The sequence below is a fragment of the Vibrio sp. Vb1574 genome (genome assembly GCF_033338675.1).
The window spans coordinates 115,344-158,574 of sequence record NZ_JAWOTC010000008.1; the positions used below are offsets into that span (position 1 = coordinate 115,344).

Sequence of the window (43,231 nt, forward strand, 5' to 3'; positions counted from 1 at the left end):
TGAAAACGTCGCGATAACAGCTTGGTCATTGATGTCTTCTGTTTTCCAACTCTGCTTCGCAATCAACAGCTCACGGATTCGGTCTGCAATGATGATCGAGTCATTCAATGAGTAACCTAAAATCGCCAGCACAGCAGCAAAAACGGTTAAGTTGAACTCCATTTGAGTAATTGCAAAGAAGCCAAGCACTAAGATCACATCATGGGCCAAAGCAAACAGTGAACCACTCGCTAAACGCCACTCAAAACGGAAACACAAGTAACCGAGAATACTCAACACACAAATCAACAATGCTAAGCCACCTTGTTCAAACAAGTCTTGGCCAACTTGAGCGCCAACTATACTGTTGCTGACAACATCAACTTGGTGAGAGATTGGCTTCAACACCTCTTCTACACTTGGCAACGTTTGTCCATCTTCCGGCGCAGAGTAACGAATCACCCAACGGCCATCTTCACCAGAGCGTGTCACTGACGCAGATTCACCAAGCTTTGGTTGCAGAACGTCAAGCAGATCATGGTTAGTTAGCTGCTTATCTACCTTTACTTCTGTCACCATACCGCCAGTGAAGTCCAAACCTAGGTTCAACCCTTTAAAGCCTAGAGCGACGATCGCGATCACCGTTAAAATGATGGAAACTAGCGTAGTAAAGTAGCGAATTTTACGAATATTTTGTTTTAGCATTTCGACCATGATTAAACCCTCACATCACGACGGGCATCGCGGCCCCAAATTAAATTGATCATTGCTCGAGAGGCAAATACGCCTGTAAACATACTGGTTAACAAACCTAATCCGAGTGTTAAGGCAAAGCCTTGGATTGGGCCATTACCGATGGCGTACAAAATCACGGCGGTGATCATGGTAGTAATGTTGGCATCAAGGATGGTCGAGAATGCGCTGTCAAAGCCAAGATCAATCGCTTGAGCGAAGCTGCGGCCTTCACGCATTTTGTCCTTAATACGTTCAAAGATAATAACGTTGGTGTCTACTGCCATACCGACGGTTAACACTAAACCGGCAATACCCGGAAGCGTTAGAACCGCACCTGGTAACAAGGCGATTAAGCCAAGCAAACAAAGCATGTTGGCACAAAGCGCCACGTTTGCTACCCAACCTAAGCGGCGGTACCAAAGTGCCATAAAGGTCAGTGTTAGTCCCATTCCTAAAGCCAGTGCTGCAAAACCGTTTTCAATGTTTTCTGCCCCCAGAGAAGCACCGATAGTACGCTCTTCCACAATAGTAACCGGCGCTGTCAGTGACCCCGCGCGAAGTAATAGCGCTAATTGCTGCGCATCGTCCATGCTACCTGCCCCAGTAATACGGAACTGGCTACCAAGTTGAGATTGAATAGTCGCGACGCTGATAACGCGCTCACTACGCTCAGTTACACCGCGATCGTTTGTTTTGTACTCTCGGTAAACGGTCGCCATTGGCTTGCCGATGTGAGTTGCTGAGAAGTCACTCATTTTCTTACCACCAGCGTGGTCAAGAGAAATATTTACCTCTGACATGCCCATTTTGTCGACACCAGCACGAGCGTTCACGATGTGCTCGCCCGTTAGAACTGGTCGTTTTGCCAAAATCACAGTACGACCATCATTATCTTGAAGAACAAGATCTTGGCTGCTGTGTGCTTGGCTCGCATCTTTCACTTCATAAAACGCCAAGCTTGCTGTTGCACCAATAACGTTTTTCGCTTGAGCAGGATCTTGTACACCAGGGAGCTCAATTCGAATGCTCTCTTTACCTTGGCGTTGCACTAGTGCTTCTGTGATACCAAGTTCTTCAATACGACCACGCATGATCTTCAGGTTTTGTTGAAGAGTCGACGATTGAAATTCTTGGATATTTTGTTCACTCGGTTCAAGCACAAAGCCACGAGATGAACTTTTTGAAATCCAGCCCGGGTAGTTTTGACGCAAGAACTTGTTTACTTCCGACAATGCTTGCTCGCTGTCACTGTTTACCGTAATTCGGTTGCCGCTTTCTGCTCGAACTTGCACACCACGAACACGTTGATCACGCAGATTCGCTTTGATTTCATCAATCAACGCATCACGTTGTTCTTCAAACGCTTTATTCACATCAACATTCAACAAGAACTGAACGCCACCACGAAGGTCAAGACCGAGCTTAATTGGGCTAAAGCCCATCTCATTTAACCATTCTGGCGCAACCGATACGTATGAGAAAGTGATGCTGTCGTCTTTATTTAGCTCTTTGTTTAACAACGCACGAGCTTTACTTTGCGCATCTTCACCATCGAATACAATGGTTGTTTTGCCGTCTTTTTCGATGATTTTGTCGGCTGAAATATGGTTGGTTTTTAGCAGTTGATTCAGATGAACAACCGACATTTCGCTGTTGTTTTGATCCGCAAACGTCAACTGGATAGAAGGCTGTTCACCAAACCAAGTTGGTATAGCACTTAGGGTTAAAATAATGACTGTCGTGATTAATACGACATATTTCCAAGCTGAGTAGTGATTCATCAGCTTTCTGTTCTTTTGCTGCTTTGGTGTTTTTTTCATGTAAACATCATCCCTTCACAATGAAGTGAAGCTTTTAATAACAAGGCTTAACACACGACAGATGCTCCCAGAATAAATTCAGGGTATGAAATGCTCAGAACGCTCACGTCCTGTCGAATACAATCGTCGTGCTAAGAGTGCACAATGGTGCAAATAGATGGTGTTTAGGCAGAAAACTGACTATTGAGTGCGACGTACATGGCATTGGTCTCTTTCCAACCAGAAATGCGATGATCGCTTGTGAAATGATAAAATGTGGACTGGTTGTGACGCCAGTTAATGTCCATCAAGCTGTATGCGTAACCCGCATCAGCGTAAAACGGAGTAGTGAGATCGCCGACAAAATCTACGTGCTCGTCATCAAGCCCTTCCCGTAAGTAAGACGTCCAGCGCTGAGAGTTAAACAAAGCAACGGAATCGAGACTTGCATGGCCTTCAGATACTGGAGATTGAGAGCTTTCTTCTGAAACTTCAGAAAAATCGACGGAAGAGTTTGGCGATACACTTACGGCTACAAAAGGTTGTAGCTTAGAAAAGTGCGGTACGTGAGCCTTGTGGTCGATTTGCGCAGCAGATACATGCACTGGTAGCAATACCATTGCAAATAGCAGCAAAATCAACTTTCTAAGGTAAATCCAAGGCATAGGAACTCACTAAAAACACAAAGAGCCAAGTTAGGTCACTTGACTCGTTGATAGTATTCCTATTGATTATGGTTCACAACTAAAAAGTTATAAATCTCTGATTTCAGGTTTGCATCGTTATTGCATTTATCAAAACGTCTTTAGAGAACGAGTGTAATTGGTGGTGAGTTATCGATAAAAAATATCGCCCTTATCAACATCTAAGTAGATCTTATTCTCTTGCTCCAAACCGCCACAATAGATGAAGTAAACGTTGCGCTTTTTGAACGTCACAGAACGCACCCAACCCCCGAGCTCCTCAAAATCACTCGGATCACAGGTTTCATCGTCTAACAATTGCTGTGTTTTCTTACGGAAAATATCCAAGTGAACTTTTAAATCATCCGACTTCTGTAGGTATTCATCCAATATCTCTAAGCGCTCTTGCTCTTTAATAACTGGCTCTGCATCCGATAACCCTTCAGCATTCAACCATTCGGCTTTTTCTTCTCCACCCTCTTCATAGACAAGATAGCCGGAGATTCGGTACCACCCATCTACTTTTTCTAACACCGATACTTTTTCTCCCTTATAGAGCGTATCGACAACTAAAGCATTAAGGTTAGGCTTGTTGTAAACATTGACACGACGCTCAATAACGTAGTACTCGGTAACTTCCGGGGGAGCGGCTTCTAAATCCAGAATCGGTTTGGATGTTTCTTTTTGCAGTGACGATTGCTCGACTTGTGTAGCCTTTGGTGCTTCAGGTTCATCTTTCTGCATAAAGAAGAAATAGTATCCAGCCCCCGCTCCGCCGAGCAACAGCATGACAATCAATGCGACGAGAATTTTCTTCATGCCCTTTTCCTTTTCATTCTTTATTCTTATCCCACCAGCAGCACGCATGTCGTAGAAATTTGGGTATATACTCAAAAGAGCAGGTCAACTAACGCGAGCAATAATGATCAACAGACTCAATTGGATACTACTATTTCTTCTGTTCCCGATAACGGGGCACGCCAATATTCAATGTAACCCATCGTCGTGGAATGACAATCTTACCCAATTCAATCGTTTAGAGTCCAATTACAATCAGCATGTTGAGGTATTCAATACACTTTTAACCGAACATAAACAGCGTCAGTTATTGTCCGAAACCTTTTCAATGCATGAGCTCGTGCTACTTTGGCGTGCCAAGTCGAACCAAAATGTGTTCAAAGCGCAATTAAAAGCATCGATTCAATACAAAGAAGAGCTCACAACTAAAGCGAATCAGCTGCTTAAATTGAGCACACAATCCCAATGGTCAGCAAATGGGTGGGAGATACTGGCCCAAAAGTGCCGCGAGTCAAACAAAATAGCCAATCAAATAACCGCGGAATGGTATAACACCAACGCTCTGGAACTTGCTGAAGATTACAAGCGCCTCTCTTCACAATATCAAACTCTGTCACAAGTCTATGATAAAGAAGCTCGAGCGCTTCAATACGCTCAAGATGTTTCGAAGTAAAAACAGAGCCAGTTTTGAATAGACGATGTTGGTTTTTCACTCCAATATTGGACGTTATTCGTGCTTTTTATCTTTCCTTAGTCGTGAATGATATCAAATGTAAATAATGGGATTGTTCCCTTTGACAAACTTGACTAAACCATGACCAAGACAATCAATTTATAGAGACATACGTCACATTAATGCTTTACTTATGGACATTTTTTGGTTAGTTTAGCCATTAATAAAATTTAATAAAAAGTCACATTTGGCTGGAGATGATGCTACAAACATGGTTATCAATCGATTAAGTAACAGGGAATGTCCTAATGCTACCAAAGCCAAGTTTTTGTCAGTAGTTAGGCACGTAAAAGAGTTCGGTTCAATCAGTGATTTGGATCTGTGTAAAATCTTCGGAGAAACAATATGGAGTGATGGGAGGGAATACCATTCAGCCGCGTTCTCATTCAAGGTTGATAGATACACAGGTAACTGTGAAATCTCACAATACAAAAACCAATAAGGCTTAAGAATTTATAAAGCGGAGTCAGGAAACGGACTCCGCTTTTTTGATCATGGCAATCGTAAAGTCGTGCTCGGAGTACCCCTCAATCAATCGTGTATTCGGACACAGCAACCGACAATAGCGAAAGACACCTTCTTTATTGTGCGACGCTAACATTTTCATGCTGGGTAGTTTGGATTCATCCAACAAGTTAAACACACAACCTTTCTCTGTCGCTCGGTACATTTTATCAATCATTTCAATGGTATGATTTGGGTTGGTGGATTGATAGTTCAATGATCCGGAAGCAAAAACAAAGTCGCAACGAGGCAATACCAACGTTGAAAAGTCGCCACATATAAACTTACTTTGCGTACGAAAATCTCGTTTTCTGGCTTCAGAGATAAACTGTTTTTGCTGATCAATGCCAATATAGCTTTGAGGAAGCCCCCCCGTAAGTTCGATAAACGCTAACAAGTCTCCGTAGCCGCACCCAATATCTAAAATACTTGAACCGTCTAACGTTAACCCTCGGCACAACGCCTCAAAACGGCTGATCTGACTATACTTATCTGCCCATCCCAGAGTTCGGGCTCTGTCTTTACCAAACTGTCTATATCGCTTTCGATGATAGTGGGCAATCTTAAGTCTATCGAAAAATTTCATCTTTCTTATGCATAAATCGGCAAACTGCCATTTCCTTTCACTTGTCTAATCGCCAGGTGGGTATGAATATCTTTCACATTTTCTAATCGCTGTAACTTTCTAGTAAATGTTTCATAACCAGCGAGATCTTTACTGACCACCTCTAACAGGTAATCATAGGCCCCTGATACGACATGGCATGAGATCACTTCATCCATCTCAACAACGGCATGTTCAAACTCATCAATCGAAGAAGCTTGGTGGTTATTTAAACTCACTTCAACAAATACAGTCATCGCGATGCCTACAGTGTCTCTGGACACAATAGCTCGATAACCACTAATTACACCTTCCTGCTCCAAACGCTTAATGCGCCTTGCACAAGGTGATGCCGATAGCCCTACTTGATCAGCAAGTTCTGCAGTTGTCAGAGTGGCATCCTTCTGCATTAGATTGATAAGTTGCCTGTCAATTTTATCCATTTATTCTTCCGTGCCTTTAATCACTAACAATTAACACTTATACGCAATTTATCACCAACATCAAGCCTAATTACGTCAAACTTTGCCTCCCTTTGGCAAGAGTTTTATTCAACAATTAACACATCATTTACAAATGGACATGTCGATAATGATCTTGGGATACGCAGCTATATTAACGACCTTACTGCTTTGGTCTGGTTTCTTTATTTCTTTAAAAGGGGGCGCAATTTCTGCCTTGCAGCCAGCCGATATCGCGTTAGTTCGCTTTCTCATCCCAAGTATAATTTTATTACCATTTGTGATTAAGCATAAACAGTCGCTGCGCGTAGTGCCTAAACGCTACCTGGTTGGTGTTGTGTTTGGAAGCGGCCTTCCCTATCTTCTGGTCGTCGGAACGGCTATGCATTTAGCTCCCGTGGCGCACGGCAGTGCATTAGTACCTGGCACTTTGCCATTGTTTGTTTCTGCTATCGCGGTACTTTGTTATCAACAGTCGCTGAGTGCTCACCGCTTAATCGGGCTTTCTACGGTGTTGTTAGGGATTTTCGTATTCCTTCTTTCTAATAGCGGCGCAGAGTACAACTGGTCTCAATTACAAGGGCATATCCTGTTTCTAACTGGCAGCATCATGTGGGCTGCTTTCACCATCAGCGCTCGTGTCGCCAATCTTAATGCACACGTCTGTGCAGGATTCGTTGCAATCGCGTCTTTGGCTCTGCTCATCATCGCCGTTGGTTTCGGGTGGGTAGACAGTTATTTGGTGGTAACACCGTTCAGCCAGTGGCCATGGGAGGAGTTATTTGGCCACGCGATGCTACAAGGTGTTGGCGCAGGTTTAATCGCTTCTTTCACTTTCATTTATGCAATTAGGATCATCGGTGCCGAAGCCAGCGCTGCTTTTGGTTCATTAACTCCAGTCGTCGCGACACTTCTTGCCGTTCCAATTTTTGGTGAACAACCAGATTCTCTCACTTGGTTAGCGCTGATGTTGGTCACATGCGGCAGTATTGTGGCAAGCCAAATCTTTATGAAAGATGGAATGAACCAAACTTATCGCCCACCACTTCACAGATAGCGATGATTTTACAAAAACTTATGCCTTACTATCTTGAATAACAAAATGGCGTTTTGATAGCCTCAGCTTAACTAAAAAATTAAAACGCCAATGTGATGCCAGCCACTCATACTAAAGATGAACTGCATAGGTTTCTCAAACCGGGAATGAAGCTTTCTACTAATTTCGAATTTGGGCCTAAGGATCAATATACGTATTCCACCACCTATCTGGGGATGAAAGAAAATGCTTATTTGATTCTTGATATACCAATGCGTTTGCTTGAAGAGCAAGTGATGAGAAAACTCCCCAACGCCGATGTCATCGTGCGTGGTGTATCAGATACGGAGTTAGGCCATGTCATTGCGTTTAAGTCCAGCGTGCTGACGACGACCGTTCGACCATCCCCCCTTTTGTTTATCCGCATTCCAGGAACATTTGCAACCAAACCAGTTCGGGAACATGAGCGTTACAAGTTGCAAATGGACTGTAACGTTATTCATGCAGGGAATGTCTACGACGGTAGCCTTATCGATTTCTCTCTAGCAGGTGTTGGTATATCAACCTTGATTGAGCCCGAATTCAACGTGGGTGAGAGTGTTACCATCGAATGCCCGTTAAGCCACTATATCGGAGAAGAAAATCGATGTGTCATTGCCAACATTAAGAAATTGGTGAAGGGATGGGTAGTTGGAATTAAGTTTGCTAGTTCCATTGAGATGACTCACGAACTAAAAACAGAGTTACTGGAGCAATCCTTTCTAACCAGTAACGTATGAACTTACTGCTCGCTAAAGCGCGTCGCCTCAAAGCTGTTGAGTATTCTGTGAACCGTATAGGTCACAAGCAGCGTCGCAACAATAGCAAACAAAATACTGCTAACGCGATACAGCGCACTGAACATTAAGTCACCATCCGGAGTAAGATATTGGCCGAACAAAATGCCTAATGTGGTTAAGCCGCCAAATCCGGCTCCCGAACCGCTAGATTCTTTCACGTGCATATAGCTGAACATCATAGCCCCAATCCAAAGCAATGGGACGATAAACAATAAAGTATCCGACCAATCGTATAATACAAGTTGTCCGACGATACCAAAGGTCACCCCCATCAAGGTTCCCATTGCTCTTTTTCGCGCATATCCTAAAGCACCGTTCCAATGCATAGGAAACAATAAAAGTAAGGTTGTCGCCTGAGCAGACATAGAGTCACTGAGGTCAAATAGCTGGAATACAAGGAAAGACATTGTAGCGATACTCGCCCCCATAAGGGCTTCATGACGCATTCGATGACTCTGTTTAGGCTGCGACGGTTTCGCTGGTGGCTGACGAGGTTCCGCATCGGGAATCAAAAATGTCACCACATAAGCAACGATCACTGAAATAACATTCGCTTGCAGGTTGCTAAAGATTAGATCATTTAAGTCAGTGGTTGGATAACTCGCAAAGTGCAGCATGATGCTTAAGCTCAGTACGCTGTTCGCTCCAAATAAGAACAAGCTCCCTTTTGACATACAGGCGAATTTATATAGGAACAACCCGAATGCAATGATTGTCATCATGCCTGGGTGCCCACTAAATAACCCACCAAGAATGCCAACTTCTAATCCACACACAACCGCTGAAAAAATCAGTTGTCGTGCGGCATGTAGACTCATGACTGGCACCATTCCAAGTAACAGCATCGGGGTTACAGTAAAGAATACGCCATAGTTCCAACCAAATATTTTACATAAAGTGAAACCAATGGTCGCACCAGTTGCAATGCGCAAACACTGCCGGAAGTCGTTTTCCGACATGGGGTGGTCCCATAACTTCATATCGCCTCCTCGTTAATAAATATAATGAAGAAGACTCAAGAATTGGATCTGGCATCTCGCTAACCAGCCAGATAATGCGTTTTCTGGCAACAACTGCACGGTTGCTCGTGCCCCTGCTGGAAATGCGCGCTGCTGAGGTTCATCGATAGCTAAATGTAAACGTAAGCGCTGCGCGTCTCTCACCCAACGGTTTGAGTCAGTTGGTGTTGCTAAGCGACCATCCGCATCGAATTGACCCGAGCTGACCCCGGCATCCACACTCGTAATACGAGCTTCAAATACATCACCAGGTAAGCTATCAAAAGCCACTAACGCACGGCTGTTCTGATTAAAGTGTCGTAAACTCTTTTCACGAAAGTCGGCAATGATATCCACGTCATCGGAGACTAAAGCGACAAGAGGTGTACCAGCTGCCGCATAGGCCCCCGTCTCCAGCTGCAAGTTAGCGACAACGCCATCATGTTCCGCCGAGACTTGAGTGTAAGACAGATTAAGTTCCGCTTGTTTTAGCTGGTTTTGCGCCACGCGGATATTCACATTCGTCGCGCCTAAATCACCGCGGTTTACTTCCAACTCTTTTAAACGAGCACGTGCGGCCAGTAAGTTCGCTTTAGCTGCCGTTGCACTGCTCTGTGCGTCATCGCGCTGTTGTTGCGAAGTACCATTACGGTGAAACAGGGTATTAAGACGTTTCGCTTCGCGAACTTTTTGTTCCGCCACGATTTTGCTCGCTTCAACGTCTGCTTTTGCCGCCGCAATAGAAGCATCAAGTTGTTCGTTGTTTTGAATCACACGCTCAAGGTTAAGTTGAGCCTTTTCTACGGCGAGCTGATAAGGCTGGGGATCAATCTGAAATAGTAGATCGCCTTGGCTTATTTCTTGGTTGTTGGCAACATAAAGATGTGTAATCTGCCCACTCACACGGGGGGCCACTTTAGTTACCACACGCGTTGCCATTGCCTGAGGCGTCAACGGCATGGCGAGATCTGCAACTAGAAAATAGGCAAAGACAAGGACAAACGCGACGCAAGAATATTTGATCCAACGTGCGAATTTTTGATCTGGAGTCATAGGCGTTTACTTCTCTTTTTATTCGGTTTTCTGACTTATTCGCTAAGTGAATCAAGCGCATTGTGAGCAATCTGATCAAGAATCAATGAAAGCTGCTGAAGTTCCTGGTCGTTGATGTCCGTTAGGAGCTTGCTTCGAACTTGAAGAATTCGAGCCTCCATTTGCTTTAGTAGGGTTTTCCCCTCTTCTGTGAGGCTAACAATGCGTGCTCGCTTATCATGTTCACAGCAATGGCGAGTGATCAGAGATTGCTCTTCTAATAATTTTAATGTTCGCATCAACGACGCTAACTCGATCTCAAGCGCTTCAGCCAAATGCTTCTGACTGATGTTGTCACCCATTCGATAAAGCTTCCATAACGCCGTCCAACGCGGATACGTTAGGTTTAAAGGCTCTAACTCTCGATCTGCAACCATTTTCCACAAACGAGCAACACGAGATAATTTCTCAGCCAGAGAAAGGTCTCGCAAACTGTTGATGTCTTGAATCATAAGATCTACTCAATTACTTAGCGTGCTAAGTAATATAAAATAGTTAGCACGCTAAGTAAATATCTTTTTGTGATTGAAATCACGTTGGGTGTGTCAGTGAAGGGGGGAGAAATCTAAGTAATACAACACTATGTTTGAATTTGAAATGCTGCGATGTACACAACAAACGTCGAGACCAATAAAGTCTGAAAAGTCTGATTTGTATAAGAGTAAAAGGGGCAGATACAAAAAAGCACAACCCACAGTCATGGTGTTGTGCTTTTCAGATAATGAATAATTGGGTTATCCCGTAGTGAGCCAATTCCTTATGTTCGCTCAACTAAGAACCGCTGCTTAAAATCCACAAATGCTTCATGGAGCGCATTTTCTTTAATCGGCTTGAGAAGCACGTAATTCGCACCCGATTCCATAAAGGCGTCACTGGTTTCTTTCGCGGTGTCAGCAGTACACGCATAAATTGGCGTGCCTAGTTTTAGCTTTTGTCGGATCTCTTTGGTCGTTTCAATTCCACCAAGATGCGGAAGTTGGTTGTCCATCAGTATCAAATCGTAAGTATGATCTTTTAAGAATTCCATTGCTTCTAACCCATCTTTCGCCCAATCAACCTGCATTTTGTACTTGTTACAAAACGCTTTTAGAATGAATGCGTTAGTATGGTTATCCTCTACCAACAACACTTTGAGACTCTCTGCAAATAGTTCACCTGGCTTAACTCGCAAACTCGAATCAAGAGGGGTGAGTACTCGCTCACGATCTTTCACTGGCATTGTAATGACAAAAGTCGTTCCTAAGCCTTTCTGACTGCGGACTTGAACATCACCTTCCAGCATGTCGACGAGGCTCTTCACAATGGTCAGCCCTAAGCCACTGCCGCCGTATTCTCGAGTCGTTGTTGCTTCTTCTTGAACAAAAGGTTCGAACATTTGGTCGAGTTTGTCAGACTCGATGCCGATACCTGTATCCGAAATTTCCACGACCAGCACGCTATTGTCAGCGCCATAGAACTGCTCAAGTTCAGCATGCAAGCGCACGCTACCCGAGGGCGTAAACTTCACAGAATTACTGACTAGGTTGAATAAAATTTGGTTCAGACGAACTTGGTCAGTAAAGATTTCAACATTGGGATCTATTTTGTTTTCAATGACAAGGTTGACGCCTTTACTTTCACAAATAGGACGATAAATGTTTTCTAACGTTCGAATTGTATCAGTGAAAGAAAACGGGTGCTTTTGGATATTAAACTTACCCTGCTCAATCTTCGAAAAGTCCAAAATATCATTCAAAACAGCAAGTAAGTGCTCACCACTATGTCGAAGTACGTCAATTTGGTTATTCTGCTCTTCTGTTTCCACAGAGTCTTTTAGCAATTGAGCAACCCCTAAAATTCCATTGATTGGCGTTCGGATCTCATGGCTCATTTTAGCCAGAAAGTCGGCACGGGCTTGAGCAGATTTCTCTGCTTCTTTGCGCGCCAAGTTACTCTGTTTTTCCGCCTCAATTAGCGTGGTTATATCCTGACCTTGAACAATAATACCGCTAATATCTCCATCAACTCGAATCGGCGATAAGTTCCAGCGATATACTTTGTCTCCAATTGGCACATTAACGCCTGTCAACGTAGCTCCCTGAGCCGCCATGCGAAGGTGTGGCATCAACTTTTCTTTGAAACCTTTGAACACTGGGTGCATGGTTTCAATATCGTTTTCCATGACTAACTCTTTGCGTGCTGCCGGATTGATTTGGATAAGTACACCCGATTCAGACCACACCATAATAGGTGATAACGCAAAGTTAAACAGGTCTCGGAAAGACCGCTTTTGTGCTTCAAGCTCTTCAAAAGTGTTTTCTAGTGTCGAACCAATATGATCGAATTCCTCAATATCTGACCCCTCAAAACGCTCAAATCCTTTTTCTTCACGAGCCGAGCGGGTATATGCCATCAGGGATCCTAACTCTTCAACTACTCGATTCTCGATCCATTCTTTAGTCATTAGCGCAATCATAACCATACCGATAACTGAGGCTAGCATTGCTAGCAGGTGTTGGATTTGCAATGTCACCACGCTCTGATTGTCTTGCACAGTAAGCAAGCACAAGTCAGTCTCGGCGGCATTTACCTCAATAGGGGTTTTGATGATCAATAATTGGTCAAGCTTGTGCTGGGACTCTCGTCGTTTGAGTACGTCAAATATTTGATAAGCCTCATCTCCTACTAATGAGCTTGCCAATGGTGTGTTGTTAGCGACCAACACAACATTGTCGACGTTGCCTTCATTTTTTAACCTTTCCATCAACCCAAAGTTATTATCTAAAACAACAACATTGTAAGAGTACCCCATCACTTCACCGGTTTTAGGTTGTAAAACGGGTACACGACGAAGTAAAAGATGGCGAGTTCCCATCGGGGTCTGTGAGGGTAGATAATACCAGTTGTTGCTAAAGGTCACTTGACTGGCAAGTCGGCTAAGTATCAGGTTGTTGATGCCATAGAAATGCGCGTTGCCATCGTCCCAAATAATACCTTGATGATCGGTTAGGAAACGAAACTCCGGTGTATGGGAAGGATCACTCTGGTCAATACTCATGAAAAAGTAATTGAGTGCCTCTTCATCACGTTCTGTATAAAAATCCAATACAACATCACTTTTCGAATTGCTGTTGTGATGAATCTGAATCGCTGCAAAATGGCTATCAAAAATGTTCAGGATCAGGGCAGAGGTCTGCTGCTTGGTTCGGTCGACTTCCTGCCAAATAATCTGCTTCGAGAAGTAATAACTCTGAACAAAGATGCCTAGAATGATCGGAGCAAGTACGAGAATAATTATTTTGGTAATAAGCGTCGACAGTGAGCGACGCTTTCTTGTTTTTGATGTAGTTGTCATCAATTATCTGAGTATCTAAATGCACGTTTTCTTAATGCTTCAATTCTTTCTGGAGAGTCCGATTTGGTAACGACTTCAAAATCACCAGAGTAAACGGTGGGAACTGGCTTTCCTTCTAAATCCCACTTAATGGCCTCAGCCATTGCAATACCTGTATCATCGTTCATACGCATAACGGTAACGTCTAACTCCCCTTTAGAAAGCGCCTCTAACTCTGCTGAACCGCCGCCCCAACCATTGATCATGACATCATCACGACCTAACTCTTTAAGAGCGTCAACAGCACCTAATGCTACATCGGTAGAACACGCGTAAATGAAGTCAACGTCCGGATACTTCTCCAAACTGGCTTTTGCAGCTTCATACCCAGATTGCTTTGTTGCTTTGGTGTAGTAAGCAGATTGTAGTTCAAATTGATTATCGCGGTTCACTTGGTTGATAAAAGTGTTGCCTCTGATGTCACTAATGTAGCCCTCCGAGAAATAGAGAACACTATAGTGGCTATGTTTAGGGAAACGCTTGCCAAACTCAACGGCCAATTCACGACTTCCTTCTGCGTGGTCGAAACCAACATAAAGAAACGGCTGATGATGTTCCCAATCCCTAACAGGTGTGGTGATATTTTGTAAAATTAACTTGGTTTTCTTTGAATCTAAGACATGCTCAACAAACTTACGATGTCTTGTGGTATCTAGAGTAAAGATCAAGTAATCGGAGTTGCTTTTCAGCGCCTCCATTAAAGACAAACTTTGCTGCTTTATATCTGCATTAGGACGAGTAAACACTTGATTTAGTTGATAGTCGATATCAAGCTTATCTAGGCGTTTTTCAAACGCATCGATGTTTCGAATCCAATAATCAGAGATCTGCTGCCCTGGATAAACAACAGAAATTTTCAGTGGACGCTTTTTGTCTTTTGCTACGGGTACAGGGGTTTCTCTTACCACTTCAGCCAACGCACTAGTTAACTGCTTCTGTTGTGGAAACTGGTCTAAAAACTCTTGATATGCCCAATACCCATTAAGAACTTGGGTGGCCTGCACATTCGGCGCAAAAGCGGCCATTGAAATCAGGGAGAATACTAACGCTTTTTTCATCTACTGCTCTTTTAGCTTTTTTATGAGCCTAATTCAGCTCTATTCATTACCTAGCCGAGTCATCCTATACTCTTGTAATCTACCTTCCTCTTAGTGCCTGTTTCAATAGTAAATTGGTTCTTGGTCTGAGTGGATACAAATAAAGTACATTGAGTCGCTTCCTTTGTCTCGATAACGTAGAGACATTTCGCGCTTTTCATATTCAGGACCTTTAAACAGAACACCAGCCCATTATGCGTCAGTTTATTCCTACATGGTACTCCAAAAACAAAAAGAAACCGCCAATGTGACATAGGCGGTTTCCGTGTATCGTTGCGTAGCAAGGGCTTATCAGAGTGCCACTATCTCTAACATCATTTGTTGATGTTCGTCGACGACAATATTTGCTTTTGACATAACGAGCAGCTCTTTTTTCGCTTTAGTTAGTTGCTTAATATAGTACTCTGCTCGCATGGCAAGCGTCTTTGAGTCAAAATCCGATGACCATTCCAATACCAAAGGGCCTTTTCCCTTCAAAGCTTTCGCTCCTTTTCCGGTTTGGTGCTGATTGAATCTTCGTTCAACATCATTGGTAACACCACAATACAACGCGTTGCGGTTATTTCGTATCAGGTAGACACTCCAACGCTGCGTTGTATTTTCCATCATGAAAGCAGTGACTCAACCTTAGCTTTTAATTCATCCAGCTCTTCTTTCAGCTGAGCGACTTCGAGCTCTAGCTGACTTACTCGATCGGAGCTCGAGCTTGCAGCAGACACAGGCGCTGCAAGTTCGGACGCATCAACATCACCACAGAACAAATGCATATAACGCGACTCCCGCTTACCAGCCTCACGTGGTAATTTGACCACTAATGGTCCTTTCTCTTCACTTGCTAAATGCTCAAGGACCATTTCCACTTCTTTTACATCATGAAATGTCGCGAGACGATTAGTACGAGTACGAATTTCCCCAGGTGTTTGAGCACCGCGCAAAAGCATACAGCATACAATGCCCTTCTCCTGCTCTGTCAGCTTTAAATCACCAAATTCCGTATTACAGAAACGGTGTTGATACTTGCTGACGCGGCTGTTGAACGCACTTTCATCACTGACGAGCCTGCGCTCAATAAGAGCATCAACGGCATCGAGTACGTCTGACTCTGAGAGTGACATCACGGGATCACGGTTGCTTTTTTGATTACACGCGTTGGTTAATGCGTTTAGGCTGAGGGGGTAAAGATCTGGGGTAGTGACTTCTTTTTCGATCAAGCAACCAATAACTCGTGCTTCAATTGCCGTTAGCTCAACTTTCATAATGCATTTCCTTATTATTTTTGCATTTGACTTTGTACCTAAATCGCTTCGAAATCATACGCCATAAATTCACACAGCAGTGCAAGAAGCGTTAGCGGTTCAGGTGTTGGTGTCAGGCTAAAGCATAGCGTAAGACCTGACACCCCTTACGAATAGGGTCAGGTATCAATGCTCCGAGAGAATCGGCACTCTCGTCAAATTGCCATCTTGGTCGACCATCATTATTTTTGAACGATTAAGCTCAACTTCGATGATTTCGAGTTGCTCGCGTGCGTTGATATACGCCGTTTTTAACTTTTCAGCCACAGAGCGAGTGACTTGCTCATTATCTTGACTATTTACTTGCTCCGCAGTGTTACCAGAGTCCATATCAAGTTCATCATTTTGCATTCAATGGTGTTGATAATATAGTGAAGGCCACGTTATGACAATGAATCGATGGATTCTACGATGTTGGCCAAAACTCGAAGAAAGCAGCACGATTATATGGACACAGCGCAATTGGTTGAGAAATGTTCAACTCTGCATTGCTATTGATCTAAAGACTGTTATGCCACTGGATGTTGTGCTTTAATCGAGGAAGATATTCATAAAATTAGGAAAGAGAACTATGAGTAGCGTATTTGAAATCGTTAACCAAGCTCGTCGTAAAAACAAACTAAAACGTGAGCTTCTTGATAACGAGAAGAAAGTTCGTGATAACCGTAAACGTGTTGATCTTCTAGAAAACCTTCTAGACTACATCAAACCAGAAATGACTCACGATGAAATCGTCGCAATCATCAAAAATATGAAAGCAGACTATGAAGATCGTGTTGATGACCACATCATTAAAAGCGCTGAGATCTCTAAAGCACGTCGTGACATCAGCCGTCGCATTCGTGAGCTGACTGAAGAAGACAAGCAAACTAGCGGCAAAAAATAAACGCGTAAGCTAGATTTTCGAACCCCGAGCAAGAATATCTTCCTCGGGGTTTATTTTTGTCTCTAAACTAACCGCCGTGTACAATCAATCTAACTCTTATTCCTAACGCATTCAGCTTTCTATGTCTTCAACTACGACAAGTACACAACCAACGCTTGCAAAACAATTATTTACGATGACCTGGCCAATGCTATTTGGCGTTCTGTCTTTAATGAGCTTTCAGCTTGTGGATAGTGCGTTTATCGGTCAGCTCGGCGTTTTACCGTTAGCCGCTCAAGGTTTCACTCTGCCTTTGCAAATGGTCATTATCGGTATTCAAGTCGGTCTAGGGATCGCAACGACAGCGGTCATTTCTAAAGCTCTTGGGGCGAATGAAAGTCGGTATGCCAAACAACTTGGCGGATTGGTATTGATGATCGGCTCAATTGGTGTCGCTATTTTTGGCGGGCTAATTTGGCTTTTGCGCTACCCCATTTTAGCTCTATTAAGCGCTCCAGAATCTGTTATGCCGATAATCGACAGTTACTGGCCTTGGTGGTTATTAAGCTCATGGACTGGTGCAGTTTTGTATTTTTACTACAGTATCTGCCGAGCTAATGGCAATACAATGTTACCTGGCACAATGATGATGATAACCAGCGGCGTGAACCTTGTGCTCGATCCGCTATTTATTTTCACGTTTGACTTGGGTATTAACGGAGCGGCAATAGCAACCATCGTCGCTTTTGGGTTTGGTATTTTAGTCGTCGCTCCTCGCGTGAAAAAGAATCACTGGGCAACGACACAATGGCAAGATCTTAACGTAGCCAAAAGTGTTGCATCTATCGGTAACATTATGGGCCCTGCGATGATTAGCCAACTGCTGCCACCGTTGTCTTCCATGCTAGCAACAAAATTATTGGCAAGCTTTGGAACCGCAGCAGTCGCCGCTTGGGCGCTTGGTTCACGCTATGAGTTCTTTGCTATCGTTTCGGTCTTGGCGCTGACAATGTCTATGCCTCCAATGGTTGGACGCTTACTTGGAGCAAAGAACTATGAAGATATCCAAAGGCTCGTCAGTATTGCCGTAAAATTCATTCTAGGTTTCCAACTTTTGATTGCTGCCATTACATTTGCCGTCGCAAACCCACTCGCATTATTGATGACAAGTGATATGCAAGTGGAGCAAGTCTTGGAAATGCATTTACTGATAGTGCCGATCAGTTTGGGTTCATTAGGGGTTTGTATGCTAATGGTTTCTCTTTGTAATGCATTAGGCAAATCTTACACCGCGCTCACTATTTCAGCGCTGCGCTTGTTTGTCTTTTTCCTACCGTGCTTGTGGGTTGGCGCTCAAATGGATGGAATCCGAGGTTTACTCTTAGGCGCTTGTATCGGCAACCTGTTAGCTGGTGTTTCCGCATACCTAACCTATCGCCAAACCATACGCAAACTCGCAGGCGCTCAAGCCAACGCACAACAATGAATAATCAGAACTAAGCCCCTGAAGTGGGGCTTTATCGTTTTGACGCCTTGTCTAAGTTGAAATGTTAGCTAGGCGAGTTTTAATTCACTAAAGAGCTCAAATAACTGGTTCGATTTATACGGCTTAGGTAAATAAGCATCCATGCCTGCCGCAAAACAGTTGTGGATGTCTTCTTCCAAAACACTCGCAGTGAGTGCGATAATCATCGTTTTTTCACGTCCTGCTTTCTTTTCCCAACGACGAATTTCTTTCGTCGCGGTCAGTCCATCCATCACGGGCATCATGCAGTCCATTAAAATTGCATCGAATTCTTCTCCCTTTGTGATGGCTTCTAACGCTTCTTGGCCGTTGCTTGTTATCAAATAGTCATAACCTGCTTTATCCAGAAAAAAACTCGCTATTTTCTGGTTCATCAAATTATCCTCCGCAATTAAGATCCTCCGATGAGAGCGCGACGCTCGATATTCAGAGCTGACAACATTATTGGTGACATTGTCACTTGATATAGTCTTTTCAACCTTAGCTAAATCATCAATGACATGCTTAAATCGATTGCCAAGGAAAGGTAATGTGAGTACGGCATGTACTTTTTCTGCATTTTCGTAGGGAGTGGATAAATGATGCTGGCAAATAATCACACGGCGAAGATCGTAATTAAATGATAGATTATCCAAGATTTCATCGGTATTAGCGTCGTTACTGTGGCACAGAAATATGACATCAAAGTCATCATTTATCGCTTGCACTTCATTCACATTATTAACACCAAAGAGATTGATTTTCGCTAAGCGACACTCTTTTAATACTTGGTCAGCGTAGTCGTAATTTGAGCAGATCAAAAGCCCTTTATTAATCACCTCCGAACGCCAGCCAAACACCGGAATTGCTTCAACCTCAATCGAGAATTCAAAGCATGTGCCCACTCCTTTTGTAGATGTTGCTACGAGCTTGCCCCCCATCATCGACACAAGCTGACAACAAATTGCCAAACCCAACCCTGTACCGCCAAATTGCCTCGACACTCCTTCATCTTCCTGAGTAAAGGGTTCAAAAATCGTGGTTAACTTATCTTGATCAATGCCTATTCCGGTATCTTCTACTTTAAACGTCAGCACTCCACGTTCTTTCTCAAGTAACTCTTCATAACTAACATCAACGCATACATGCCCACTTTCGGTAAACTTAACCGCATTCGATACCAGATTCGTAACTACCTGTTTGACACGATGATCATCGACTGATACACGACTTCTCGGATATCCGCTTCTATTAGTGACAGCTCCAATCGTCCAGACTCGATTTTAGAGAGATCCAATATATCGTTAAGTAAAGTAAGCAGTGTTTGAGATGAGGAGTCAATGTCATCAACAACTTCTTGTTGATGCGAAGACAACTCACTTTGAGAGAGTATTTCTGTCATGCCCATGATCCCGTTAAGGGGCGTGCGTATTTCATGTGACATGTTGGCAAGAAACACAGATTTTGCACGATTAGCCGATACTGCTGACTCTTTTGCATGCAGTATTTCTTCAGTTTGTCTCTGCATTTCTTCAACCACTCGATTCACTTGCTGAGCAAAAATGGTCAGTTCATCACTTCCATCAACTTTGACTTTTGTTTGCTTCTCTTCGGAGTTGATCAACGCGTTTAAAGTATGAATGATCGCATCGAGTTTGCTGTTAACTCGGAACCAAGTACTAAATCCGAGCCAACAAAGCAGGATAACCACTAAGGCGACGCCAAAACTGATCATCGCTATATTGGCCTTTTGTTCATGAACCTGCGTGAGAAGCGACTGCTCAGTTTGTTTGGTGAACCCATCAATGAGCACTTGTAAGCGCTGCACACGAAAATCGAGTTCTTTTAAATACGCGGCGTAGTCACTTTGTGACATGTCTCCTGACATTAATTGTCCGCGAGACGCCAAGTTTCTCTGATATCTCGGCGAAGTAAACAAGCCAAGCAATTTATCCACTTGCTCGTATGACCCACCTAAGTTTAAAAACGCATCCAAATTTTGCTGCTGTCGGTCAATCGCCTGATAAAACATACTTTGACTTAGCCGACTCTTAGGGTCTTGGACTAAACGGTTCGTCAGCCAAGCTTCTTTCTGTGTCCAAAAAGAGAGCTGAGCAAGGTAGGCAATAAAATTTTGCATGCGAATGCCGTCGTCACTGCCATACCATTGATGATTTTGCAACAAAGAGCGCGACATATTTTGGAGCTGTTGAAATGCCCAATCACCCAGGTCGTCCATCTCACTCAATCTACCTGACAATACCCCCAGCATGGCTTCTTTCAGGTCATCAGCATACTCAGCAGTATTAGGGTTACTCACAAACTTTTGATGCAAAGAAGAAATAACTTCACCTTGTTCTTCAATATTAATGGCTGCAGAGACTTGAAGATCAGGCTGTCGGCGTACTTTCTCTATGGAGTAAATAAAGTGGGAGGCCTTGGATATCAATTGGAAACCTTGAATATTGCTAACCGTTTGATTGAGACGGCTCACGCGCAACGCATTATCAGAAAACTGCTGAACTGCAAACACCACTATTACCACAGCGGGTAATAGTGCGAGGAGTGCTAAGCGTGTTTTTATTGATAATCTCAACATCCATCAGCCTAATGGTTGATTTCATCCGTTTATTTAATATTAGACTAGTTTCCTGCATTGAAAGGCATATACGACATTGTTACTTTCAAACAACATTCACCTACCTAGATTATGGTTATTGTGAGTGTTTTATCATCGGCTAATGAAGTGGCAATTGTGATTCAAGTCATATTTTTTGATCTTAAAGTTGGATGCAAACAATAAAGTTTCACTCACAACTAAGAGTCGCCTCACTTTTCAGGAAATCATCTATTGTATGTTTACCTATTGAGTTGCCTTATCGAGTCAAATCACAAAAAAATGCAAAATATCCATTTTTGTCAACAAAACTAATTTGAAAGCAAACGTTATCATCGCAAAAAAAGTAAGTTACTTTCTAAATGTCAATACGTGAAAACCACTGCTTTAGTCACATTAATCCACCACTAACGTCCCCTTGAGTAGTGTTTTACACTGGATTTAATTTTCCTAGCAGAATAAGGACTCCGACCTTAGAATCCGCACACATAACTATTACAACCCGATTACATAACCCACCACACTCTTGCACGCTGCCGAAGAGGCAACAGCAGAGAGTATGGTTAGCCCCCAAAACGTGAAAGGTCTAATACAACAATGAGTCCAGAGAAATATCTCCAAGACTGGCAAACTAGCCAAACGATTGCTGAATCTATTTCCCCTCTAATTGGTAAGCTATATCGTCAAAAAGGAATCGAAGTGGTTCTGTTTGGTAAAACGCTTATTAATGCTACTACTATAGACATTCTCAAAACTCATCGCGTTGCAAGACGTTATACCGGTAACCCACTTTCGCTTGAGCACACGATGCCTATTATTCAAGCGCTTTGTGAAATGAGCATTTCTTCATGCCGTGTCGATGTTGGCCAATTGGCAACTATGTACTGGAATGAACATGACGATACAAGCTCTCTAAACGATTTCCTTATCACTGCACTTGATGGCGCTCGCGACGCAGATTCTTCACTGAAAGCGCGTGATGTGGTTCTTTACGGGTTCGGTCGCATTGGTCGACTACTTACTCGCCTTCTCATTGAGAAAAGTGGTCCAGGTTACCCACTAAGACTACGTGCGATTGTGGTTCGTGGCGGTAAAAAAGGCGATTTGGAGAAGCGTGCTAGCCTGCTGCGTCGTGACTCAGTTCACGGCCAGTTCAACGGTAGTATTGTTATCGATGAAGAGCGTAAAGCACTGATCGTTAACGGCAACTACATCCAAATTATCTACGCAAATAACCCAAACGAAGTAGACTATTCAGCTTTCGGTATCAATAACGCGCTAGTTGTTGATAACACAGGTGTTTGGCGTGATTCTGAAGGCCTGAGCCAACACTTAGCGTGTCAAGGCGCAGAGAAAGTACTGCTAACAGCACCAGGTAAAGGTGACATCAAAAACGTTGTATTCGGTGTAAATGAGTCGGTAATTAAAGAAGATGACACCATCATCTCTGCGGCAAGCTGTACAACAAATGCAATCACGCCAGTCCTTAAGGCTCTGAACGATAAATATGGTGTTCTTTCTGGCCATATTGAAACCGTGCACTCATACACAAACGACCAAAATTTGATCGACAACTTCCACTCTGGTGACCGTCGCGGACGTAGTGCTTCACTAAACATGGTTCTGACTTCAACAGGTGCGGCAAAAGCAGTTGCTAAAGCATTGCCAGAGCTTGCAGGCAAGCTAACAGGCAACGCGATTCGCGTACCGACACCAAACGTTTCTATGGCAGTCGCTAATCTAAACTTAGGTGAAGACGTAGACCGTGATTCACTGAACGATTACTTGCGTGAAATGGCGTTGAACTCTGAGCTTTCGGCACAGATTGACTACACCGATTCAACAGAAATTGTATCAACTGACTTAGTTGGCTCTCGCCATGCAGGCGTCGTAGATGGTCAAGCGACTATCGCACAAGACAAGCGTTGTGTACTTTACATCTGGTACGACAACGAATTCGGTTACAGCTGCCAAGTTGTGCACTGTATGGAACAAATGATGGGTGTTCGTTACCAAACATTCCCTCGATAGGTGAACTTTGCTCCACAACGTTAACCACATAGCGTAGCGGACAATATCTCATATTTGTTCTAAATAATAAGCGCCATGCGCATTACTAATATTTTTCCCCGTTTATACGCCTGATCACCCTCAGGCGTTTTTTCGTTTCATTCATTTGACACTCTCCGGACAAAGTGAACGTCAGCATTCATGTTTTGTTCATGTTCACAGCATTAATCTGAGCACATAAATTACAGAGAGGTCATGATTATGAATCGGATTATTGTAACTGCACTAGCACTGATTACCGGCTTTTTTACATTAGTATTTAGCTTGATTATTGCGATTCCGTTGACCATCGCAGCATTAATTACCGGCAAGCGTATTGAAAAGCGCGTCAAGAAAATGCAGAGAGAAATGCACGAAGAATATGAGTTTAATACAGGTAAAGCAGATGCGATTGAAGGTGAATTTGAAGAGGTTCGCCGGTAAGTAAATAAGATTTAGATGAGTTTCTCTCCCCCGACAGCTCCTGAGAAACTTCTTGCTTTCACCCTGTACTTAAAATGGCAGGGTGTTTTTTTGAAGAGCAGCCACACGGGCTGCTTTTAGTATTTCTGTCTTGCGAGCTTGTCTATACCGTTACGACCACTCTAAGAGCCAGCAGCATGAGTACTACCCCTGACAAACGATCAATCAACACTGCCTTAGAGCGAATTCTGTCAACGACTTTAGAGCTCGATAGCACTAGGGTAATAAAGGTGTACCAAAGCCCATCCACAACAAACGGCGTGGCAACAATGATCATCTGATTACTCAAATCATTACCGAGCGCGACAAACTGACTGAATAATGCGATAAAAAACAAAGCAATTTTGGGACTTAAAATCGAGATAAAAAAGCCTTCTCGCGCAGACTGGATTACCGTTGTCTCCTCACCTGACTCCAACTTCGCAGCCACACCACCTTTTGAACGCAAAGCATTAAACCCTAAATACGCAAGATATGCCGCACCCACAAGGCTAATCGTCTTGAACAGCATCGGGCTTTGCTGCAAAACAACAGCGAGACCAATCAAGGTAATAAACGCATATATACCAATGCCAAACGCATGAGCCCAAGCCGTAGCTAATCCATTGATACGTCCACCAGCCAACGAGTGCTTAGCGACAATAGCTAAGCTGGGACCTGGTGACATAGCCCCTAATAAACACACGGTAAAAAGTGATAACCAAACTGTTAGTGTCATAAGAATTTCCCCTCTTTGAAGCTCACTCTATCAACGGAAGAGGTATAATTAGAAATCAAAGTTATTCATACTAATCATGACTTCAAGTCATAGCTAAACGATGTACGTATTAGCGAATGGAATATTCAGAGATTTGCATTACTGAGCGAATCTCTTCTCGCACCCATTTATGCGCAGGATCCGTGTCGTATTTGGGATGCCACATTAACCAATATTGATGAATAGGTGTTTCGAGTGGTAATGCTTTATGGGTTAAGTCCCAATGCTTAGCGAGGTTAACGGCAATATGTTCAGGAGCCACCATCAGGTGCTCGCTTGCAACTAAGCGATTGATCGCAGCAGAGAAGAATGGAACCTTAAAGGTAACGTGGCGGGTGTGCCCTAGCTCTTTCAATGCTAAATCAGTGTAGGAATCTTTGTCTCCGCCGCCAGTCACTTTGATGTGTGAATATGAAATCAAGTCTTCAATACTGATCTGGTCCTGCTTTGCTAACGGATGAGAAGATTTCATCAAACAAACTGATGAATCCTCACCAATTTTAACGCTCGACACACTCTGTGGTTTTTCTGGATACATAGAAGACGCGATATGGATGCCCGTCTCATGAAGTTTATCAAGAAAGTTGGGTTGCCACAGTCGGTACGCCATATCTAACTGTGGCGCTTGTTCACCCAAGTGAGAGGCAATATCGGGCAATACGTATTGCGCCACGTAGTCACTAGAAGCAATAACAAGCTCACCTTGCCACTGCCGCGGCTCAAAAGGTTGGTCATCGAGTAAATGGTCAAACTCAGCCAGTAATGCATCAAGCTTTGATTTTAACGCTATTGCTCGTGGCGTTGGTATCAGTTGATTACCTTGACGAATAAGCAGTGGGTCACCACACAGATCGCGCAATTGTGCAAGCTGTCGACTGACGGCAGACTGCGTAATGTGCAAACGGTCTGCGGTCCGGCTGACATGACACTCCTCTAAAAGTACATGCAAGGATCTAAGTAGATTCAAATTAATGTTGTTTAACATATTCGCTCAGAAGGGTTTTCAACATGGCATCCATTCATGGTCACTTCACAAACAGGTTCCCAGTCGTGTTAAAGAATTCAGCTAAGACGGTATGAGTCATCAGGTTTCGAAGCTCTGGATATCGTTGAATTTGATCTCTGATTTCGTTCAAGCGAGCCATCGTAGGCACTTCGACAAAAACCATCATGTCCGTCTCACCGCTGATCGCATGACACCATTTTACGCCATCAATTTTGTATAACTCGTCCGCGTATGATTCGCAATAATACGTAGAGGTTGATTTATCGAACTTTAAGGCAAAATAGGCGCAAATCGAATCCCCACCCGAAGGCGCAATTTCAGCGTGATACCCTAGAATCACTTTGTCATGCTCTAGCTTACGAATACGGGCCGTTACCGCAGAACGAGAAAGGTTTACTTTATCCGCAATTTCAGTCACCGACAGCCGAGCGTTGTGCCTGAGCAGATCCACAATCTTATGATCAAACTTGTCCATACCGTTACCAAGCTTTCCTTATTTTTCTCATTCTATACCGATTCTAACTGCATAAGAAACCAACATTTTGTTGGAATTATTTAAAACAACCGTCATATTGACGGTTTAGTAAATCATTTTGTTATTAACATTTTGGATATGCTATTTGGCGGGCATGAGATGAGTGCTGTTATCCATTTCAACAGAAAATAGATAACACATTGAAATCAAATTCCCAACTTAAGTACTCAGCACATAAATAGCATCGCTTAAACACATAAAACGAAATAACCAGAAGCCACAAGCTTTTTCGTAATAAACCTCATAACATTGGATGAATCAATTCGCATGGAAGAGCTCAAAAAAGACATTTCACTCACATCAGGTATCGCACAGTTATCCACCACATTAATGGGAACGGGGCTGTTTATGATCCCGGCTATCGCAGCAGGTATAGCTGGCCATTTTTCACTATGGGCTTGGATTTTATTGTTCATCGCGATTTGTCCTATTGCGCTGACTTTTGCTCAACTGGGTAAACGATACCCCAACGCGGGCGGAACAGCCTTTTTTGTACGCAAAGCCTTTAACGCCAAACTGGAAAGTAGTGTCGCTTGGCTATTTGTTAGTGTCATTCCGGTAGGGGTTCCGGCCGCGATTGCACTCGCCGCAGGCTTCCTACAACAAATATTGCCAGAGCCTATTAGCAACAATCTGTTTGCACAAGTTCTCACGGTAGTACTTCTTGTGTTCGTCAACTTGATGGGCACAAAATCATCAGGTCATTTACAAACTCTTATTGCTTTGAGTGTCTTCGCACTTGTTGGCGCATTTTTATGGAAAGGCGACGTTAACAACGCCGATCTTGTGATGCCCGCCATCACACAAGAGTCAATTTGGCCTATTACCGCAGCGTTAGGCGTGATGTTCTGGTGTTTTGTTGGCATAGAGGCTTTTGCCCATATGGGGGAAGAGTTCAAAAAACCTCAAAGAGATTTCCCTATTGCCATTGTGGTCGGTTGTTTTGTAGCAGGGGCTACCTATTGGGCATGCTCTGTCGTTATTTTAAAATTTGGCGCGTATGGTAACGCTCAATTTGATAACGCATCCATCCCCTGGCTTAGTGCCCAACTACTAGGCGATGGAGCCAAATGGATAATCAGCTTGATAGGTTTCTCCGCTTGTTTCGCGAGCGTTAACTTATACACACAGAGCCTAGCGCGAATGGTCTGGGCTCAAGCTCGTGAACATCGTCCTTCTAGTCCACTAGCCAAGATTTCACGTCGTGGTGTCCCTTTCTCAGCCACCATATTAGTTGGCGGCATATTATTGATATCTTGTGTGATAGGAACCCTATCACAGCTCGATCTGGAGTTTTTCCTAAAACTCGCAAACAGTGTATTCGTTCTGGTTTACATGTTGGGGATGTTAGCCGCTTTCAAATTGCTTCGAGGATTTGGTAAAACACTTGCGGGACTGTCCCTACTGCTTTGTACCGGTGTTTTTATATGTTTAGGCTGGTCAATGTTTTATGCACTTGGCATTTTTACTCTACTTTTACTGCCTTGGAAACAGTGGCGACATAAGCGACAAACACGTGTAGTTGAATAGTCATCGCTTCCCATTTCGAAATATGTGAGCTAAACGTTGGATACCAGCGTCTATGTTCTCTAACGCGATATTGCCGTAACCAAGCACGGCACCATGCCAGTGACGTGCTTGAAAATCTGGGTGTTCATAATAGCTCAAAGGTCGCAAGATGATCCCTTCATGCTCTGCTAGTTTCGTAAAACGCTGCTCATCCATACCGTCTTGCCATTTCAACGTAATATGAAGCCCCGCCGCTTGGCTAACGACGCAAACACGGTCGCCAAAATGCTGTTGAATGGATAAATGCATCTGTTCATGCTTAGTTTTGTACAGTCGACGCATTTTTCGAATATGACGTAATAACCCACCTTCAGTAATAAAATCTGCCAATGCTTCTTGTGTATGCGTCGGCGAATCACCACTTAACGCATCCTTAACCACCAAACATTGCTCTACTAAACGTTCAGGAGCTACAAGGTAGCCAAGCCGCAATCCGTTAAACATCACTTTACTGAAGGAACCCACATACAACACACGCTCATCTCGACCCATTTGAGCCGCTAGCCCCTGTAAGCTGGTATAGGGACGATGAGCGAACTGGAATTCGCTGTCATAATCGTCTTCGATGATCCAACGTGACTGTTCGACTGCCCAGTTGATGATCTTCCCTCTTTGCTCAGTATTGAGTGTGGTGCCCATCGGATATTGATTGCTTGGGGTGATATACAGGGCATCGGCATCGCTTGTGGTCACCGCTTCCACATCAAAACCTAATGTCTCTCTTACGAACAAAGGCTCAAATTGATAGTTTTGGAACTGAATCAACTTCCGCATTTGCGCGTAACCTGGTTGCTCCATCAGAACCTTATCACCTTGTTTGAGCACTACCATCGTCGCAATCGACAACGCTTGCTGCGCCCCAGAGGTAATAATAATGCGCTCTGGAGAACAATTCACTGAACGGCTTGATGCGAGGTAGTCAGCTAAAGCACAGCGCAATGCCCAACTACCCTGAATATCTTGATTCCCCAACAAGCAAGTACGAGACATATGGCGAGTGAGTAACTTTTGCCATTGCGCCATCGGAAATGCGTCCAAATCCGGCACACCCGGTGCAAATGCGCGGTTGATATCAAAGTGAGCTTTCGGTGATGAGTCTCTCTGAACTGAACTAGGTTCAGGCAAGTACTGCTCTGGCAGTTCTACGGCAACATAAAAGCCAGAACCTTTTTGGCTGTTCAAGTACCCTTCCGCCACTAACTGTTCGTAGGCAGAAATCACGGTATTCCTACTTAGATTAAGCTCTTGTGAAAGCTTCCGCGTAGAAGGCAGCTTCCCATTCTTCACCCACAGTCCTTGAACAATTTTCTTGCGAATAGCCAAAAACAACGCTTGCTGACGCGTTCCTTCACTGTCTTTTAAATGTAGGTCACCGATATCAATCAAAGACAAACTGGATCCATCCATTAGTTAAAACTGGCTCTCTTTAAGCTACCAGTTAAACGCTACATTGCAATCAAAGAATGAGGATAAATCGCTCGTAATCGTGAGCAAGCAAGGAGAGAAAATGCTATCCAACACCAATAGAACGGAAATTAAGAAAGGCGCACATAAAGCCGTCTCTGATGTTAGCAAACTGCACGCCATCATAGATGAAAGCCTAATCGCTCATATTGCGATAACCAACGAGTCAGGCCCTGTGGTCATCCCTATGCTGGCATGGCGTGTCGATGATTACGTGTATATCCATGGTGCCAACAACAGTCGACTGTTACGCTCACTCAAACAAGGAGTGCAAACGTGCTTAACCTTTACTTTGTTTGATGGTTGGGTATTGGCTCGAAGTGCGTTTCACCACAGTGCGCATTATCGCAGTGCTGTGGTCTTTGGCCAGTTTGAGGTGGTGGAAGATAACCAAGAGAAAGACAGGTTGCTGAATCACTTTATTGAACAGATCGCTCCGGGGAGAACAGAACAAATCCGTTTGAGTAATGAAAAAGAACTCAAAGCCACCATGCTGCTGCGTATTCCACTCACAGAAGCATCAGTGAAAATCAGCAATTTTGGCGTCAACGACGATGCGGAAGACATGGACATCCCTGTTTGGGCAGGTGTCCTACCCTACCGAACCGTCGTAGGTCCACTGCAAGCTTGTGACGATTTGTATGAAGGTATCGCAGAGCCAGACTACCGCAGTGCCTACTCTAACCGTTGGCAGGAATAAGCACCGTAAAACGTGCGCCGCCTAAGTGACTCTCGCCGACAGAAAGCTCCCACCCCAGTTGCCGCGCTGCACTGGTAGCGATGGCAAGCCCTAAACCAAAGCCTTTCATGTCGGCGTTGCGGCTTTTGTCTAAGCGCGAAAATGGCATAAATACTTCTTCTCGCATCGCCTCAGGGATGCCCGGACCATCGTCCTCAATATCGATGCTCCAGCAATCCGCTACCGTTCGAATCGTCACCTCAACGCAGGACTCACCATAACGCTTGGCGTTTTGCAGTAAATTATCGAGGACAAGGTTACCCAAAGTAGGCTGAAAGTGAATCAATTGGTTCGCGAGTTTATTTTCTGCTCTCAACATGGCGGACTCTAAGCCTAGGTAATTCATGCGGCTTTTACACCAAAGTGGCAGTTCCATGGTTTCAACAGAATCGATCCATGAGTGGTTTTTCACACTCAAGCGAGACAGCATGACAATGTCGGACGTTAAATCCGTCACGACATCAACGTATCGTTCAATATCGTCATGTAACTCTGCCTGCATTTCACCACTCGTGCGTCGAGCTAAATCCGTCGCTAGCTGAATACGACTCAGCGGAGTGCGCACTTCATGAGGAATAGCTTGAGTAAAGATGTGTGTTTGGCGCACTCGTCTCTCAATCTCTTCAGACATGCAGTTGAAGCCTTGGGCGAGCTCTTTCACGGGTTGCGAAAATTGCTTTAGCTCGACTCGCGTATTCAACTCACCAGAACCAAATTGTTGTTGCGCAGCCGTTAGTTGCCGAATTTGGCGGTCAAGACGTCGTACAGGTATGTAAACCATAATGCCTAAACTGCATACAACAACCAAAAGTAGAGTAAGTATAAATACAATCTCAGAATCTTCATTCCAATCAACGTGTGGGCTAAAGAAATCCGTTTTTTCTTTGAAAACTAAACTCTTCGAAGTGTTAGGCAAAGGGAATACCGCAGCATAGGTACTGCCATCAATAAGATAAACAGGTATCCCTTGCATACGGTACAGCAGATTACAATCTCGACAAGGCGGTGATCCGTCCCAGTTTTCAACCAATGTTAAATCAAAGATAAAGAAATCTTGCTTGCCGTTTTCGGTTAACTTCTTGTAGAGAGAATCCGGAGTGCCTCGTTGCTCAATGTATTGATCGACAAAATAAGCACCGTCACTCAAAAAAACACCGACTTCTGTTTTGCGCATGTACTCTTCCCCCATAAAGAGAAACAAAGCAACAGTCAGCGCAAGGCCAGTAACTAACCCCACATATAGACGAGTAAACAGGGAAAACATGCGTCATTTACCTGTCAGCATATAGCCGTGGTGACGTATGGTCTTAATGGTAGCAGTATGGATATGAGCCTTAGAGAATTTCTTCCTTAGTGAGGATATACGCATATCAATCGAACGATCAGTAATGCAGTATTCAATGCCTCTGGCAAGACGGCAACATGATTCACGAGATACTGGTTTATCGACATTCAGCATCAGGAGCTCTAGAATTTCAAACTCAGAGCTCGTTAAACCAATATCTTTTTGCAAATAAAATGCTTGGGAGCGACGAAGACAAAGACTAATGCCATATCGGCTCAGCTTTTCTTCTTCAACGATATCAACTTGACGACAATAGCGACGCAACGCTGCTTCAATACGGGCGAGAAGGATATTGCCTTTTATCGGTTTGGTAAGGTAATCATCAGCACCGAACTTAAATAAGCTCACCTCGCTCATTTCATCATCGGTCGCAGTCAAAACAATGATAATACCATGATAAAACTTACGCGCCTCTTGGCATATTTCTGCGCCATTTTTTCCTGGTAACATCAAATCTAACAGCACTAGGTCCGGCTTGAGCCCCTTAATCGTTTCTAATGCATTTTGACCGTTATCGATGACAGTTACCGTATATCCTTCGGCTTCGAGGTACATTTTGGTTAATCGAGCAATCTCTGAGTCGTCTTCTACCAGTAAGATTGTATTACCCACCATGAATCATTTACTCCACCAATATGATGGAGGGAGTATATCGCTCGTCCTATACTGCGCAACCTACTTAAATGATAATTTTAATAAAACGCAGGCTTACATACGCTTACAAACCATACATATACGATAATCCTAATCATTCTATACCCCTAAAACCATGCAATAACCTGAGGTTTTATTCATTATCAGAATATAGCTTCACATAGAAAATAAAATTCGGAATAAAAATCCACTATATTTTTAAATATATCGAATAATAGGTCTTACCAAAAAACAATATCAACATATATGACTTAGTTTGCTTATATAGACAGGACTTTATGTTGCTTCTAAGTTTCCTGCTCTAATAAAGTCTACGAGTAACATGAAATGAGATATTCCAAATTAACACCTTTAGCCATATTTTGCGCGATAAGTCTAACTGCTTGTGGCGGCAGTGAATCTAATTCGAAACCATCGACAACGACACCTCCAACACCACCAATGCCAACATTGAGCACTGTCACAATCCCAACTGTCGTTTCTACAGAGTTTCCGGCCAAGTTAAAAGTGGCTGCTGATTCGGGCTTCACCCACTATGTGAAAATCTCCCTTTCCGAAGCAAACAACAACGATACATTTCACATTGTGGCTGTTGATGACGGTGCGAATAATGAAAAAATCTTTCGTGCAGCCAAAATCATCCAACACCTTCTCACAAACCAACCAGACTCTAAGTACGGTGCTGACAAGTCTCGTATCGCTAAGACATTAGCCGAGCGTGATGCCACACTAATGCTGACCGAAAACGACGAACAGAATGATGAGATGTTAACCAAAATCTTTATCAACGAACTGATTCGCCAAGGCAAATTGAACGATGCAGTTACAAGCTCGGGCTTAGCACACTCTTTTGATACTAGTTCTCTAGAAAAGTTTGTTGTAAGCATGATGGTACTTAACGAAGATGATATGGATACACTTGTCACATCTATCGCGTCAACATTAGTAACTAGTAAAGAAACACCAAACTGGCTAAGGAATAGCCAATCTTTAATGTATCGAGAACTGACAGTTGAAGGCGATTGCCATTACATGAGTAATTTTGCCGATTACTGCGCCAATCTTGGTAAAAAAGCCGAACGAGACGCCGCTTTTGAAGAAATTTTACACTTGGTCCAAGCGCAAGGTATTGCACCTAACACGGCGACTGCGGCACTGCAAAATGACATTCAAGCTCATGCGTTAAGCATCTATAACGATATTCAATCGGGCAAACCGACGGTGTGGCGCCCTACTCAGTATGACTGGGACGATTGGAAATCGGACGACTTCGATCCTGAAAGTGTGAAACAAACGGGCCCTTCATATTCTCACGAATATTTTGCTGCCGCTTTTGAAGCTTACATGGGTGTAGCAAAAGCAAACGGACATGGTTTAGATGGCTACCAAGCGTTAACGCGTGAAGAAATGCAAACCCAAGATCCACAAGCCGTTGATTGGATCAGTGGCTTATTCCACGGATACTTGCAATATACCGCGAATATCGACTCTGCGGGCGTCAAGCTCTACACAGAAAAGACAAGTCCAGGCACAGTACCTACCTTCCGTATGGCTCCCAACAAAGACGGTTTGATAGAAGCGTACACCTACAAATCTCAGTGGCTAACAAAAGTGAAGATCATTGGCGGCGACGCGATGAATGTGATCGGTAATGATCAAAACAATACTTTTGAAGGCAACAGCAAAGACAACAGCATTTATGGTGAAGGCGGTATCAACACCTATATAGTGCCACACAAACTGGCGGAATGTACTGTTATCAAAGCAAAGAGCGTTTCTGTTGAGTGCCCGAGTACAGGCACTGACGAGTTGTACGACATTCAGAACATCCAATTCACCGACCAAACCCTAGATGTAACCAAGCTATAAAAAATGAAAAACATGAAGAAACTTATTCTATTCGCTCCCTTGCTCCTTGCTGGTTGTGGTGGCCTAGCCGTCATGGATCGTACTGATGCCGTAAAAGCACAACCAGAAATGCTGATCAAAACCGACGGTGATTTTTGGGGATTCGGTGCGGATGGCCATTTTGATTTTGCTGGTAAGTACAAAGGCAAGTATTCACGCAGTGCTTCTAACTCAAGTTGGTTTAACCGTATCTCTTTCAAAGAAGGTTCAATGGGCGCAGAAGTGATTCGTATCGACAGCGGGGAAACTTGGCTTTTGAACTGCACTGGAGGCGGTATGTCGGTTAACTACATGGGCGTCGATTTTGGTGGGAATGATCCTTACACCTGTGACATTACTCAAGATGGTAAAAAAGTCGGTGAGTTTGCGATGGAGCCAAAATCCGCTCTCATCGACATCAGCTTTGAGAAAAAAGAGACAGGCGTAGTGCGTATTGGTAGCACCCACTTTAATGTAGAAACTGTACATACTAGTCCTGACGCCATGATGGCGGTAGACATTCCATTGGGTTATAGCTTTAAGGAAGGCACACAAGAAATTGCCGCAGTGCAGACGAACGGTACCATTGCGGTACAGATGCTCCCTGAACTTAGCGAACAAAAAAAGGATGTAATTGCCATCGGCGCTGTTGCAAGTGCACTAAGTTGGCGTCCTAAGAAATAGCCACCACATAAAACGACACAAAAAAATAACAAAGCCCTCAACTTTGAGGGCTTTTATTGCTTGTACTCATAGAGATAAGTGGAGCACTACTTCTCTAATCTTCCCGTATACTGCTTGGGCGTTAATCCACGATGTTTCTTAAACATACGATTGAAGCTCGCCACATTGGTGTAACCAAGGCGCGTGGCAATGTCATCAATACTCACGCGCTTACTCAACAAACCAGCTGCAATATTACTCAATACATAGCCAGAAACCGTCGAAAAATTGAGCCCTAATTTATGCAAACGACGTTGAAACTGCTGTTCAGATAAATCAAGCAGAGAAGACACGCGCTCTAACGTTGGCAATCCATAATGGCTGCTGTAGTTCACCACTTCATAAATCACTTTCAACTCGTCTTCTGGATCGGGCATATTAAGCAAATCATCCAAATCGGAAAAACTCATCGCTAGACGGCTGTCTTCTCGATGGCTCACTTGGCGAGAAGCTAGTCGGTCATCTCCCGGGATCCATATCTCTGTTTTTGGCTGACTCCATTCCACCTCGCAGCCGAAATATTCCCGGTATCGCTCAGTATTTTTTCTCGAGCCTGAAACCTTGACACGTAAAGGCTGGTAATCTTTGCCAAGAAATTCGCGTAACACCTTAATCATAAATACCGCACAGCGGATACTATCGTGCACCTTTACTGACGTTTCTATAAACGGGTTGTGGTAAGTCCATTTGATGATTTTACCCGACTGTTCGCCAGCAAAAAACGCCCCTGATTGTAGGTTGCTCACACCATAATTCACTCGCCGAATGGTACTGGCTAAATCATTGCCGGAGAATAACCAGCGTCCCACTGGCCCTAGCTTTTGCAGTTCAATACCTCGGCTGAGACTCAACACCACATCCGGGTCACCACTGGCTTGTTCAACACAACGGTACCATTCCGCAACGGCTTTTAGCGGGATCAGTGTCATTGGGTTACGAAACACCGATGCTGGGATCCCTAACTCATCCGAGTCCAAATTGTATTTAGATAACGCGAGGTTATGCATGTTTAGAATGCCCATCGCGCGAATAAACCGAACCGTTTTCATAACCAATCACATCAAATTTAATCCCGTAGTGATTGAATCTGTCACAAAGAAAGCCGCAAATCAAATTCAGATCACAATACGCCAACAGTTTGATAGAGGAGTGTTTAATGAGTTTACTGAGTGTCCCGTTTGTCGGTACAGGCGCAGATACGGCGTTACATGTTGTCGCTGCTGTCGTTTTAATTGCGAGTGTCGCGGGCGCGTGTTACGGCTTTTGGAAAATCCATGAATTACCTATCAATAAAGCACATAGCAAAGACCATCATCAGATAGGGCTCATCACTGCGCTGACCTGGATAGGGTTTGTCTGGCACTGGGTTTGGGTGCTAGCCGTGATCTTTGCATTCGTTGATATGGAAAAAGCCATCATCAATCTGCGTGATACATGGAAAAGTAAACCGCAAACAGAAACACAGCCAAAAGAGGAAGCATAATGTTAGAAGGTTTAGCGGTATGGGCACTCTTCATCTATCTGTTGCGTTTGGTTGGCATGCCTTGGAACAAAGCAACCAAATCGTTCGCTTATCTTGGCGGCTTGGGTTGGCTAATGTTCGTCTGGGTAGGTTTGATTAACTTCACCCCGATGGATTTATCCGGCGGTTCTGTCGTGCAGTCACCACACATCCAATTGCGTCCAGATTCAACCAATGTAAAAGGTAAAGTTGACCACATTTACATTGAGCCGAATCAGCAAGTTAAAGAAGGTCAGCTCATTTATGAACTTGACCCAACGCAATACAAAATCGCATTAAATCAAGCGAACGTATCCGCTGATTCTGCTCGCGTTGCATTAGCTACAGCAAAAGGCGACATCGAGATTGAAGAAGCTAACCACGAAGCGCTAGTGCAAGATCTAGAAACATCAAAGAGCCAGTTGGAAGCGGCGAAAGTTGACTACAAATTGCAGAAAAAAATGCTAGATCGTTATGTTGAGCAAAACCGAGTGGTGCACAACACCATCACGGAAAGCGATATCGACAAACAATCGAGTGCGGTTGATATGGCACGTCACAACGTGTTGACCCTTGAGTCTCAAATCAAGAAGAAACAAGTCGATATTTCCCGTGCAAAACTGGCGATTCATAAAGCGGAACTTGCAGTTGAAACCAAACAAGCCGAACTGCGCCAAGCGAAAGAGCAAATTGCAAAAGCGCAATGGGATTTGAATAGCACAAAAGTTCATGCCCCAACAGATGGCTTTGTCACCAACTTTATCCTGCGTGAAGGTCAGCGTGTATCAATGATGCCGCGTATCAACATGTACACCAACGAAAAGTACGTACTAATGCGAGTGAACCACCAGGCGATTCGTAACATCAAACCGGGTCAGCCAGCGGAATTCTCTTCGTCCGTTTACCCAGGTAAGATCTTCTCAGCGACCGTCGAAGGCATTGTTGAAGCAACAGGTGAGTCACAAGGTAATCTACTGGGTTTCGATGATTCCGTACGTGTCACCACTGGAAAGAACTTACAGAACAAACACCACTTTGTTCGTCTTAAGATTGATGAGCCAGAAGGCTACGACATCCCTGTTGGCTCTGTTGGCCTCGCATGGGTCAGCGGTGAAAAACCGATAGGCTTTATGGCCTTCTTAGATGTGATTCGCGGGATCATCATCCGAATGAAGTCTCAACTGTACTTCTTCTACTCTATCTAAACTCGCAAACCGCCAGTTACGCTGGCGGTTTTCTTTTCATTTGTATCCAAACATATCCTTTTCCCGTATAACAATTAGTTAGTAAATAGCGGAGAAGATTCATGTCGGCAAAGGAAAGAAGCCTACCTACCCATCGCATCTCAAGATTCAGCAAGTTCGCTTCACTTGCTACCCGTGTCGCAGGCAATGTGATTGCAGAAGGCACGAAGCAGATAGCCAAAGGCAACAAACCAAAAGCGAAAGACCTCTTGCTGACGCCACAGAACATCGCGCGCTTAACTGACCAACTTGCTCACCTGCGTGGCGCTGCAATGAAGCTTGGTCAAATGCTATCAATGGATGCTGGTGATGTTTTAGAACCTGAACTTGCCGATATTCTTTCCCGTCTTCGTTCCAACGCAGACCCAATGCCTGCAAAACAACTCAACGCAGTAATGGAAAGTTCGCTGGGAACGAATTGGAAAGCTGAGTTTCTGTCATTTAACTTCAAACCAATCGCCAGTGCATCAATAGGACAAGTGCACCAAGCCTACAGCGATGTGGGCGATAACCTAGCCGTCAAAGTGCAATATCCGGGCATACGGAAAAGTATCGATAGCGACGTCGATAATGTCGGTACAATGCTCAAGGTCGTTGGGTTGATTCCCGAGTCTGTCGACTACAAAGGATTACTCGAAGAAGCGAAAAAGCAGCTACATGACGAGGCCGATTACGCACGAGAGGCACAATTTGCCATTCGTTATCATGACGCTTTGAAGGAGCACCCTCATTTTGTCGTACCGAAGATTCATACTGAAAGTTGCTCAGACTCCGTTCTCGCGATGGAATTCATTGATGGTAGCCCGATTGAGCAAATCGAACATTATGATCAGAGTACACGGGATTTTGTCATGCACAGCCTACTCGAATTACTGTTTCGAGAGCTGTTCGAATTTAAGATGGTACAAACCGACCCAAACTTCGCCAACTACTTATATATCGAAAACACTCGTCAAATCGGCTTGCTAGATTTCGGGGCGACCCGCGAATACAGCGAACGGTTCAGTACCGGCTATCGCCAAGCTTTTGCGTCTGTCGTGAATAATGACGAACAAGGCTTAAATGATGCGCTTGAACAAATAGGCTTCTTCAGCCAAACCATCCTTCCAGACCAGCGCCAAGCGATTCTCGATCTAGTGAAAATGGCATGTGAACCGATGTTAGTTGATGAGCCTTATGACTTTAAAGCCAGTGGCTTAGCACAAAAGCTTCGCGAAGCTGGCACTATTTTAAGCATGGAACAAGAATACTGGCATACTCCACCAGCAGATGCCCTATTTTTACACAGAAAAATCGGCGGAATGTACTTGCTGGCAGCCCGTATTGGCGCAAAAGTGAACATTCGCCAATTGGTACAGCCATATCTCACCATCAACAGCGAATAGCCTATTGTTTTTCTGTTACTTTCAAGTACCTTGAGCAAGGTTAAGATGCATAGTTGTGCATCTCAATAACATGCCATACTTCCATAAAACGAATTAACTATCGGGGTACTCGGTGAGCAAGTTTCAAGATCTCTCCACTCTAATCCAGCAAATTGGCCAAGCCGAAGAAGCGGATCAAGTCGCAACGCTCAATGAATCTATTGAAGCGGGCCTCGAGCCCGGCGCGGTTGCCCTGATTCTAGAAGCATTTCCAATCGACGATCGTGTTCGCTTATGGCGAGCTTTACCACTAGAGCTACATATCGACGTGTTAACGGAAATGCGTGCGGACGTACGTTTCTCTATCATCAATGCGTTATCTGAAGTCGAGCTAAAGCTCACTCTCGCTAAACTCGACAACTTGTCGCTCATCGAATGGGCCGATTCGTTGCCAGAGTCGATCATCAACGAAGCGCTCTCGTTGATAGAAAAAGATGAGTTGGAACTTTACGATCAAGCAAACGAGTATGCTGATGAAGAACTCGGCCACTGGGCTGAACGTAAGATCATCACCCTGCCCTTCAATATTACGATTGGGACAGCTAAGCAGTTAATGGAGCGCTATAGCTACGACACGCCTCAACAGGTGTATCTGATTAATCGTAATAAACAGTATCGTGGAACGGTCAACTACTTCGATATCTTACGTGGTGACCCCGATACTCGCTTAAAAACACTCGTTATTGAGGCTGTGACGGTTCTAGACAGTAAAATGATGCTTCCTGAAGCGGTAGAGGCATTAGAACACAGCACACTGCCCGCTCTCCCTGTAACTGATGCAGACCAAACACTGATCGGTGAAGTCGATTGGCAGTTTGCATTGAGTACACAGCGTGAAATCTACGAAGCACGTTTGATGGCCGGTACAGGTATGGATGAAGGCGATGACTTGTTTGCGCCAGTATTAAAAAGCTCGCAAAAGCGCGGGGTTTGGTTAGGCATCAATTTGCTTACTGCGATTTTGGCGTCTGTCACTATCGGACTGTTTGAAGATGTAATTGCTCAGGTAGTGGCTTTGGCGGTGCTCATGCCAATTGTTGCATCCATGGGGGGCATTGCTGGCAGCCAAACGCTCACTCTAATGATTCGTGCGATGGCGCTTAATCAGATCACCCCAGGTAACCGCTTCAAGCTTTTGAAAAATGAGTTGGGTATTGGCTCTCTGAACGGCATTGCTTGGGCGTTAATCATCGGCGGGCTCGCCGGATTGTGGTTTCAATCTCCGGTTCTAGGGGGAACCATCGCGCTGGCCATTATCGTCAATATTATTACCGCAGCTTTATTTGGTGTGCTGATTCCCATTATTCTGGATAAGTTTAAATTGGACCCCGCTTTGGCTGGCTCGGTGATTCTAACAACAGTGACAGATGTAGTTGGTTTTTTCGCCTTTTTAGGAACGGCGAGTTTAGTCATGCTTTAAAAGGTTCATTGTTTATTAATCAATCATTAGCATAATAGAGTCAAATTGCATAACGCAGTTGCAAATTGCAAACAAACTCAGACTTTAAGCAACGCATGTCACAGAAACTACGTATTTTAGGGCATATTAAAGTTGGCACAGTAACTGCATTATATAAATCGACCCTTCTTAAGCCGAGGGTCACCTAGCCAACTGACGTTGTTAGTGAACTTGATTTTGTTCACATGTATATAAGCCAATCGCACTCTTTGCGGTTGGCTATTTTTTTATGTGGCTATTGCCCTCTTATCCTCTGACCGAGCTCGGTTGTACTTTTCTTACCCACAACAGATTTTTTACTGTTTATAAAATTCAAATATTCGCCCACTAAGCCATTAGAAATGCGAGCTTCAACAAAAATAAATCACCTACATAAAATAAAACCAAGAAAACACACCCAAGAAAAGAACAAATAACGTCCAAACCAAAAACCTCATCATGAAATCGTTTTCTTTTCATAGAAATCGACTGAACAATCCAGAGTTATAGATAAATTTAATCCATAAAAACAAATAGCAATTCAAAACATTAATTTCACATAGAAAACCTGTCTATAAATCATAGAAAATACGTAAAAACAAACTTTCCACCTTTAGAATTTAAAAACCAAGCCATTGTTATTAAAAGAAAAAATACACATAAAAAACCAAGCAAACGTTTAAATTTCAATTTTATCATTGACTATTAAATTTACATCACGATAATACGCGCCGTTTGCCTGAAAATCAGGTGCTATAATTTAATATTTCAATGTGCGGAGGCAATAATGGCTGGAGACAATAACTACAGTCTTGGACCAGTTCCCAACACGGCCAGAAAAGGCGTGGCGTCACTAACCATGGTGATGTTAGGACTCACTTTTTTCTCCGCAAGTATGTGGACAGGGGGTTCTCTCGGTACTGGGCTCTCCTTTAATGATTTTTTCCTCGCTGTTCTCATCGGTAACCTAATCCTCGGTATTTACACTTCTTTCCTCGGTTACATCGGCGCTTCTACTGGTCTCTCTACCCACCTTCTTGCTCGTTTCTCTTTTGGTTCTAAAGGCTCTTGGCTTCCTTCCGCTCTTCTTGGCGGTACTCAAGTTGGGTGGTTTGGAGTTGGTGTCGCGATGTTTGCGATTCCGGTGCATAAAGCAACGGGCATCGATACCAACACGTTGATCCTTGTATCCGGTTTGCTCATGACCGCGACCGTTTACTTTGGAATCTCAGCACTGATGGTGCTGTCAGCAATCGCCGTTCCTGCCATTGCACTACTTGGCGGCTACTCTGTCATCGAGGCAGTAAATAGCGTTGGTGGTATTGGCGAACTACAACAAGTTCAACCAACCGAGCCACTCGATTTTTCAATAGCTCTCGCGATGGTTGTCGGCTCTTTTGTCAGTGCTGGTACATTAACGGCGGATTTCGTACGCTTTGGTAAAAAGCCGCGCAGCGCCGTGATGATCACCATGGTGGCATTTTTCATCGGTAACTCGCTAATGTTTATCTTTGGCGCGGCAGGTGCGTCGGTGACGGGTCAATCAGACATCTCTGAAGTGATGATTGCACAAGGTTTATTGATTCCTGCCATTATCGTACTTGGGTTAAATATTTGGACGACCAACGACAACGCGCTCTACGCATCGGGTCTTGGATTTTCCAACATCACAGGCTTACCAAGTAAATACATCTCAATGGCGAACGGTCTTGTTGGCACACTTTGCGCTCTCTGGCTCTACAATAACTTTGTTGGCTGGCTGACCTTCTTATCTTTGGCAATTCCACCGATTGGCGGTGTGATCATCGCTGACTTCTTCACGAACCGTAAACGCTACGCAAACTTTGAAGCCACCCAGTTCCAAAGCGTAAACTGGGCTGGCATTATCGCTGTAGCGATTGGCGTTGGTGCAGGACACTTCCTTCCTGGCGTAGTGCCGATTAACGCTGTACTTGGCGGTGCAATTAGCTTCCTGATTCTTAATCCTATTCTCAACAAAAAAGCACTGGCAACACAGCCAGCGTAAGGAACCATCATGACAACACTACTGATCAAAAACGTAACGCTAAAAGGACAAGAAGGTCTGCAGCAAATTTTGATTGAAGATGGTCAATTCAAGCGCATTGAAAGCAACGATGTGGAGCTTAGTCATAACGGTGACATCATCGATGCTGAAGGCGGTATGGCGGTTGCGCCTTTCTGCGAGCCACACATTCACTTAGATACAACTCAAACCGCAGGTGAGCCAAGCTGGAACATCTCTGGCACATTGTTTGAGGGTATTGAACGTTGGGCTGAGCGCAAAGAAATGCTGTCGATTGAAGACGTGAAAGCGCGCGCAAAACAAACCTTAAAATGGCAGATAGCAAACGGCGTACAACACGTTCGTACCCACGTCGATGTTTCAGACCCTACCCTAATTGCCCTAAAAGCGATGGTAGAAGTGCGTGAAGAGATGAAAGAATGGGTAGATATCCAAATCGTCGCCTTCCCGCAGGAAGGAATTCTCTCTTACCCAAATGGCAAAGAGCTGCTAGAAGAAGCCGTCAAATTAGGTGCGGACGTGATTGGCGCGATTCCACACTTTGAATTCACACGCGAATATGGCATTGAATCGCTGCACTACGTATTCGAGTTAGCGCAAAAATACGACCGCCTGATCGACGTGCATTGTGATGAAATCGATGACGAACAATCTCGCTTCGTTGAAACACTGGCAGCATTAGCGCACAAGTTTGATATGGGGAATAAAGTCACGGCCAGTCACACCACAGCGATGGGTTCCTACAACGGTGCATACGCATCTCGCCTGTTCCGTTTATTACGCATGTCCGGTATCAACTTCGTGGCAAATCCATTGGTGAACATTCACTTACAAGGCCGTTTTGATGATTACCCAAAACGTCGCGGCGTAACACGAGTGAAAGAGATGCTGAATGCCAACATCAACGTCTGCTTTGGACACGATGATGTATTTGACCCTTGGTACCCACTAGGCACTGCAAACATGCTGCAAGTGCTGCATATGGGTCTGCACGTGTGCCAGGTGATGGGTTACGACCAAATCAACAACTCACTGGATCTGATCAGCACCAATTCAGCACGTACACTGAACATTCAAGATAAGCACGGCATTGAAGAAGGCAAACCTGGTAGTTTACTGATTCTTCCCGCAGAAAATGGTTTTGACGCAGTACGTCGCCAAGTGCCGGTTCGTTACTCTGTCCGTCACGGTAAAGTGATTGCAGAAACACAGCCTGCGACAACTCATATTCATCTTGAACAAGCAGAGCAAGTAACGTTCAAACGCTAAAAAGATCGGCGTGACCCGTCCTGATATGGGTTGACACTTTTTAACTAAAACGCTCGATGTACTTCATCGGGCGTTTTGTATTTTAAAG

The 43,231-nt window shown here is 44.0% G+C and carries 38 protein-coding genes and 1 pseudogene (1 of these 39 running past the window's edge); 17 read left to right on the forward strand and 22 right to left on the reverse strand.

Translation table 11 applies throughout. The annotated features are described in order from the left end of the window. From secF to R7O12_RS08480, 4 genes are all read right to left on the reverse strand, one after another. Nucleotides 1–693 carry the 5' portion of a protein translocase subunit SecF gene (secF, locus tag R7O12_RS08465; protein ID WP_005373567.1) on the reverse strand. It extends 210 nt beyond the left edge of the window, so only the first 693 of its 903 coding nucleotides appear in the window; the start codon lies at nt 691–693; its stop codon lies off the left edge, out of view. Between the two features lie 2 nt (nt 694–695). Then, the gene (secD, locus tag R7O12_RS08470; protein WP_005373570.1) at nt 696–2,534 is read right to left on the reverse strand and encodes a protein translocase subunit SecD; all 1,839 of its coding nucleotides are present in this window, start codon (nt 2,532–2,534) and stop codon (nt 696–698) included. A gap of 164 nt (nt 2,535–2,698) precedes the next feature. Beyond that, nucleotides 2,699–3,178 carry a hypothetical protein gene (locus R7O12_RS08475; RefSeq protein WP_005373572.1) on the reverse strand — a complete coding sequence of 160 codons (480 nt, stop codon included), beginning with the start codon at nt 3,176–3,178 and terminating at the stop codon, nt 2,699–2,701. Between the two features lie 168 nt (nt 3,179–3,346). Then, the gene (locus R7O12_RS08480) at nt 3,347–4,015 is read right to left on the reverse strand and encodes an SH3 domain-containing protein (RefSeq protein ID WP_005373574.1); all 669 of its coding nucleotides are present in this window, start codon (nt 4,013–4,015) and stop codon (nt 3,347–3,349) included. 103 nt (nt 4,016–4,118) lie between these two features. Here R7O12_RS08480 and R7O12_RS08485 point away from each other — a divergent pair, with 103 nt between their 5' ends. Beyond that, entirely contained in the window at nt 4,119–4,667 is a 549-nt protein-coding gene (locus R7O12_RS08485) for a hypothetical protein (protein WP_005373576.1), read from the forward strand. Between the two features lie 526 nt (nt 4,668–5,193). Here the strand turns inward: R7O12_RS08485 and R7O12_RS08495 are convergent. Both R7O12_RS08495 and R7O12_RS08500 read right to left on the reverse strand, forming a co-directional pair. After that, nucleotides 5,194–5,817 carry a class I SAM-dependent methyltransferase gene (locus R7O12_RS08495; RefSeq protein ID WP_005373579.1) on the reverse strand — a complete coding sequence of 208 codons (624 nt, stop codon included), beginning with the start codon at nt 5,815–5,817 and terminating at the stop codon, nt 5,194–5,196. Between the two features lie 5 nt (nt 5,818–5,822). Beyond that, nucleotides 5,823–6,278: an Lrp/AsnC family transcriptional regulator gene (locus tag R7O12_RS08500; protein WP_005373581.1), complete on the reverse strand. Its 456-nt coding sequence runs from the start codon at nt 6,276–6,278 to the stop codon at nt 5,823–5,825. Between the two features lie 148 nt (nt 6,279–6,426). Here R7O12_RS08500 and R7O12_RS08505 point away from each other — a divergent pair, with 148 nt between their 5' ends. Both R7O12_RS08505 and R7O12_RS08510 read left to right on the forward strand, forming a co-directional pair. Continuing rightward, nucleotides 6,427–7,353, forward strand: coding sequence for a DMT family transporter (locus R7O12_RS08505; RefSeq protein WP_005373584.1), 927 nt, complete (start codon nt 6,427–6,429; stop codon nt 7,351–7,353). Between the two features lie 95 nt (nt 7,354–7,448). Continuing rightward, complete coding sequence (locus R7O12_RS08510) at nt 7,449–8,111, forward strand: flagellar brake protein (protein WP_005373585.1); 663 nt, start codon at nt 7,449–7,451, stop codon at nt 8,109–8,111. A 2-nt stretch (nt 8,112–8,113) separates the two neighbouring features. On the opposite strand, the gene R7O12_RS08515 is transcribed toward R7O12_RS08510, so the two are convergent. The 8 genes from R7O12_RS08515 to R7O12_RS08550 form a co-directional block, all read right to left on the reverse strand. Beyond that, nucleotides 8,114–9,151: a DUF2955 domain-containing protein gene (locus R7O12_RS08515; RefSeq protein ID WP_171344205.1), complete on the reverse strand. Its 1,038-nt coding sequence runs from the start codon at nt 9,149–9,151 to the stop codon at nt 8,114–8,116. Nucleotides 9,152–9,163: 12 nt separating this feature from the next. After that, nucleotides 9,164–10,222 carry an HlyD family secretion protein gene (locus tag R7O12_RS08520; protein ID WP_005373588.1) on the reverse strand — a complete coding sequence of 353 codons (1,059 nt, stop codon included), beginning with the start codon at nt 10,220–10,222 and terminating at the stop codon, nt 9,164–9,166. A 35-nt stretch (nt 10,223–10,257) separates the two neighbouring features. Next, the gene (gene slyA / locus R7O12_RS08525) at nt 10,258–10,713 is read right to left on the reverse strand and encodes a transcriptional regulator SlyA (RefSeq protein ID WP_005373589.1); all 456 of its coding nucleotides are present in this window, start codon (nt 10,711–10,713) and stop codon (nt 10,258–10,260) included. A gap of 305 nt (nt 10,714–11,018) precedes the next feature. Continuing rightward, a complete protein-coding gene (gene luxQ, locus R7O12_RS08530; RefSeq protein WP_269129036.1) occupies nt 11,019–13,595 on the reverse strand; it encodes a quorum-sensing autoinducer 2 sensor kinase/phosphatase LuxQ in 2,577 nt (858 codons plus the stop codon). After that, nucleotides 13,595–14,692, reverse strand: coding sequence for an autoinducer 2-binding periplasmic protein LuxP (locus tag R7O12_RS08535; protein WP_005385634.1), 1,098 nt, complete (start codon nt 14,690–14,692; stop codon nt 13,595–13,597). The genes luxQ and R7O12_RS08535 overlap by 1 nt, the downstream gene beginning before the upstream one ends. Before the next feature lie 330 nt (nt 14,693–15,022). Beyond that, nucleotides 15,023–15,340 (reverse strand): GIY-YIG nuclease family protein, encoded by a 318-nt coding sequence (locus R7O12_RS08540; protein WP_005373593.1) that lies wholly within the window; start codon nt 15,338–15,340, stop codon nt 15,023–15,025. Next, a complete protein-coding gene (locus tag R7O12_RS08545; protein ID WP_138940087.1) occupies nt 15,337–15,987 on the reverse strand; it encodes a YceH family protein in 651 nt (216 codons plus the stop codon). Before R7O12_RS08545 ends, R7O12_RS08540 begins: the two co-directional genes overlap by 4 nt. A 165-nt stretch (nt 15,988–16,152) precedes the next feature. Beyond that, nucleotides 16,153–16,356, reverse strand: coding sequence for a hypothetical protein (locus R7O12_RS08550; RefSeq protein WP_031777159.1), 204 nt, complete (start codon nt 16,354–16,356; stop codon nt 16,153–16,155). Nucleotides 16,357–16,597: 241 nt separating this feature from the next. On the opposite strand from R7O12_RS08550, the gene R7O12_RS08555 reads away from it, so the two are divergent. Both R7O12_RS08555 and R7O12_RS08560 read left to right on the forward strand, forming a co-directional pair. Further along, the gene (locus tag R7O12_RS08555) at nt 16,598–16,912 is read left to right on the forward strand and encodes a DUF496 family protein (protein WP_005373603.1); all 315 of its coding nucleotides are present in this window, start codon (nt 16,598–16,600) and stop codon (nt 16,910–16,912) included. Between the two features lie 121 nt (nt 16,913–17,033). Beyond that, complete coding sequence (locus R7O12_RS08560) at nt 17,034–18,377, forward strand: MATE family efflux transporter (RefSeq protein ID WP_132937187.1); 1,344 nt, start codon at nt 17,034–17,036, stop codon at nt 18,375–18,377. A 68-nt stretch (nt 18,378–18,445) separates the two neighbouring features. Here R7O12_RS08560 and R7O12_RS08565 read toward each other — a convergent pair. Beyond that, a pseudogene (locus tag R7O12_RS08565) lies at nt 18,446–20,994 on the reverse strand (ATP-binding protein). Nucleotides 20,995–21,609: 615 nt separating this feature from the next. Here R7O12_RS08565 and R7O12_RS08570 point away from each other — a divergent pair. After that, on the forward strand, nt 21,610–23,043 hold the full coding sequence (locus R7O12_RS08570) for a glyceraldehyde-3-phosphate dehydrogenase (protein ID WP_318125751.1): 1,434 nt from the start codon (nt 21,610–21,612) through the stop codon (nt 23,041–23,043). Nucleotides 23,044–23,283: 240 nt separating this feature from the next. Next, a complete protein-coding gene (locus R7O12_RS08575) occupies nt 23,284–23,505 on the forward strand; it encodes a hypothetical protein (RefSeq protein WP_005373607.1) in 222 nt (73 codons plus the stop codon). 142 nt (nt 23,506–23,647) lie between these two features. On the opposite strand, the gene R7O12_RS08580 is transcribed toward R7O12_RS08575, so the two are convergent. From R7O12_RS08580 to R7O12_RS08590, 3 genes are all read right to left on the reverse strand, one after another. Beyond that, nucleotides 23,648–24,262 carry a LysE family translocator gene (locus R7O12_RS08580; protein ID WP_005373611.1) on the reverse strand — a complete coding sequence of 205 codons (615 nt, stop codon included), beginning with the start codon at nt 24,260–24,262 and terminating at the stop codon, nt 23,648–23,650. A gap of 109 nt (nt 24,263–24,371) precedes the next feature. Then, on the reverse strand, nt 24,372–25,286 hold the full coding sequence (locus tag R7O12_RS08585) for a LysR family transcriptional regulator (protein ID WP_017819875.1): 915 nt from the start codon (nt 25,284–25,286) through the stop codon (nt 24,372–24,374). Between the two features lie 40 nt (nt 25,287–25,326). Then, entirely contained in the window at nt 25,327–25,782 is a 456-nt protein-coding gene (locus R7O12_RS08590) for an Lrp/AsnC family transcriptional regulator (protein ID WP_005373615.1), read from the reverse strand. A gap of 327 nt (nt 25,783–26,109) precedes the next feature. Between R7O12_RS08590 and yjeH the strand changes: the two genes are divergently transcribed. After that, nucleotides 26,110–27,372 (forward strand): L-methionine/branched-chain amino acid transporter, encoded by a 1,263-nt coding sequence (yjeH, locus tag R7O12_RS08595; protein WP_318125752.1) that lies wholly within the window; start codon nt 26,110–26,112, stop codon nt 27,370–27,372. Here yjeH and R7O12_RS08600 read toward each other — a convergent pair whose 3' ends face one another. Then, the gene (locus R7O12_RS08600) at nt 27,373–28,818 is read right to left on the reverse strand and encodes a PLP-dependent aminotransferase family protein (RefSeq protein ID WP_154204235.1); all 1,446 of its coding nucleotides are present in this window, start codon (nt 28,816–28,818) and stop codon (nt 27,373–27,375) included. Nucleotides 28,819–28,918: 100 nt separating this feature from the next. Between R7O12_RS08600 and R7O12_RS08605 the strand changes: the two genes are divergently transcribed. Further along, nucleotides 28,919–29,575, forward strand: coding sequence for a pyridoxamine 5'-phosphate oxidase family protein (locus R7O12_RS08605; protein WP_064354862.1), 657 nt, complete (start codon nt 28,919–28,921; stop codon nt 29,573–29,575). On the opposite strand, the gene R7O12_RS08610 is transcribed toward R7O12_RS08605, so the two are convergent. After that, nucleotides 29,556–30,878, reverse strand: a complete 1,323-nt coding sequence (locus R7O12_RS08610) for an ATP-binding protein (RefSeq protein ID WP_005373622.1) — start codon at nt 30,876–30,878, stop codon at nt 29,556–29,558. The genes R7O12_RS08605 and R7O12_RS08610 overlap by 20 nt on opposite strands. A 3-nt stretch (nt 30,879–30,881) precedes the next feature. Beyond that, complete coding sequence (locus R7O12_RS08615; RefSeq protein ID WP_005373624.1) at nt 30,882–31,574, reverse strand: response regulator transcription factor; 693 nt, start codon at nt 31,572–31,574, stop codon at nt 30,882–30,884. Nucleotides 31,575–31,940: 366 nt separating this feature from the next. Here R7O12_RS08615 and R7O12_RS08620 point away from each other — a divergent pair, with 366 nt between their 5' ends. Next, nucleotides 31,941–33,482 (forward strand): hypothetical protein, encoded by a 1,542-nt coding sequence (locus tag R7O12_RS08620; protein ID WP_031777160.1) that lies wholly within the window; start codon nt 31,941–31,943, stop codon nt 33,480–33,482. Between the two features lie 12 nt (nt 33,483–33,494). Continuing rightward, nucleotides 33,495–34,184 carry a hypothetical protein gene (locus R7O12_RS08625; RefSeq protein WP_065275176.1) on the forward strand — a complete coding sequence of 230 codons (690 nt, stop codon included), beginning with the start codon at nt 33,495–33,497 and terminating at the stop codon, nt 34,182–34,184. A gap of 86 nt (nt 34,185–34,270) precedes the next feature. Here the strand turns inward: R7O12_RS08625 and R7O12_RS08630 are convergent, their stop codons facing one another. Then, the gene (locus R7O12_RS08630; protein WP_053304538.1) at nt 34,271–35,272 is read right to left on the reverse strand and encodes an AraC family transcriptional regulator; all 1,002 of its coding nucleotides are present in this window, start codon (nt 35,270–35,272) and stop codon (nt 34,271–34,273) included. A gap of 107 nt (nt 35,273–35,379) precedes the next feature. On the opposite strand from R7O12_RS08630, the gene R7O12_RS08635 reads away from it, so the two are divergent. The 6 genes from R7O12_RS08635 to R7O12_RS08660 all read left to right on the forward strand — a co-directional run bounded on the left by R7O12_RS08635 (nt 35,380) and on the right by R7O12_RS08660 (nt 43,143). Continuing rightward, nucleotides 35,380–35,706 carry an MFS transporter gene (locus tag R7O12_RS08635; RefSeq protein WP_017635162.1) on the forward strand — a complete coding sequence of 109 codons (327 nt, stop codon included), beginning with the start codon at nt 35,380–35,382 and terminating at the stop codon, nt 35,704–35,706. Further along, on the forward strand, nt 35,706–36,929 hold the full coding sequence (locus R7O12_RS08640) for an HlyD family secretion protein (RefSeq protein WP_047101169.1): 1,224 nt from the start codon (nt 35,706–35,708) through the stop codon (nt 36,927–36,929). Before R7O12_RS08635 ends, R7O12_RS08640 begins: the two co-directional genes overlap by 1 nt. A 101-nt stretch (nt 36,930–37,030) precedes the next feature. Continuing rightward, nucleotides 37,031–38,353 (forward strand): AarF/ABC1/UbiB kinase family protein, encoded by a 1,323-nt coding sequence (locus R7O12_RS08645; protein ID WP_318125753.1) that lies wholly within the window; start codon nt 37,031–37,033, stop codon nt 38,351–38,353. Nucleotides 38,354–38,465: 112 nt separating this feature from the next. Next, nucleotides 38,466–39,812: a magnesium transporter gene (locus R7O12_RS08650; RefSeq protein ID WP_005373641.1), complete on the forward strand. Its 1,347-nt coding sequence runs from the start codon at nt 38,466–38,468 to the stop codon at nt 39,810–39,812. 805 nt (nt 39,813–40,617) lie between these two features. Then, nucleotides 40,618–41,856, forward strand: a complete 1,239-nt coding sequence (gene codB, locus R7O12_RS08655; RefSeq protein ID WP_318125754.1) for a cytosine permease — start codon at nt 40,618–40,620, stop codon at nt 41,854–41,856. A gap of 9 nt (nt 41,857–41,865) precedes the next feature. Then, nucleotides 41,866–43,143 carry a cytosine deaminase gene (locus tag R7O12_RS08660; protein WP_025767946.1) on the forward strand — a complete coding sequence of 426 codons (1,278 nt, stop codon included), beginning with the start codon at nt 41,866–41,868 and terminating at the stop codon, nt 43,141–43,143. Nucleotides 43,144–43,231: the final 88 nt, after the last annotated feature.

Bases quoted from the DNA above. Each gene is read 5' to 3' on its own strand.
- R7O12_RS08610 (WP_005373622.1), bottom strand. From the start codon at position 30,878: ATGTTTTCCCTGTTTACTCGTCTATATGTGGGGTTAGTTACTGGCCTT.
- R7O12_RS08580 (WP_005373611.1), bottom strand. From the start codon at position 24,262: ATGACACTAACAGTTTGGTTATCACTTTTTACCGTGTGTTTATTAGGG.
- R7O12_RS08545 (WP_138940087.1), bottom strand. From the start codon at position 15,987: ATGAAAGTTGAGCTAACGGCAATTGAAGCACGAGTTATTGGTTGCTTG.
- R7O12_RS08480 (WP_005373574.1), bottom strand. From the start codon at position 4,015: ATGAAGAAAATTCTCGTCGCATTGATTGTCATGCTGTTGCTCGGCGGA.
- R7O12_RS08570 (WP_318125751.1), top strand. From the start codon at position 21,610: ATGAGTCCAGAGAAATATCTCCAAGACTGGCAAACTAGCCAAACGATT.
- R7O12_RS08510 (WP_005373585.1), top strand. From the start codon at position 7,449: ATGCCAGCCACTCATACTAAAGATGAACTGCATAGGTTTCTCAAACCG.
- R7O12_RS08600 (WP_154204235.1), bottom strand. From the start codon at position 28,818: ATGGATGGATCCAGTTTGTCTTTGATTGATATCGGTGACCTACATTTA.
- R7O12_RS08515 (WP_171344205.1), bottom strand. From the start codon at position 9,151: ATGAAGTTATGGGACCACCCCATGTCGGAAAACGACTTCCGGCAGTGT.
- R7O12_RS08640 (WP_047101169.1), top strand. From the start codon at position 35,706: ATGTTAGAAGGTTTAGCGGTATGGGCACTCTTCATCTATCTGTTGCGT.
- R7O12_RS08605 (WP_064354862.1), top strand. From the start codon at position 28,919: ATGCTATCCAACACCAATAGAACGGAAATTAAGAAAGGCGCACATAAA.
- R7O12_RS08585 (WP_017819875.1), bottom strand. From the start codon at position 25,286: ATGTTAAACAACATTAATTTGAATCTACTTAGATCCTTGCATGTACTT.
- R7O12_RS08590 (WP_005373615.1), bottom strand. From the start codon at position 25,782: ATGGACAAGTTTGATCATAAGATTGTGGATCTGCTCAGGCACAACGCT.
- R7O12_RS08645 (WP_318125753.1), top strand. From the start codon at position 37,031: ATGTCGGCAAAGGAAAGAAGCCTACCTACCCATCGCATCTCAAGATTC.
- slyA (WP_005373589.1), bottom strand. From the start codon at position 10,713: ATGATTCAAGACATCAACAGTTTGCGAGACCTTTCTCTGGCTGAGAAA.
- R7O12_RS08535 (WP_005385634.1), bottom strand. From the start codon at position 14,692: ATGAAAAAAGCGTTAGTATTCTCCCTGATTTCAATGGCCGCTTTTGCG.
- secD (WP_005373570.1), bottom strand. From the start codon at position 2,534: ATGAAAAAAACACCAAAGCAGCAAAAGAACAGAAAGCTGATGAATCAC.
- R7O12_RS08495 (WP_005373579.1), bottom strand. From the start codon at position 5,817: ATGAAATTTTTCGATAGACTTAAGATTGCCCACTATCATCGAAAGCGA.
- R7O12_RS08620 (WP_031777160.1), top strand. From the start codon at position 31,941: ATGAGATATTCCAAATTAACACCTTTAGCCATATTTTGCGCGATAAGT.
- R7O12_RS08520 (WP_005373588.1), bottom strand. From the start codon at position 10,222: ATGACTCCAGATCAAAAATTCGCACGTTGGATCAAATATTCTTGCGTC.
- R7O12_RS08615 (WP_005373624.1), bottom strand. From the start codon at position 31,574: ATGGTGGGTAATACAATCTTACTGGTAGAAGACGACTCAGAGATTGCT.
- R7O12_RS08630 (WP_053304538.1), bottom strand. From the start codon at position 35,272: ATGAAAACGGTTCGGTTTATTCGCGCGATGGGCATTCTAAACATGCAT.
- yjeH (WP_318125752.1), top strand. From the start codon at position 26,110: ATGGAAGAGCTCAAAAAAGACATTTCACTCACATCAGGTATCGCACAG.
- R7O12_RS08555 (WP_005373603.1), top strand. From the start codon at position 16,598: ATGAGTAGCGTATTTGAAATCGTTAACCAAGCTCGTCGTAAAAACAAA.
- R7O12_RS08660 (WP_025767946.1), top strand. From the start codon at position 41,866: ATGACAACACTACTGATCAAAAACGTAACGCTAAAAGGACAAGAAGGT.
- R7O12_RS08505 (WP_005373584.1), top strand. From the start codon at position 6,427: ATGATCTTGGGATACGCAGCTATATTAACGACCTTACTGCTTTGGTCT.
- R7O12_RS08540 (WP_005373593.1), bottom strand. From the start codon at position 15,340: ATGATGGAAAATACAACGCAGCGTTGGAGTGTCTACCTGATACGAAAT.
- R7O12_RS08635 (WP_017635162.1), top strand. From the start codon at position 35,380: ATGAGTTTACTGAGTGTCCCGTTTGTCGGTACAGGCGCAGATACGGCG.
- R7O12_RS08475 (WP_005373572.1), bottom strand. From the start codon at position 3,178: ATGCCTTGGATTTACCTTAGAAAGTTGATTTTGCTGCTATTTGCAATG.
- R7O12_RS08550 (WP_031777159.1), bottom strand. From the start codon at position 16,356: ATGGACTCTGGTAACACTGCGGAGCAAGTAAATAGTCAAGATAATGAG.
- R7O12_RS08560 (WP_132937187.1), top strand. From the start codon at position 17,034: ATGTCTTCAACTACGACAAGTACACAACCAACGCTTGCAAAACAATTA.
- R7O12_RS08575 (WP_005373607.1), top strand. From the start codon at position 23,284: ATGAATCGGATTATTGTAACTGCACTAGCACTGATTACCGGCTTTTTT.
- R7O12_RS08625 (WP_065275176.1), top strand. From the start codon at position 33,495: ATGAAGAAACTTATTCTATTCGCTCCCTTGCTCCTTGCTGGTTGTGGT.
- codB (WP_318125754.1), top strand. From the start codon at position 40,618: ATGGCTGGAGACAATAACTACAGTCTTGGACCAGTTCCCAACACGGCC.
- R7O12_RS08500 (WP_005373581.1), bottom strand. From the start codon at position 6,278: ATGGATAAAATTGACAGGCAACTTATCAATCTAATGCAGAAGGATGCC.
- luxQ (WP_269129036.1), bottom strand. From the start codon at position 13,595: ATGACAACTACATCAAAAACAAGAAAGCGTCGCTCACTGTCGACGCTT.
- R7O12_RS08485 (WP_005373576.1), top strand. From the start codon at position 4,119: ATGATCAACAGACTCAATTGGATACTACTATTTCTTCTGTTCCCGATA.